This window comes from Maledivibacter halophilus (assembly GCF_900167445.1).
Taxonomy (GTDB): Bacteria; Bacillota; Clostridia; order Peptostreptococcales; family Caminicellaceae; genus Maledivibacter; species Maledivibacter halophilus.
Genome location: NZ_FUZT01000004.1, coordinates 345,659 through 403,329, shown reverse-complemented (window position 1 = coordinate 403,329; position 57,671 = coordinate 345,659). Strand labels below are relative to the sequence as shown.

The window sequence follows — 57,671 nt, the reverse complement described above, 5'->3', positions numbered from 1 at the left end:
AAATTGTACAATACCATTAGAATGATGAATTTTCAATAAATCTATTGGTGTTCCAGTAAGAAAATCTATATTTTGTCCTAAAATAGTTTTCCCATCTTCCGTTGCCTTTCCTGTGACTGCAAAGGATGTGCATAAGCCTGCAATATTATTATAGTTTAAAGTAAGTTCATTAAAACATTTCTGAGTAAATATTTCTTCAAAACTAAGGCCAGTGGCATCAGCCTGCCCTCGCATTATTTCAACCAGATAAGGATCAAATTCTCTAACTTTTGGAAAAAACTTCATTGCATGGGAAATAATTTGTTCCTTTGAAGCTTGATGAAAATACTCCATGCTATTATTAATGTTTTCTGAAATTTTTAGAATACTTTCTTTACAGCCTTCTCCCCACTGTATGCCTATTTCATAAGGAGTCCCTCGACACTCAACAAGTTTAAACTCTTTAGAATTCTTCATTATACTCTCTCCTTTCATTCCATTATATCACTTGAATGGAAGCCTTTGTATATACTCTCCCTTCAAGATACACTATATTAATATTCTCTTTATTGTGTATATTCTTTTAACTCCTCTTTTTAAGTATATCTGTATATATTCATATGTATAAGGTTGGGAGTTTCTTTGATCTTAGTTCTTTTTATTATTTTAGTTTACATTTTATCTTGAATTTAAAAACAGTTAAAACTAAAATCTATAATATGGCTAAACAACTCTATGATATAATTAATTTTGATAAAAATCTAACTCAATAGTATTTGAAAAGGATTTATTGTAAATAATAATACAAACTACATGTAAAGGAGGAGATTTTAATAACTGCCATAAATTTAACTATTCGTATTTTAGTAGCTTTCATTCTCATATGGGGTGTTTTAAGAATATTAGGTAAGAAAGAAATGGGTAAGATAACATATTATAATATGGCTACAGCTGCAACTTTAGGTACTTTAGCAGGGGGGCTAATCTCTGATACTAGGACAAATCCTTTCTATTATATTGTTGGATTAATTGGTATCCCTATTCTTTCTTATATAATGGGATACCTATCCCTAAAATCTAAAAGAGCCAGAGCTTTATTTGAAGGTACACCTACTATGGTAATTTCAAAAGGTAAGATAATTGAAAAAAATCTAAGCAATATGAGACTTTCATCAGATAATTTGCTTGAACAATTGCGTGAGAAAAAAATCTTTAGTGTAGCTGATGTTGAGTTTGCTGTAATGGAACCAGATGGAAAAATGAGTATATTACTTAAATCAGAAAAACAGCCTATTACATCAAAGAATATGGGTATTCCCTCTGATAATACAAATTTACCTCTATCTGTTATAAAAGATGGAGAGCTAATAGAAAATAACCTCATGAAATTGGGAATAACAAAAAGCTGGTTAATAGAACAATTAAAGCTGCAAAATATATCAAATTTTAAAGATGTCTTTTTAGCTCAAATTGATAGTTCCGGAAAGGTATATGTAGATAAAAAATCAAATTTAGAATAATAAACTCCACCTGCGTCTACTTCATGTTCATTTAGTAGATTAATTGTTTGGGCAACCATCTAAATTTTTCTGCCCTAATATCCAAAAACAAATCCTTTATTGCAGGGTCTTTTATTCTAAAGCTTTGAGATATGTATTGTAATCCTGCTTTTAGTTCACCGTTTGGTACCCCTAGTTATATTATTTTTCAAACTACAATAATATTATTTTATTTTTTTATCTAGAAATTTTAATATTATCTCATTAACCATACTTGGATTATCTTGATTTGCATTATGGGCTGCATTTTTGATCATATGACACCTACACGTATTTGCTATCTTATTCCAATACCTTAACGCTTCCTTTGTATACAATGTATTATCATACTCACCATATAGAAATAGAATTGCTTTATTAGGATTATATTTTTCCTCAAAATGGTATGCTTTTGTAGTTGCTAATATCAAATTTATATAATCTCTCCTACCAATATTCTTATAGCATCCTTCAACATATTTTTGAATATCTATATTTTTACTGCATGTCTTCATATTATGTTTTATTAGATCGGTCCATGGATATAATCTTAACAAAGCTGGTGTTAAAGTCATAGCTAACTTTTCTAAAATTGTAAGCTTTTTTGTATTACAATTACTTCCTATAAGAATTAGCTTTTCTACTTTATTAGGATATCTATAAGTAACCTCCTGTGCAATCTGACCACCTTGAGAGTGTCCTATAAAAGTGGCCTTACTACAGTCTTCCCTTTTCATAATTTTAATAATATCTTCTACTACAATATTAAAGGATAATTTATTTCCTAAAGGTCTAGATTTACCATGACCTCTTTCATCCCATAATAAAATATTATAGATTTTAGGTATAGCATTTATCTGATCCTTAAACATTCTGTGGTCACAGCCTACACCATGAAGAAATATTAACCAATTATCTGAACTATTTTTAGATACCCAATAATGAACAGGACAGCCTAATCTAGTATATATCTTTTTATCAAAACTATGACTCATATAATCACTTCTATTCTTGTATTTTTTTATTTCTAAACTTATATGCCATGAATAAAAATTTTATTAATGAAATACTGAAGATTATTAAAACCCTTATTTAATGATGGTTTTTTCTTATAAATAATTTTGATAAGAAAACGTCTGTTGATTTTAATATTCACAGACGTTTTCTTGTTTAACCTTTATTCTATGCATTAGTATTTTAAATCCTATTTTCTTATTGCTGTTGATTGTATTGCGGTTCTTCACTTTTAACAAAATTAACTCTATTTTGCAACATCTGAGCAATATTATCTGCATTTGTAGATAACATATTAAACATTTGCTTAGCATTTTGGTCATTTGTATCCATTGAGAAAGTCTTTAAATCTGCTGCCAACCCTTTAGCACTGGCTAAAGCCTGTTCTAATTTATTTGCTGTAGTCATACATCTATCTCTCCTTGTAATTTTTTTCAAAAGTATTATTTCCAGTGTTTATAAAAATATTAAAAAATATTAGGAATTTCTATTTTTTTGTTCTTAATATTCACAAATAGTTGTCCTGATGAATCATATTGTGCTAGCAGAACTTCTTCAAAATTCCCAACATTAAAGGCTTTCAGCTGACCTAATAACCATTCTCTATCTTTTTGAAGAAAATTAAGATTTTTATCATCTACCTTTCCATCAATAATAAGGGGAAAGCTCAAGTTTACTGGTGCTGTAGGAATTCCTATTTCCTTTGGAGTAACAGGACTTACCTGGGACTTAGCTATAACTGACATTTTACCACTTGGCTCAACTATAGCATATTTAATATCAGAAACATTCTGATAACCCTTTATTCTAAGCTCTGATACAAGGAGAGGTAAATTCATACGAGCCTTTTTTAGCTCTTTTTCAATTATTTTCCCCTCAGCAATAACAACTGAAGGTTTAGAATCAATATTATAGAAAAATTTTTTAAGTGACAATGATCCAAGAAAAACAGTAGCTATAACTATAGTAAAAACTCCAACAGTAGCCTTAGATGATATCTTATAAACTAAAGGTTCTGCCGAAACAGTTGTTAGTAGCATAATAGCAGCCAAATCGTAGGATGTCATTTCAGCTATTGATTTTTTTCCTATAAGTCTTATTCCTGTCCAAGTTACTAATAGCATAACAATACATCTTAGTATATATATAACAGCATTCATAAAACTCCTACTTAAGGTTCTGGAACGAATTGCTTTGTATTATTCCACAAATCCTGAGCAGCCAATATATTACTTAATGTTGTATCTAATTGTTTTCCTTCAGCTCCTCCAATTATATAGCTAAGATGGTTTTCAAAAACAGCAAATTCTGCCTCAGCAAAGTTAAACATTAGTAAATGTTTTTGTTTATTCCAAGATTTCTTAATATCTCTAGCTACTTCTAACACATTATTCCAATCTTCATTCTTTGCATATCTTTCTGCTGATTTTAGATGCTCTATTATATCCTTTTCAAATGTTAAATTAATGACTGTAAAATATCCCCAAAATATAACTATAATCAAAGTTACTAGTACTATGTTGATAGTATTGTTTTTCATCAATTCACCCCTTTAGCCAATATAAAATTATTATAGGGCTATATAGGTATAAATATGTATAAGTATTTCCTCATCTCTAGAATTTATTCTTTTCAACTTCTCTTAATTCTTTCAAATCAGCCACATTCAATTACAATAATACGTGAACTACCACGTGGATTTACTTTAAAATCTTTAATACTTGCAAAATATGACTTCCAATTCTGCTCTAACACCTTAAATGCTTGTTGTCTTGTATGACTATGCAAAAATCACAATGCCAATTTGATTTAAAAGCATTTTCAATATCTACATAAGATTTAAAACCATTCTCTCTTAAATCATAATTAGCTATATTATAGAGTTTTGTTGTATGGTAAGATAATTCTTCTATGATATTTAATTGCTTTATGGTAAAACTTGATTTGAATTTAATTTATATAGGAGATATTTAACCATAATTCTATTTGCGCTTTTCTAGTCTAAAATATAGTCATAGTATAAGTAGAAGCCTTTGTATGTATTTCCTCGAAGATACACTCTTCTAACTTTCCCATTTTTGCCCCCATATTCTTTCAATTTCCTCATATATATTCATTGGGGCTTGAGTAATATAAGATATTTTACTTTTCTATAAATTTTTTTACCTGTTTTGACTAATTTTATTATTCAATAACCTTTATTTAAAAATCATAGTATAATTATATTAAAGAATCCACTAGAACTTTAAGCTTTAAATATATAAGAAATGAGGCTTTACAATGTTTAAGAAAACCACTCTTTCCAATACTATTAAAAATATAAAATCCTTTTTAATTAATACCCACTTGCTTATAAAGAATTCTTTTAGATATAAAGTCATTCTTTTAGTCACATTAACCGTTATGCTTCCTTTGTCACTTTTTGGAGGTTATCTTTATTATTTTGTTTATAATAATTTACTAACACAAAACTTAAGTAAAGAAATAGAGGAACCACTTCATCAAATTACAGATAGCGTAGTTTCAAAATATAGAATAATAGATAACTCATTTAATCTTTTTTTATCTAATCAAAAGATACGCTCAAACCTTTTAAAACTTAACAGAGAAGAGCAAACTGACTCCCTAAAATCACTGACTAGATTGGAAATTGAGTCTCAATTAAAGTATAATGTTATTCATGATTATGGTTGGAACAGTGGATTATTGAAATCTGTTTTTGTATTTGAAAAAGAAGACAACTTTTTTTATCTTCATCATGACTATCTTCATGGTGAAGATTTTATAGCTGACCATATCAATTTGTATAATAATTTAGAAGATAAAAAAACTGAAGAAACAATAATTCTTCCTTCACAAAAATATAATGTAATTTATTTTATAAAAGTCATTAAGCCCCTAATCTCAAAAGAAACCATAGGTAAGCTTATTCTTAGCATAAATGAAGATGAATTGAATAATAAATTTATAACTTCACTTGAAGAAAAAAAATATATAGCTTTGATAATAGATAAGAACAAAAATATCATTTATCACACAGATAGAAATAAAATCGGCTCACAATTTAGAGTGAATAAGTCATTTTACAATGCAGTTAATTCAAACAAAGAATTTAAATACAATAATGAAATCTACTTTATAGGTAGCCAAGATATAGACGATCTTGGATTAACTTCAATTATAATGGTTCCCAAAAATGAAATTACCTCCATAGGTATTATAACTAAGTATACCTTTATAATACTTGCAACAATCCTCTTAGCTTTATCTATAAGTTTTTATGCTGCAGCCACAATAACCAAGCCCTTCAATGATTTAATTGAGCATATAAAAAAAGTTAAGAATAAAAATTTTAAATCTAAAATGCCAAAGTATAGATATACAGAATTAAATCAAGTTAGTTTAACCTTTAATAACATGCTTGATGAGATAGAAAATTTATTCAATGAAGTCTATAAAAAACAACTCCTTTTAAAGGAATCAGAATTAAAGGCATTGCAAGCTCAAATTAACCCACATTTTATTTTTAATGTATTAGAGACTATAAGTTGGGAAGCTAAAATGTCTGGAAATGAAAATATTACTGTCATGGTACACTCCTTAGGAGAATTATTAAGATCAAATTTTACTTTTAGTAATCAAGAAAAAATCAAAATAAAAGAAGAATTAAAATATGTGAATTTTTATCTAGATTTGCAGAATATTCGCTTCGGAGATAAAATACATATCCATATTTATATTGAAAATGACGATTTGCTAAGTTTATTTATACCAAAACTTTCTCTTCAAACTATAGTAGAAAATGCAGTAGTTCATGGTCTAGAAAATAAGATTGGTAATGGTGATTTGAATATAAAAATTTATTCAAAAGAGGATTCAGTATATTTAATGGTTACTGATAACGGCATTGGTTTTGATACTAAGGAATTAAATAAGCATTTAATAAATAACTCTGATAATAATGAAAATGGTCGTAAACATATAGGCCTTACAAATATAAATCAACGAATCAAATTATTTTACGGAGAAGTTTATGGAATAACCGTAGAAAGTAAGATTAATAAAGGTACAACAGCAACTATAAAGATTCCAATTGATAAGGGGGATTATTAATGTATTCTATTATGATAGTTGATGATGAGCCAATAATTAGAAAAGGTATTGCAAATTTCATACAATGGGATTCAATGAATTGCAAAGTAACCTGTGAAGCTACAAATGGTTTAGAAGCAAAGGAACTAATAGAAACTGATAAACCTGATATTATAATTTCAGATATCAAGATGCCTGGAATGGATGGTATAGACTTATCAAAGTATATTCATGAAAATTTTCCTCATATTAAGGTTATTATCCTGACAGGTTACTCAGATTTTGAATACGCCCAATCTGCCATAAGATACAATGTGGTAGACTTTGTTTTGAAACCATCTTCCAATAATAAGATTACTCAAGCTATTGAAACTGCTATAAAGATTATCTCTGAGGAAAGATTAAAATCTCAAAAATTAGAATCTATGAAAGACAAGCTTAATGAGAATTTAAGCCTTCTTCAAGAGAAATTTTTATATGATTTTATAAATGGACTTCATCAAAATCAAACTACTATCCAAAATACAATAAAAGATTTAAACATAAGTTTAAAAACTTATCATGTTTTATACTTTAAATTCACAACCAATACAGACAGTGAACTTATTGATATTAAAGAAAATAAGAAGAATATACTTGGAGAAATCAAAAAATTTGTATCCATTATATTTAAAGATTTTACTCATTATAATATTACAATTGATTGCAACTCCATCTGTACCATAATTAATGTAGAAAAAAATATTGATGAAGATTCTACCACATTTTTTTTAAATAAAAGCAAGGAGTTACTTGATTTTTTTAGTAATTTTATGAACATATCTATTTCTCTAGGTATAAGCAATCTACACAAGAACTTAGAACAAGTTCATACAGCTTACAAAGAGGCAACAGAATCTTTATCTTTAAGATTTTATGAGGATAATAATATTTTTACCTATTCTGATTATGCTCCAACTACATCTAAGTTAGATAAAACATTAAAGCATAATTATGTAGATAAAATTATCGATTCAATAAAATCTAGTAACCGGGATATTGCTCTATCTACTATGAATAAATTTATTTATGAATTAAAATCATCTAGGCAACCAATAGAGTACATTAAAAATATTGGTATTTTGATTTCCTCACTTTCTTTTAAGCTTTTGCTTAATCATTATATTAATCTATCTGAAATAGTAGAGAACTCTAGCAAAACTTATACAAATATACTAAATTGTGATTCAATAAGTGATTTAACTAATATTCTAGAGAAGGTAATCCTATCTTCTATAGATAGATTGTCTTATCTGAATTCACAGGATAATTATATAATAAAAAAGGTAACCCGTTATATTGAATTGAATTATGATAATCAAATAAAATTAAATGATCTCGCAGAATTAGCTCACGTAAACAGCAGCTATCTTAGTCGCTTAATAAAACAAGAAACTGGCTCTACCTTAACTGAAATAATTGCAAAAACACGAATAGAAAAGGCGAAAGATCTTTTATCCTTGGGTAATATGAAAACCTATGAAATCGCTATCAAAGTAGGTATTGAGGACCCAGCATATTTTTCACAAGTGTTTAAAAAATATACTGGCTTGAGTCCTTCAGAATTCAAAAAAATAGATAAACTACCCAGTAGTTTATCTAACAGATAAGTATCCACCTTTCATAGGTGATACTGCTAGACGAGAATAGATTTTTAGTATTCCGCTTTTTTCTTTTAGCTGCGGTTCAATATAATTGTTTCTTCTAGTTTTTAAAATCTCATCCATTTCTTCTTCTGTTTTTCTTATACCTTTTACTCCGATAATATTCAAGATTCTATTTGGAATATCTATTTGGATTAGATCATCATCTTCTACAAGTGCAATATTTCCACCTTCTGCAGCCTCAGGTGATACATGGCCTATAGCAGGCCCCCTTGTGGCTCCAGAAAATCTTCCATCTGTAATTAGAGCTACTGAATTTGCAATCTTGGGATTAGAGGCTATAGCTTCGGTAGTATAGAACATTTCAGGCATACCTGACCCTTTAGGTCCCTCATATCTTATAAATACAATATCACCTGGGTCAATTCTGTCTTCAATTATTGCATTATAAGCTTCCTCTTCACTGTTAAAAGGTCTTGCTCTTCCTACAACTTGAAGCATATCTTTATCAATAGCAGAGTGTTTTACAACAGCTCCCTCTGTTGCTAAATTCCCTTTAAGAATTGCAACTGCTCCTTGTGGTTGAATAGGATCTTTGTAACTTTTTATCACACAAGTTTTCTCTACGCCTTTTTCTTTCAAGTAGCTATAACACTTTTCATAATATCCGCTTTCTTTTAGTTCTAGTAGGTTTTCTCCTAATGTTTTACCTGTTACTGTTAGTACATCAAGGTGTAAATGCTCTTTTATTTCCTCCATTACCGCTGGAGTTCCACCTGCATACCAATAATATTCTGCTGGATAAAAACCACTTGGCCGAACATTGCAAAGATACGGAATCTTTCTATGAATTTCATCAAATAATTCCGCTGGAAGCTCTAAGCCTAATTCATGAGCAATAGCAGGCAAATGTAATAAGGAATTGGTAGAGCCAGCAATGGCTGCATGCACCATAATAGCATTTTCAAAAGCCTTCATTGTCATTATCTTCTTTGGAGTTATATCTTTATGGATAAGGTCTAAAATTTGTATACCTGCCTCAGTTGATATTTTCTGAATTCCACCTATTGCAGCTGGCATAATAGCAGAGCCAGGTAATGCCATTCCCAAAGCTTCAGCCATTATTTGCATAGTTGCAGCAGTTCCCATAAATTGACAGGCTCCACAACCTGTGCAAGCTTTTTGTTTATAATAAGCGAACTCTTCTTCGTCTATTTCTTTTCTTAAAAATTTAGCTTGATAAGTACCAATTTGCTCCAGTGTAAGATTATTTTTTCCTGCCATCATAACGCCACCTGGAACAAAGATTGAAGGTAGATTATTTCTTGCCATTGCCATAAGATGAGCTGGAACAGATTTATCACAAGAAGATAAAAAAACTGCTCCATCAAAAGGAGTTGATTGCATCTGTACTTCAATCATATTGGCAATCATTTCTCTGGATAATAATGAATAATTCATTCCATCATGACCTTGTGCAATACCATCACACATATCCGTTACAGTATACTGAGCTGCTCTTCCACCCTTTTTATTAATCCCTTTTCTAACACACTCTACGTATTCTCCTAAATGAACACTACCTGGATGACTTTCACCAACAGAGCTTTGAATCATAACTTGAGGTCTGTCTAATTCTTCAATTGTCCAACCAGCTCCAATTTTTAAGGAGTCAATTTCTGCAGCGACACCTCTCATTTCTTGACTTCTTAACATATATACCACATCCTATTTCATTCTAACTAAAACATATCCTTTATCTAAAGTGATCAACTATATTTTTTGCTGCTAATATATCCATATTTATAAATACTTCTTCAGTAAATGTCCCTACGTGAGGTGTAAGTATTACATTGTCATATTCTTTTAAAGGTGAATCAGTTTTGGGTTCTACATCATAGACATCTATTGCTGCAAATGATACCATTCCTTCTTCTAAAGCTTTACATAAATCAGCTTCATTTATAACTGGTCCTCTTGCTGTATTTATGAGAATAGGCTTCTTTTTCATGGCTTTCATTGCTTCATAGTTAATCTTTCCTCTTGTTGATTCCAATAATGGTACATGTATGCTAATTGCATCGGACCCCGCCATCAATTCTTCAAAACTAACAAATTCTACCCCTAATTCTTCTTCAGCTTTTTCATTTCTTCTTGCATCAGTGTAAATTATTTTCATATCAAAAGCTTTTGCTTTCCTTGCAACTTCTCTACCTATATTGCCCATTCCCATTATCCCAAGTACTTTTCCTTCTAGGCTATTCCCTAAGAGTTTAGTCCAATTGCCCATTTTCATTTCTTTATTTAATTCACTTATTTTTCTATTTATATTCAATATATATGACATAACAAGCTCAGCTACAGGCTTTTCAACGACGCCTAATGTCCTTGACACAACTATTTCTTTTTCCTTTGCATATTCTACATCCACAGAATCTGTACCCACACCTCTTCTTGAAATAATCTTCAGATTTGGTGCACCATCAATTACTTTTTTAGTTATTCCTTCTAGATCACATATTATTCCATCAGCTTCGCCTATTATTGAAATAACTTCATCTTCATCCAAAAGCTTTTTATATGGATTTTCTATCACTTCAAAACCAGCATCTAGTAAGATTTTTTCTCCCTCATCTGAAAACTTTCCAAAGAACTCTGAAGTAATTACTATTTTCTTTGTCATATTATAACCTCCTCTTTTTTTATTTTTAAATAAGAACTATTTGTGGGAATACAATTATTAAAACTAACACCATCAAAATTATACTTATATACGGTAAAACTGCTTTAAAGGATCTTTCTACTCCTAATTCTCCGATTGAAGCTGCTATCAATAGACATAAACCATATGGTGGTGTAACCAATCCAATTGATAATGTAATTACTATTATAATCCCTAAGTGAACGTTAGAAATACCTAATAAGGTGGCTGCTGGTAAAATTATCGGTACAAATAAAATCATTGCAGGTATTGCATCCATAAATGTTCCTACAAATAAGAAGAATAATACAACTATTGCTAAAAAGCCTATTGGAGATGAAACAGTATTCATAAAGAATCCTTGCACATAAGAACCAACTCTATAATATCCTAATAATTCTCCAAGAGCGCTAGCAGTTGCTAAAGCAAATAAAGATAAAGAGCTTAGTTTTAATGTTTCTTCTAATATTCTAGGAATGCTTTTCAACTTTATGGTTTTGTAATAGAACATTCCTACTAGAAATGCATATACTGATGAGAATGCAGCAGCTTCAGTAGCTGTGTACCATCCAGTTACTACCCCGCCTATTATAATCATAGGAGTTAATAAAGCAGGAATTGATTCTCTAATCAATTTGATCTTAGTTTTTGCATCTGTTTTCTCGTATCGGGGAAAGTCTTTCTTTTTAGCCATTATGCCAACTACAAACATCATTCCTAGTCCGATTAAGATTCCTGGAATCATTCCACCCAAAAATAATTTACTTATTGATGCATTTGTAAGTCCACCGTAAATAACCATAACTATACTTGGAGGAATTATTCCACCAATAGTTGATGATGCAGCAGTTACTCCAACGGCAGTTTCCTTATCATATCCACTTTCAATCATACTTGGTATCAAAATCTTACCTACACCTGCTGTATCAGCAGTTGATGAACCTGAAACTCCAGCAAATATCATTGAAACCAATATATTAGAATGAGCTAATCCACCTTTAACATGTCCTACTAAAGCATTGGATAAGTCGATTAATTTTTTTGTTATATTTCCTTCATTCATTAGGTTTGCAGTTAAAATAAACAATGGAACTGCTAATAATACAAAGGAATTCAAGCCATAAAACATCTTCATTGGTACCACAAGATTTGGTATGTTTGCAATGTTACTAATACCAATTAGAGACACAATTCCTATAGAGAAAGCTATTGGGGTCCCTATTACAATCAATACTATAAATAAGATTACTAAAAATAGTGCAAACATTATTTTCCTCCTCTCATCTGAATAATATTGTTTACTATATGCTCAATTATGTAGATGCTCATAAGCATTCCAGTAAGTGGAATTACTGCCCAAACATATCCCATCTTGAAATCAGGTAATGAATACCAGTTGTAATTCCAAAATGTAATCATAATCTCTTTTCCGTAAACTAACATGTACAATGTAAATCCAAGCATAAGTACATTAATGATAATATCGAGAATATGTTTTTTTATCCCAGATAATTTCGACTTTAAAAAGTCAAAGCTAAAATGAGCTTCTTTTCTTACCATAATTGATGCTCCCATAAACACAGCCCATATAAATGAAAATACTGCTATTTCTTCAGTCCATAAAACAGATATTTCTAAGTATCTTGCTATAATTTGAATAATTACAACTACTATAAATATTGATAAAAAGGCTATCCCTATATACTTTTGAATTCTTTCTAATAAGTCAATCGCTTTTTTCATGTTATCACCTCTTATTTTCAAAGGGGAGCATAGCTCCCCTTCATACAATTATTTTGCATCTCTTATAGCTTGTAATAATTCTTCTAATCCTAATTCCTTTGCAATCTTATCTTGAAGTGGGATTGCAGCCTCGATGAATGGAGTTCTATCAATTTCATTTACTACTCCTCCATCATCAATTAATTGCTGTTTGTAAGATTCTTCTTCGTTGTAGATAGCAGTTCTTTCTGCATCAACAGAAGCTTCAGCAGCTTTCATAAGTTCAGCTTTTTGATCATCAGTCATTTTATCGAATTTCTTAGCATTTACTAATAATAGACGAGTTGTATAATCATGACCAGTTTCAGTTAAGTATTTACCATTGGTAGTTTTATGATGCTCCATTGGAACTAAGTATGGGTATGCATTTTCTGCTGCGTCTACAATACCTTGTTGTAAACCTTGGTATAATTCTCCCCATGCTACAGCTGTTGGAATAGCACCTAAGCTTGTCCAATACTCAGATACAGCACCAGAAGTTTGAGTACGAATTTTTAATCCTTTAACATCCTCGATTGAGTTTAAAGGAGTTTTACCATAGTAGTGACGAACAGCTGCTGTCCAGTATCCTAATACTTTAAACTCTCCATTTGATTTGTTATATATAATATCAGACATTGCTTTACCTACATCACCATCAACAACTTTTTCCCAGTGGTCATAGCTGTCAAATAAATAAAGTAATGAGAATAAATCTATTTCTTTAATACCAGTTTTAGTCATAAATCCTGGAGAAACTAGTACAACATCAGCTGCTCCTAATTTTAATTTTTCAACTAATTCAGCTTCGCTTGTTCCGATTGTTCCCGCATGTACTTCAACATCAAATACTCCATTAGCTTCTGCAACTTTTTCAAACTCTAACAAGCCTGTTTGATATGGACTGTCCGTATTTGTTTGGTTATGTGCAGCTACTATTTTGATTGGATCTGCTACCCCTTCCGGTTGTGTGTTATCAGTATTATCTGTTGCAGTTTTGTTTCCACATCCTGTGAAAGCTATAGTAGTTGCTAATAATGCAACCATTGCAATAATTCTAATTTTCTTCATTTTGTTCCCTCCTATAAATAGTTTTAATCAATCCGATTTATACCTAAAAGGTGTAAACCTCTTACCCTATCTATTATAAATTATTCTCCTATAAAAATTAATTAAGTATGTTTACCGAAACTGTTAGTTTTTTTACTGTTTTTTAAGGGGCATACTAAAATCTCTGGTCAAATCCTGAAAACGCTTTCTTTCTATAAATCATTTTACCTTTCTTTGATTATATTTACTTTGAAACCATATGTGTAGATAAAAAAGATTATTATAAAAGGGAAGTAGATAAATTTGTTTAAACAAATTTATCTACTTCCCCATTTTAAGTTTCTTAACTGCACTCTGTATGTTAAAATCTTTTTCTATAATCAGTTAAAAGCATATCAGTTGAAAATGTAAAAACATATCAACACTATATTCGTTTAGTAAGAAAAAACAATTCATACTGGAAGCCTTGTCCTAACTAAACACATAAGAACATTTCAATTTTATATTCAACAAAATATCTGCTATTATTGTAATTACCTCTCCTAGATACATGTTTGTAATTAATATCCATAATGGGTGTATTATCTCATCAAAAGCTCCAGGATTTTTAGGATCAACTACAGTACTAATTAGAATATGGAATTTGATTAATCTCACACCAATTTCTTGCTATTTCAATCAATTTAGCTTTTTTATATGCATACCATTCATCATCAATTCCAAAACAAATAATAGTATCTTTAAATCTACGAAATGCGCCACGACCACGTATAGCAGAACATAATTTATCACTTACTTTTTTGTCATGATAACTATAACTAAATTCTTCCATTATAGAATACTCATCTATATAGAATTTATTAGGAAGACTAATATAATTATCCCAATTTTCAAAAATATCAATTGCCGTTTTTATTTCATCCTGCTCCCAATTTAAATAACCGGAAATATCATAGTTTTCATCTAATTCTTCAGCTATATTAAAGTATTCTATCTGTATTTCTACTATTTTACCCGTATTTATATTAAGATAGTATAACCATTCATCAAAAAGACAATCTAATTGTTCTGATAATTCATTTAAATTTATTGGTTTCATATAATCAAACTCCTTATCTCTAAAGTACACTTAATTATACTGAATTTTACAACATCTCACTCTGTTTTACTTCCTCAATTATATTATACACTCTTTTCCATATGTAAAAAAACATTATCATTTTAATCTTTGTTTCTTATGTATTTATCACATTCCTACAATTATAACATTATTCTTAAAATGGCAATTCTTCATCATCTTCTAATAGTCTTTCAATTTCTTTATCCTTATTATATTGATTCATTTGTTCATTTTATTTCTATAGCACTATGTAATTTTGACTCTATTAGCAATTGATTCTAGATACTGTTTTTATACCTTCTTATTTTTTACTTTTATTAATATGATTTTCCTGTATATTTTCTTTATAGTCTTATTCAGAATCTAAAAAGATGATTTTATTCCCTGTCATATATCCAAATGCTTGACAGCTGTAAACTTACCTGTCCCTGTTATCCCTATAGGTATTAGTTCTATCATATCAAAATTAGTAAAGCCTGACCCTGCTATTTTCTAAAAATTTAAACCTTATACTCTCTCTCATAATCCTCACCCAGCTTATTTTATTTGTAGTTATTATCAACCACAAAAACAAAAAAACATAATTTATTAAAGATTATACTCCCAAATTTTGCATTAGTTAATGTCTTTTTAATCTTTAAACCATCTCTTATGTTTAAACCACAAAAACATTATAATACTAATTAATGCCATAACTGATAATACAATAAAGTACCCATAACGCCATTCGAGCTCTGGCATATATTGAAAATTCATGCCATAGATTCCTGTAATAAAGGTCAGTGGTATGAAAATTGACGTTATAACTGTAAAGAACATCATTATTCTATTCATACGATCAGAACTAATTGAAAGATAACTATCTCGTATATCAGCTGTAATATCTCTATTTGCTTCAATCATCTCTGAAAGTCTAAGTAGATGATCATAAATATCGGTAAAGTGCAATTTACTATACTCAAAAGCTTCAAAGTCAGTAGAATTTAATATTGAATAAAGTAAGTCTCTCATAGAGTTAATTAAACGACGTAATTTTAATAAATCACTGCGAATATCAAAAACTTTATTCATCAAGTTATTTAACGATTGATATTTAGCAAAACTATCTAAATTATTTAGCGTATCTTCAATTTTATATACAGATGGAAAATATTCTGTAACAATTTTATTTACAATTAAATAAGTAATGTAAATATGGTTCTTAGTCAATATATCTTTATCACTTAGAACTTTTTCCCAAACATAATCAACTTCATATAAATGTGCTGCATGAAATGTAACTATATAGTTATCACCTATAAATATATCTAATTCTTCTGCCCCTAGTGTTTTTTGGTTTAAAGAATGAAAAACAAAAAAATTATAATTATCATAATTATCAACCTTAGGTCTTTGCAGAAAATGAAGACAATCCTCAATCGATAAAGTATGGAAATTAAAGCTATTACTAAGCACAGTAATCTCATCTTCATTTGGAGAATCAAAATCTACCCAATACCATTTTATATTAGGATCATTTAGCTCTTTTAAAGATATGTCGTTTATTAGTTCTAAATCTTTTGTTATACCTAATGCCCTAATCAATGAATTAGCCTCCAATTCAATTTGTCTTTATATTTAAAAATAATACCTTTTTTAGTTAATGTTTATTGTTCACCAACTTTTAAGAAATATTACAACTGATCAAGAATATAGTCATAAATAATATATTCTATTTAAAGCTAGTCTTAATTCTTCAAAATTGTCGTCCTCAATTCCTTTATAAGTTATTTTACCAAGTATTTCTTTTATCTCGAACATATAATCATCTTTTATTTTTTTATGACTTTTTTGCATTAAATCTCTCCCTTTATAAATGCTATAGGCGTATTAAACCTATATATCAATACTACTAATACGCCTAATATATAATTTTCTTAGGGTGATTTTATGATTTTCAAATGTATACGCAACATGAGAGAAGATAATGATTTAAAATAAGTTCAATTATCAAATTATTTAAATATTGATCAAAGAACTTATTCAAGATATGAACGGGGTGAAATTACCATATCTGTAGAAACATTATGCAAACTTGCAGATTTTTATGGAACAAGCTTAGACTATTTAGCAGGAAAAACTGATGAAAAACATCCTTATCCACAATCAAAAACTTATAAATAAAAGTATAAATTGTTCTAAGAAGCTGTCATGATATCTTGTGTTTTCTCATTAATCTGTTACTCACATCACTCACACCCTTCAAATTTCCACTCTTTTAAATATTTATATCTATATACCTTTTAACTTTTTGCAAATCTGATGATAAATTTCATCTGATCATAGGCTGAAATATTTGTAATATCTTTTGTGAACATCATTACTGCTGCTGAAATTGAGCATAAAATAAACACTACTGCAAAAGTAGTAAAGTGTTTCATTTCTTTGTTTATTCATTTAATTTAACTCCTCTTTTTATAATATAATAGCAACCACTAAATTGTGGTTGCTAACTAATACCTATCATCTTAATCTAATATTAATAATCACACTTTCGGCAATAATATAAAACACCACTATATTCTTCCCTTTTTTCTTATACGCCTCAGTGTCACTTTCATTTATTTTAATATATGGGAATTTCCCATATATTAAAATAAGTTAGAGACCAGCTAGTAATAGTAATATTACTAAACTACTATTATAGCTGTACTAATCTTCCTTATTAAAAAGGAAATTTATATCTACATTAACATAATGCAATTTTAAGGAGTGTGGGGATATCTCCACCTTTACTATCATATCAATATGTAAATAAAACTAACGAGTAATGGGCTACACCCTTACTCGTCATATTGCTTCTAAAGTATCTCTTCAGTATTATGAAACATGGGTATAAAAACTAATCATATTTCCATCAATGTCACGAAAATAAAAGGAACGATTTCCCCAGGGTTGTGTTGTTGGAGTTTTTATCCAGTCAATATTCATCTTCTTCAATCTTTCGTATTCTTTATCCACATTCTCAACATTAAATTCCAAAATAATGCTTTTGTTTGATGCAGTTTGAGCTGAGCCTGGAGCTGAACTATCATGAGCATTCAAGTCGAAAATTGCCAACGTACTTTGTCCAACTTTAAATTCAGCATAGTCTTCTCCATAAAATTCTGCTTCAATTTGTAATACCTGCTCATAAAATTCACTTAACCTCTTAACGTCACTAGTTATAATACAACTATGAGTTAAATTCATTTTTAATCCTCCTTAATATCTCTTTTTCTCTATTTTACTACTAATTATAAGCATTGTATTGTAAAAAATGGACATTTTCATATCATAATTTCCCAGGAGTTTTCCCATAAAGAGCTTTAAATTCCTTAATGAAGTGAGCTTGATCATAATATCCATTTTCTAAGGCTAAATCTTGAAAATTAATATTAGTCCTTTCATTAAGTTGCTTAATAATATATTGAAATCGTATTATATTAATAAATGTTTTTGGATTTGTCCCTATCCAAGTTTTAAACTTTCTAGATAATTGTCTTTGACTTATATTCATTTCTTTTGATAAGCTTCTAATAGATATTATGCCTTTATGTTGATAGATTGTGCATAGCGCACTTTTTATTAGTTTATTGGATACACTAGCTTTTAATAGCAATTTTACTAATTCTTCTTCAATAATCATTAATCTCTCACTTAATGTTACCTCAAAGTATAGTTTTTCACTTATGTCAAAGGCAACTTTTCCTAAAATACTATCCAAAGGAATCAACTGATTGGTAAAATCATTTGCTGAATTTTTAAGAAATGGAATTATCTCTCCAGGCCAAAAGCGTACCCCTATGAACTCACTTATACCTTTAACTTTTTGTTCCTCAGGCATAGTCATTAATCCAGATACTAATCCACATTTCCCTTTGTTTATTTCTTCTATATTAAATACAATATCCATACATCCATCAGGTATAATTCTACTAGAAATAGGTTTATTAGAAATATTATTTGTTTTAGATGTCCAATAACAGGCTATATGAGATTGAAGTTCTTTGCAGGGAAGATATTCTTTATATATTGTACATTGCTGTTTTATATTTGACCACAATTTTTCTCCCTGTGTAGGTATAAAGTTATTTATATATTGTTTTATCATGGTTATATCCAACCTTTATTTAAAGAATAATTTTTAGATATATTCATAAACTATTTGGATTATCACCCCTTTTTAAGACACTTTTTTGTCGGACATTAATATTCTATATTCCATAAGAGCAACCTTTTTTATCTAACTCTTTTTATATCACCTTTTTGCCCTTTTTCAACTTCTCATTTTTTGTATATCTATTTATATTCATGGGGGCTTAGGTAATATTAATTAGAAAAATAATTTAAATACAAATAATTTTTTTTTTAAAAAACTTCAGCAAATTGCTGAAGCTTTTAGTGATAACTTGAAAAGTTATCTTGTTTTTGGATATATAAAATAGGTTGTATTATAAACTGTCAATATCTAATGGCTTAAAATTAATTAATTCTTTTAATATATCTCCATGATTTTCAATCTTTTCACTTAGAGATACTACACAAAAATATTCATCTTCTTCCCATAAATAGGTAATGATATAAGGCTCATCGGGAGCATCATGGTATTCAAGGTATTTTTCTGATTTATATACGTCTTTATTTTCTAACTTAAAAGAGGTAATATTAATAGTTTTTTCATAATAATTCTTTATATGGTTATTATTCTTAATTTGTTTGTATAAATCTTTGTCTTTTATCTGCTCAAAGGTAAATTTATTATTACTAGTTTCGTCTCCATAGACTGTAAGAAAAACTTTTTTTGTTAAGTCTTTTTCGTTGTATAAGATACGTGTTCTATTTAGAACAGAAATTTCACCAATTTCATAGCTTTCCTTAAGTTTATATGATAGCTTTGGAATAAATCCTATAGCATTTACGGCTTCAACCAAGTCATAGGTATCGTATACTTCTAAAGATTGGCGGGGACCCTTTAAATCATTTTTATAGCTTACATTTTTAATGTCTTCAGGATATTTAATAGATTTTATCATTTTAAAAATTTCATCGTCTTGGCTTGAAGCACTAGCTCCATCTCTTAATATGGTATATTGCAATCCATCATTTTGCCAGACATAGTATATATCTGTCATAAAACTATCTTTAGCTTTTGCTTTAATGATTTTCATATTATCAATGGATATTTCTTCTTTAGTAAATGTTACTTTGTAACCATGTAGAAATGGTGTATCAAACTTTTCTAATGGTTCAGTAATAGGTGTAGCTACAAACGTCATACTTGAATGAGGACCGGTTTGTGTTTGGTAGTTAAGCCATACCCGCATCTCAGGTTTATTAGTATTTAAATTTATTAATATCACATTTTTAAAGATAAATCCATTTGGAATATAGTCAGGCAATTTTGGTTTAAAGTTTAGTACTTTAGAAATTTTTTTGATATCTCCATATGCTCTACGGTTAGGCTTTAAGATATCTTTATTCTCTATTCTATTAGGATCAAATATTGTTACTTTATCTTTGTTTTTTTCAATAGAATTAATTGGTTTGACGCTATTATTATATGTAGGTGTTATAGCATCAGTAAGTGTAACAGATGAGATTAATATGCCAATAACTATAGTTAGCATAGATATTTTATAGCTACCTTTTTTAAAGCCTTTAATCATTTTTATTCTCCTTTCCAATTTACAACTTGTTTCATTAAAATAGAGCAAACTATGCTTGTTTTTATTTAATGAACTATTTTCTAGAAAGTTAATTATTGTCATTCCATATGATGTAACTTCTGATTCACCAATAGTATTAAGTACATATGCATCACATGCCAGTTCTCTATCTACTCTCATAGTTTTTACAACAAACCATATTAATGGATTAAACCAATGTAAAGACAATGTTAAAACACATATTAGATTGTATAATAGATCTTTTCTTTTAAAGTGAGCAAGTTCATGTAAAAGGATATGATATAAATTATTTTTATTGATATTATCAAGTTTATTCCTTGGGTAGTAAATACACGGATTGATAATTCCTAATATACAAGGACTATTAAAATAGTTTCCTGTATAAAGTGGAATTTCCTTATTAATCCCAATTATTTTTTTACAGCTGTCCATAATGGATAATATTTCAACATCTGTAACTTTCGCTAATCTAATTACCTTGTTTTTAGTTCTAATAGCTGAAGCAAGTATAAATATAACTATAAAAAGAAAACCTGACAACCATATTAAAGATAAGATATTTATTTTATTGCTAATAATTGTATTTTCTTCAGATAAAATTAATTCATTATCATTAGTTTTTTTTGGTTGTTTACTATTAATTTCTTTATCAAAGCTGTTATTAGTATCTTTATTAATGATGTCAATATTATTTAAATCATCTTTAACGGTATCAATTTTAGATACAACATCATTACCATGATCATAATACATAATATTTGATGTGTTTTGTTGTAAAATATTTAATACACTTAGATTGCTTTCAGGAAGAAAAGGAATAAGTAAGCGTATTAATACTAGAAACCATAATGCATGATGTATTCTAGGACTTATCTTTTTATGAAGCAATCCTTTTATTATCATAATCAAAACCGCTATAATACTTGCATTCAGTGAAGATTTTAATACCCCTAAAAAAACTCTGTTTATTATACCCATGTCATATTTCCCCATTCAGATTCTTATATTTTACAAATGTCACTAATTAAATAGCTTCCTAATAGATATCTTCATATGAAGTAATGAATATAAACTATAATTAATTTCAGTTTACAAATGTAATTACAATATAAGTTTACATTTGTAATTTTAAAATGTCAAGTATTTATTTTAAAAAATATTCTAGCTAAAATAGAAGGTCGAAGCTTCAGATGGAGACTCTACTCCACCTGAAGAAAATCCTAGCCCACACTTATAGTAGTGGATGTCTTATGAAAAAGATAAATTTAATGAATTTATTGCACTTTTAGCTGTACTTTTACTATGGAATCACACTTCTTGAAAAGCTTTCTATGAAAGTAGTTTGTATCTATTGCTTTAAATATTATGCTTCCGACACAGTTGGAAATACGAAAATATATAGGGTTAACAAAAAATTATTCTCAATAACAATTCTGAAAATGAACAGAAATTGAGTATTGGTAGCATGAAAAAACAAGGAATGCTGAGTTTTTCCATCATTCCCAAAATCCTAGAAAATATGAAACTGATATTCTTGACGATGAAAAACGCAAATAACTTCTACACCTTGCCTGTGAGTTAACAGGAATTAAAAACTATAATTCGATTTATGGGGAATTTAATAAATATATAACTGACAGAAACAGTCAAAAATATGGCGATACGACTTGGTATTACAAAACCAAAGATAAAGTTTTAACAATACAAGTTAAACGTTCTTCGCTCTACATAGGTAAGTATCAAATAAGTTCTATTCAAGTGAGGAATACAGCTTTTTTCAAAGAAATCATGAAAATTGTAACTAAAAATACCACACAAAAATATCTAATGAAAAATGTTCCTGTTTATCAAGATGTTTCACTCAAAGATATACAGAAAGAGCTTTTAGAAGGCAAGCAATCTATTTCAAGAATAGTAATTAAAGGTAATGTAACAAATACAAGAAAAGTAAGAGTTAAAGAATTACAAGAATTAACTTTAGACGACTCTAAATATTTACTATATGTAGAGGATTATCATTTTGCTAATATAAGTGATGGTAATGATACTATAGAAGTCCTATTACCAAAGTATATTGTAGACTTATCTCTTCACAATGATGGAAAAAAACAATGGCATATAACATATTATCCTTCTAGCGGTATTTATATTGTAGATTATGGTTTAGATATTCAGTAATATGTGAATTCCTATAGAAAACCACTACTATTTTTCTATTATAGAATTAAATCAAATGAAACTAGCTATACTTTAAACTAAACCATTCAATCTAATGGTATCTAATTCTTTAGCTGAAAATACACCTTCTTGAAATAATTTTAAATACTCTCCAGAGACAGAACTGTCAAAAATTAGAACATCATCTGAGTTTATAGTAACTTTAATACCATTATCAAATAGCTTTCTAATAGGGTGTTTCTTTATTGACTCTACTCTATTTAACATTACATTACTTGTAGGACAAATGTTTAGCCTAATATTATGATCTCTTAGCCAATTCATAACTTGAAGAGATTGACTCGCAGTTATACCATGTTGAATCTCATCTAGCTCTAATTCTGAAACAGCTCTTTTTACAGAATCAGCATTTCCCCATTCTCCTACATGGGCTTTCAGTATCAGTCCTTCCTCTTTTGCCTTACGATATATTTCTTTGAAATTTTCTATAGGTTGAGCAAATTCATCTCCATATAAATCAATGGAATAGAAACAATTATAATCCCAAAAAGGCTTAATCCACTCTTCTATATCTTTAATGTTACAGTGACGAGACAATCCCAACTGTAATCTTAAACCTATATTTGGTGCAATAGTATTTTTTATTGAATTAAAGGCTCCTATTAATTCTTCCACATTATTGTTATAAAAGTATGTATTTGCCCAAACATCTTCACCTATTTCCAAAATAGTAATCCCATCATATAAATCTTTCACTATGATCCATACTCATACCCCTCGTATCTTGTAATCATGATCTTCAATACTAATTCTACATTATTTGCTTTCTATTGTTTAACAGCTTATAATAATAAAATGGTTTTTCTTCACTTTCACCAGAATTCAATATCATCCTTTTGCCTATTTTTGTAAATCCACATTTTTCTACAACTCTTTGAGAAGAATAATTGTCTAACTCCACAATTGCTATTAAATAATCTATATCAAAAGTTTTAAATATCCATTTACTCATTGCTTGCACTGCTTCACTCACATATCCTTTTCCGCTCATTTTTTCTGTTATAAAATATGCAATCTCAATTTCATTATTTACTTCTTCTTTATTACCGACACCTACCATTCCAATTAACTTTCCACTTTCCTTTAATACTATTCCTAACATCATTCTTATATTTTCTCGGGTCGAGGTAATATATTTACTTCTAACCCATTCGATCCATTTTTCTCTAATCTCAAAAGGAACCTCCCAATCAGGCATCCATTTTAAAATATATGTCTCACTACATATTTCATGTAAATCAACTGTATCTTCCTTTGTAAATTCTCTCAATATCAGTCTTTCAGTTTGTATGTTAATACTCATATTCATCTCCTTATTTTTCATTTTATCGTCATCCTAATAAGATACTTTTCAAATATATTATAAACAGATGATTCGAAGCAATAAAAAATACTACTTAATGATGCTTGCATACAGTTCACCGCTACCTTATAATTTCTTTGTAAATATAATTTCTAATGCTTCATCTTCTATTATTAAGCTGCCAGAATCTTTATAACTTAGTTTCCTATAAAAATGTTGAGCCAGTTCATTGGATAATGACGAAGTCATAATAATATTATATCCATTAGCTTTCATTTCTTTTTCAAAAAATCTTACTAAATCTTTTCCAATGCCATTTCCTCTATACTTTTCATCTATCACCAACATATTTAAAAAGGGAATGCTATCCCAAAAATAATTATATCGTAACCAACCAATTATTTTGTCATCTTTCTTTGCAATTATAACTTCATTATCTCTTATTTTTTTATATAACATTTCATCTAATATATGAATATCATGTTTTCTAAGATATTCAAAAGAATAACTATCTGCATATTCAAACACATACATATAAAATCATCCTACCATTAGAACTATTTTTTACTTACATAAAAATCAAACTTCAACAAATCTATACCTTTTCCCATTATTAATATTCATTAATATTTTTTCAACTACTTCTTCTTTGTTTTTTCCATCAATATGTACATGCTCTACAAATCCATTGTTTGACAAGACTTCCAAACAGGGTTCTATTCTTTTAAATGTCCACCCACCAATTTAAATCCCTCTATAAAACTCAGAGATAAGCTAATCCCGATAAAGGTCTATATATAAGTTCCCATTTGTAGCTAATGCTGCAAAAGCCACTTCTTTTATATCTTTAATTCCTCTTTTCTTTAGTTCATCTTTAAGCCAGTGTTTAGTTAAGCTATTTAGCTTAAGGCTATTTTCTATTAACTTTCCATCTAGAATTATCTCCGTAGCAAGTCCTTCATAATCAGTCTGTATATTAAGATCACGTGGAGTCAATGGTCGGTTTTGAGATTTTAACTGAACACTTAACTCTCCATTAGGTTCAAATATTGCAAATTCAACATGGCTAATATCAAAAACTTTTTTCTCACGAAGTTGCTGAATTAGGTAATCATAAGAGTATTTCAACTTAGACATATTATTTTCTAAAATCTTGCCATTCTTAATTAGAATAGTTGGTTCTCCAGCCAAATGTTTACGTAATAATCTAGATTTTAAAGAAAGATAAGATACTAAATAAATAATTAATGTAATTACTATCATGGAAATAATAAAATTTATAATCCTTATCTTCAAATTAAATGCTAGATTACCAGCTACAGTTCCCAAGGTTGCAATAGCAAGATAATCAAAATGAGTTAACTTAGACAAACTTCTTTTAGTCAATATTTTTGTAGATATAAAAAGAAAAATGAGTGCCAAAACTGTACGTGGTACAATTATTAGAGGTTCAAGCAAATAACCTCCCCCGCTTTCCATTTATTTTAAAATAATCATTTTAATTATTATTATTTTAAAAAACAATATGTATTCAAAAATTAAATAAAAAGAAATTGCTTCATAGTTGTCCTCCTAAAAATATTCCGACTAAACACAATTCTACCATGTATTTATAATGCATTTTTAGGATGTAAAAGTATCTTTTTGTCTCAGCTTCAAAAATTTATCAAGTGTTATTTCCATAACTAAACAATCCCGCCATTCCCCATCAATTTCTACTTTATTCTCTATCCTATTTACTATTGTAAAACCAACTTTTTTATAACAACTAATTGCACCAATATTAAAATCATACACATTCAACCTAATAGTCTTTAGCCCTATTTCAAAAAAAGCTATATCCAGTAGTTGGTTTACAATTTTTACGCCAATCCCTTTACCTCTTGTACTTTTATCTCCTATTAAAAGTCTTCCTATAGCTCCAGTTTTATCTATAGTATTTATCCTTATGAGTTGAATATGTCCTATAACATTTTTTGTTTCCTTCTCAATTACTTTATACATTAAATTATTATTTTTCATTTCCATTTCTTCAATATCTTTTTTAAGCTGTTGCTTAATTAAAGAAAATTGATATGCTTGTCCTGCAAATTGAATTAAGAAATCCTTTGATGGAATCCATGATATTAATTTAGGTATATCCTTTTCTTCAAATTTTCTTAATAATACTTCCATAATTTTCATCTCCTTATATATTGTAATACTAAACAGAGATCTCTATAAATTATTTTTTAAATGCACATTTTCTCCCTGGTATTGGAAACTCATTTGAGCCTTTAATTTTTAATATAAATTGGTTATTGTCTTGAGGAATTATTTTTCTTTTGCATCCCATCTTAAATCAAATATACACATAAGATGCAACTTATCCCTGCTATCAAAAGGCTATTGACACTTCCTATAATGTTTGGGACTAGCTGTATCTCTAAGCTGGACAACTACTCTAATCTATTGTTACATAATTTTATTCAAGCTCCATATTATTCTTAACTCTAAGAATCAGCTTTTTCCTTATTTTATTATCATCCTTGACCGGTTTATATTTTGTATTAAAATACTCTATTATATCAATTACTTTTACACCAAGCTCATCAATAGATTTCCTCATTCCTTCTATTGTATATCCCATAGACTCTTTACTTCTTCCTTTACACACTCCTATAATAATGGCTTTTTTATTTGGAGATAGTCGACTTTTCCATATTCCATCTGTATAATCATTTAAGCAAAACATTCTATCTAGCAATACTTTCATTTGTGCTGTTACATTATAGTTATATGATGGTGAAGCTAATATATATCCATCAGCAGATTTCATTTCATTAATAATTTCTGTTAAACTATCTTCAATATTGCATACTCCTGTTTCTATACAATGTTCACATGCTGTACACATTGATATATTTTTGCTATTTAAATAGTGTTTTTTTACAGCTATATTCTTATTATTTAACCCTTCTATTACATAATCAGTTAACCGTTCTGTATTCTCTCCTTTTCTTGGACTACCAATGATTGCTATCCATTTTTTATCTATACCTATCACTCCTTTGGTTGTAGATATCACAGTCACCATAAAGACATCAGCCGCTATCATATACGAAATATATTTTATATTATATCATATTTTGGAATTATTTTACTCAAATTACCTTATATATTTTTCTGCATAAAAAATAATAGAATTGTCCCCTATTCTTATACCTTGCTTAACTGAGCAAATTGCATAATTACCTTCTCAAAAACTAACTACTACATATTACTTTGAAATTTTCAATTTACTATTTAAAAAGCTCCCTAAGAAACCAAGTATTTCTTAAGGAACTTATCCCTTACTTTTTTATGAGGTTTTTCAGTATAATTATTCTAACCACTTATACATTTCTAATTGACTGATTGGTTCACTAGTCATTTTATAGTGATTAGCAAATGTATGTATTTGAGAATTATTGGAATATGTAATACGTAATGCATCTGGTTTTAAATCTATAATGACTTTATTCAGCAATGCTTTTGCATAACCCTTATTTCGTTTTTCGGGATGCACCCATAAATAGAAAACACGGTTACTTGTGGCAGCAACACCTGCAACAATCTTTTCATTATCCTTTATACCATAGAAATGACATGGTACAAGCTTAAAATATGGAAATTCTCCCTGCCAAGGCAGATGGGAATAATCTATCTTTCTTAGTGCATGAATATCATCATAAGTCAACAGTTCTATTTTGTTTTGAAGAGAATTTTTATCCATTTTCAGCGGATTCTTACCTTCTAGCTCCCATGTCCTATAGGTTAAATCATATACCTTTTCATATCCCATCTTTTTATAGAATTTTATTGCACGATCATTGCCGTTAATAACTTCAAGAAATAATTGTCTACATCCAATTTCTATTGCAGCTTTTTCATGTAACTTCATCAATCTCTTTGCAAGACCCGTTCCTCTTTCCATAGGAATTACTGCCATCCCTCCGCATCTTAGAGTTTTAAAATTCTCACCAATTTTAATGCCTCCTAGAATCACACCTACAGCCTTATCTTCTCTAAAAGCAATGTAAGATAATTTTCTGTCATTACCTTCTGGTCCGAAGAACCTATCAATAAATGAAGCTTCATCCATTTTTACCTGAATCATGTAATCTGAAAACCCGTCTGTAAAAGCTTTAAATATTTGTGAATCTGATACCTCCGAGCATTTCATAATCCTATACATAACCACTATTCCCCTTTCAAATATTTCAGATGCATTTTTATTGTTTCATTAATCTGATTATCTGTTATGACCCTCCCCATAGCTCCTGACAAGACACCTACACCATTTATTGTACTCATAATCTGGTAAACTACTTCATCAATTAAGCAGTCCTTTCTAAAGACACCTTTATCAATACCTTGTCTAATTATATATTCAATATCTTTCTGATAAGCCTTAAATCGTCTATCCATGATTCTACTTAATTCAGGTATCCTTTCAGGCAATGACCAAAACTCCAGGGCAAGCCTTGACCATTTACGATTTTCTTCGTATTTAAATCTCTCGAGTCTTTCTCTCAGATAACAATCAAATATTTCTTCAGCGGACAAGGTTGTATCTATACTCTCCAAAATATTATGTCTTCTATTATCAAAGCGTTCTACAATTGATAGTAGAATGGCTGCTTTGCTTTCAAAATAAACATAAATACCACCCTTACTAACATTTGCCGCTTTCATGATATCCCGCATCCCCGTTGCAGAATATCCCTTCTCAGCAAACAATTCAAAAGCTATATTTAGAATATGTTCTTTTCTTTCACGTTTCTTTTCTTGAGTTATTTTGGGCATAAAACCTCCTAAATATTTTAAAAACCATTCGTGCTTTTATTTTATCATAATATATTATTCCATACAAGAAATATATTGCTATTTCTACTTTAATTGTTATGGCTTTTTACATATGATGTTTTTGAGCTTCTATTCTCTAGTACAAATAATTGTTTAAAAACCTTAAATCCTCTAGCAAAAATGTCTATAATATGCAATTCTAATGAAGATATTCACTCAATTGGTTCTGAATTAGTTTTCAGGGCTCAGCCTGAAATTAATATTATTGATTAAATTTATTTTAAGATGTGTCTACTTATTTAGGAAGTATAGGTCTAATGCAGAAGTGAAAACCGAGGGCCTTAAAGAAAGTTACATCTTTCTGAGAGAATAGGCTCATCTTTATTTTTGTCCCATTATCTCCCTATCGAAAATTTTTTTGTGCTTTTCTAAAGCGTTAAACTCCAAAGGCTTTGGGACTGATCTCCAAGAAAAGGATATTATATTGTGATTTTTTTGAATTAGATTAATTTGTGGTCTAACATTTCTATCTTCCTTTTCGTTTCTACAATTTTATTCTAACATTTAAATCAGGCTGCCTCACATTTCGAGACAGCCCACTTGCTATGTATTAATGAATTCATTAATTAATTTACTTTACATATTCACCCATTCTTGTCCTACTTTTACACCGTTTACATAAAATTTAACCAGTGCATGATCTGAACCATTGGGTGGAATATCTACAACTTCTAAATCCATAGAATTTTTTTCTTTGTAATTTTTAAAAATTATATAATCATCTGCCTGATCATAATAATATATGTCAATCATTAAGTCAGCTTCAGGCATAGACGCTATATATGCCTCTACATTTCCATCAACTAGTTTAGCATAGTATCCAAAATTTTCTTCTGCTTGTGCATTTATTGGTAGAAAGGCACAAACACATAATAAACATAAGCACAAGTTAATTACTAAACCTTTTTTCAACATGCTTTCACCTCCCCTCTACTAAATATCATCTTTCGTACGTACAACCACAATATAACATACATTTTTTAATTTTTTTGTAAAAATATGTTGTAATAGTTATTTTTTGAAAAAAATAATTATTTCTTAATTGTTATTTAATATTCTATTAATAATATTTATATATAGTTTATTTTTACTGATTGTATTATAAATTAAAAATATACATCTATATAATTAATCTATATCTAATTTGCTTGACACAGAGGATACTATTATGAATTCTTGTTGAAGTATCGACGTCTTTATTGCTAATATCAAGTTAAATATTCTCCAAAACATATATAAATTTAACACTAATCCTATCCCAAGTTTTGAAATGACTATTTAGTCAGTTATTCCTAAAAGTGTTTCCATTTCACATGTATGCTTCAACATATAAAACTATTGAAATTAGACCTTCTAAGATTGAATTTGCATATGTCGAACATCCATTTAATATTTTTCTAAGGATCGCTTTCTAGAATCCTATAGATTTCATTAATATTTCTAGTTTGTACTTCATTTAAATTTTCACTGTTATTCAGTTTATAATTAAAATCTTCTATCCAAATATCAGCAACTTTTTTTCTCTTAAATCCTCAACCTTTTCAATCTCAAGCTTAAATCTGTAAGCAAAATCCTTAATTGTATCTGATTCTCTTCTAAAAGTACTTGAATAAATTTTGTGAATTCCTTTATGCAAAAAACCTTTTAACTCTTCCTTTGTTGCTCAACTGTATTCAGTACGCTCCTCTGATAGAACAATCTCATCACTTTCCCTTGTACATAAGCATGTAATAATTACTCCTTGTCTTGATGGAGTTGTATTTTAAATATTACTAAAATATTTAAAATTAGGTATAGAAATATTATAAAAATTAAATTATAATTTATATACTTATATTTCTCAACAATCAATTAAATCTAAAATAAAGTTTTAACTGTTAATTTTATCATCAAATTATATTCAAGAGGAGGTTTTTACATGTTAATAAGGGGCTGGATTTTATACAGACAGTTTAAAGCTAGGGTTAAGCAAGATAGCTATGAAAACAAAAGGTTTTTGGAAGAAGCATTGAAAAACAACATTGATTTAAAAATTATATATCCAGAGCAATTAGATTTAATTGTAACAAAGGACGGTAAAAAATCAATATTTTTTGATAGTAAACCTATAGAATTGCCACATTTTGTATTGCCAAGAATGGGTTCACATACCACTTACTTTTCACTAGCGGTCTTAAGACATTTAGAAAAGCTAGGAGTATATATAGTCAATACTCCCAACAGTATAGATATAGTTAAGGATAAGCTATATTCACAACAAATACTTGCTACTAATAATTTTCCTGTACCTAAAACTATGTTAGTAAAATTTCCTGTAAACATAGATTTGGTAGAAGAAAATCTGGGGTTTCCTGTAGTAGTTAAAACAATTCACGGTTCTCAGGGAAGTGGAGTGTTTTTATCAGAGAACAGAAATAGTTTTAAGGATTTAATGCAATTGATAAATAGTACAAATACTAATATGAACATAATCCTGCAGGAATTCATCAAAAATAGCTCTGGTAGAGATTTGAGAGTATTTGTTGTAGGAGGTAGAGCAATTGGTTGTATAGAAAGAAGCTCAGCCGACCAAAATTTTAAAGCCAATTTTTCTCAAGGGGGTAAGGTAAAATCCTATGAGCTTAATCCTGAAATCGAATGGCTAGCAACTGAAAGTGCTAAAGTGCTTGGCCTAGATATTGCTGGAATAGACCTATTATTTGATAACGAGCATTTCAAAATATGTGAAGCCAATTCAGCTCCCGGCTTTCAAGGCTTCGAATCGGCAACTGGTATGAATATTCCCTTAGAAATATTTAATTACATTAAAATTAGACATAACTTTATTTAGGTTTTAAAAATTTTTTGCCATAAAAATTTGAAATTCATTAAGATTATTTATATATAAAAAGAGCCAATTATCAAACTCATAACTTGAGTTAGTAATTAGCTCTTTTTATTATGCCTATTTTGTATATAATAAATAATAATAATTTTAGTGCTAAATATATAATTATTGTAGATATTATGTAGTTCCCAAAAGCAAAGCTTATATGTTTTATATTCCTTAGAAAAAATAATTCTATACTATTTTGAGGAGGATTTTTTCCGATATAACTTATAAATTTAACGGGAAATCCTAATGAATGCCTAGTTGGAGTTTCTGCTGTATAACTTTGAATAAATATCATCCAAAAGCATATTATTAAGCTGGCTATAAAAAGTCTTTGTTTTCTTTTCATTTTTCTCGCCTAAAAACATACATATTGACTTTCTTATTCATTTATTGTCTTTACTTAAATTCTTCAATTATATTAAAATAATATTCATCTATATCCTCTTTATCTTGATCCAGCAGTATTAATTTGTATATCTTTTTCAAATCCATTTTATCAGTCAATTTATAAGTTTTCCCGTTTATACTTATATAATCACTATTGTATATAACTATTATCAAATATTTTCCTTCCTTTGACTGTATCCTTATCAAATACCATCCCGGAGTTTGTATGTAGTAAGAATTTGGAGGTATCATAACTCTTCGTACTTTTAAATTCTCTATATATGAATATAATTCATTTACTAGATTAGTATCATCCATTTTAAAATCTTTACTTAAAAAAGAAGAAAAATTCACCTTTAAATCTACTGTCTCTGGAGTAAAAATTCCTGTATAAGATGCTATGATTTTACTAATAGGAAATGGATAATAATAAGTAATTAGCAAAATTATAATTAGTACTATAAATATATATTTTACATACTTATTTAGCATCTATTTCCCCCTCGACTATAAGTCAATTAAGATCATCATAGAACATTTTGTTATATTATAACATATTAGGATATTATTTTCTAATCTTCTAATTCAACATATATTCTTTTATTATTCTTTCCTTTGCTTTTATAATCTACAATCTTTATCCTTCCAACCTCATTGGTATTTTTAACATGGGTTCCTCCATCGGCTTGAAGGTCCAATCCTTCTATTTCAACTGTTCTAACTTCCTTAATTCCTTCTGGCAAAAGATTTATTTTAGTTCTTATTAAATCTGGTATTTGAAATGCCTCTTCCCTTTTAAGTATTTTCACTTTTATATTTCTTTTACTTTCTACTTCTTTATTTACCTTTTCTTCTATATCTTGAATTAAATTCTTATCAAAATTCTCAAATTCAAAATCCATTCTTCCTTTAAGGGGTTCCATATTCCCTCCTGTTACCTGGGCTTTGTAATCTCTCCATACAACTCCACATAAAATATGCATAGCAGTATGGGTTCTCATGAGCTTATACCTATGTTCCCAGTCAATCTTACCTTTAGAGCTTTTATTTACTTTAGGCAATGGTCCATCAATATAATGATAGATTTTTGCTCCTTTTTTCTTTACTTTTTTAACTGGATATATTTCGTCTTCTACTACAAGATCGCCTTTGTCACAGGGCTGTCCTCCTCCACCGGGATAAAATGCTGTTCTATCCAGAACTACTGCATTTTCCTCAGCATCAATTTCAACAATAGCACAGTCAAACTCCTTTAAATAGCTGTCACTTTGAAAAATTAGTTCACTCATTATAATTCCTCCTTTATATTATTTAAATTTATGGAATTCTTCTTCACTAAATCCAAAATATTCTTTTCTAATATTATCTAGATAACTTTCAAACTCTTTCCTTTCATCCTCTTTCAGTTTTTCAGAATAAAGATTTACCATTAAATCATGGGCAATATAATCCTCGCTTATCTCTACAAAGCCTTTATCCTTTGTCCATGTTACTTGACTTTCTTCTCCCCTTGATATGACTCCCGACACAACATGAATACCATCAATTATAATCAGCATATATCTTTCACTTTTTTCTGATAAATACCTTTCTATCCTTCTGTGGGTAATTATTTCCTTAAAGGGATTATTTTTTCCAAAGTATATCCCCCTTAACATAATCCCTCTATTTATCGCTTCATTTAATCCCTTAGAAATATCATTTATCTCCTCTTCCCATATAGAAACTGCTATTCTTTTTTTTGCCTCACTAATTAAAGTATTTATAAAATCTATAATATTATTTCTTCCCTTAATAACAATCAAATCATTTTCTTTTTCTTGTTTTGAATAAACTTTCTTAGTATACTCCTCCACATGACTCAATATATTATCAAAATTATTTTTTATTTTGCTAATCAACAATTCAGGATCTAAAGGATAATAAATGGTAGTATTATCTTCAATTTGTTCAAATACTATCTGCTTTTTCTTCAAGTTATCTAGCACCTCATAGATTCTTGACCTTGGGATGCCTGAATTTTTACTTAAAACATAGCCATTCACAGGATACTCTTCTAGGAGCTTTAAATATGCTTTCACTTCATATTCATTTAGTCCTAATTTTTTCATATCTTCAATAATCAATAAATTACTGCTCATGTATTTTCACCTCTGATTATAGAATTCCCATAACACTTTTCTTAAAAATATTTTCTTTTAATTTCACATTGCATTCCATGCCATACTGTCCATTTTATCTCCTCTTGCAATTGTAATTAAAAAACAAATCCATTTTTTACTAAAATCATTGTAAAGGTTACTAATATTGATCCCAATACAGGTATTATTATTCCACCCTTATACAAAGCATAAGCAAAAGAAAATCCTATTCCTAATAATGAAACCAAAGGCATCTCTGGTATAGCAGAAAAGACTCCTGGAATAATAAGTGCTCCTAAAGCAGTATAAGGTATAAAGCTTAAAAACCTTTCCAATTTCTCAGGTAATTTTTTCCCCGATACCATAACTAAAGGAAGTAATCTTGGTATATAAGTTACAAACATCATTCCTAGAATTAATAATATTTGATTATTCATATTCTGCCACTTCTCCTTCTTTAAATAAATATAAACCTAAAAACGATACTAAAACAATTGATACAACAATACTCCAACCTTGAGGTAAGGTTAAAAAATACTTGCATAAAGTGTTTATGATACCTGATAGACCTGCTAATATTGCAGCTTTAGTAGATTTTTTTATCTCCGGTATTAAAATAGCAGCAAACATAGCGTACAATGCTACGCCCATACTACTTTTAACAGAAGTCGATAGTATTCCTCCCACAAAATATCCTAGTGCCGTTCCAGATACCCAAGCAAAATATGTCATAAATTCAAGGGAAACCATATATTCCTTAGTTAACATTCCTTTCTTAAATGATACTACAGAAAAAACTTCATCTGTTATACCAAATGCAATAAAAGGACTCCACCTCTTCATATCATCTGTCATCCTTGTTGCAATAGATGCACTCATTAAAAAATGCCTAAAATTCACCAGCAGTGTAGTTAGAATAATCTCTCCTATTCCTGCCCCTACCATTAATAAATTCAAAGCTATAAACTGACTTGCTCCTGCAAATACAAGAACAGAAAATAATACACTATGGATCATTGTAATGCCAGTGGTTTTGGATAATATTCCAAATGCCATTGCTATTGGTATAAAACCAATTACTATTGGCAAACTATCAATAACTCCATCCTTAAAGCTATATTTAACTTTACAATCCTTTACCATAATTAAACCTCCCTATATTAGTAAATCCCCTTATATTTTTAGTAACTACTATAATAACTACCGATATTAGTAGTTATTATAGTAGTTACTATCCTAATTGTCAATATATATTTTATTGTTTACTTGGTAGTACGATATTAAAAGCCTATAAAAAATCTAGAACATTTTAAATTAAAAACTTACAGCTTAATATCATAAACCTATTTCTATACAAAAAAACAGCATATTAAAATTTATACTGTTATAATAATTATATTTTTGTTTAGCTGGTAATCACTTCTTGTATATTTATTAGACATATTTTATCTAATTATCTAGATTTTTTCTGCTATATAAGTATAGTTTTCTTCATATTTATATTTTCTTAAAATCACATAATTATAGACCTCATCTATCTCAAAAATATGAAAAAAGCTGTCTCGCTTTTGAGACAGCTCATCATATAGTTGCTTTTCTAAGTTAAATCTCTACTACTTGCTTTCAATTTGTATAACTTATCAGGATTTTATCACTAATATAGGCTGTTCCTTTTTTATGATAACTTAATAATAAGGTTTTATAGTTTAATGAAAAATACTAAAATATGACTTTTCATTTATTCATAATCATGGAGTTTGTAATGTCCCATCACGCAACCGCGTCTGTGTCCATGTTGTAACAACATTTTCACAAGGATATTTTTCTGCTTCCTTTTCGTTAATCTCAACACCAAGTCCTGGTTTATCATTAGCATACACATATCCATCCTTATATTCTGGTAATCCTGGAAATACATCAATAAGGGCTTCCCTTGGCCCCTTAAGGTCCTGTATAACAAAATTAGGTGGCTCTGTACCAGACCATTCTTGAATGCCAAGATTATGAGCAGCCAAATCAATATGGATATTGGCAGCATGTGCCACTGGCGACATATCTCCAGGTCCATGCCAGGCTGTCTTTACTCCAAATTGTTCTGCAAATATCTGCAACTTATGGGCAGGTGTAATGCCTCCTATCTGACTAATGTGAACTCTAATAAAATCAATTAACTGTTCCGTAATCAAAAATCTCCATTCATATGGATTATTGAATAATTCTCCTTGTGCTAAAGGAATAGATGTTTTTGCTCTTAGTTGCCTAAGCCACTCCCCTTGATTCAATGGAATGGCATCTTCTAAGAAAAAAAGTTTAAAGGGTTCTAATTCCTGAGCAAATTGAATTGCTTCTACTGGTTGAATTCGCTCATGAACATCATGACATAAACCTATATCATAACCAACTCTATTACGAATTTCTTCAAACAATTCCACCGTATCCCTCATATATTTATTAGAGTCCAAATAAACACCCTTAGGCGATCCAATTGGTGCTGTACTTGGTGCATTTCCATAAGTACCACCATATCCTCCACATTGGCACCGAACAGTTGTAATACCTTGTTCTTTGTACTTTAAAATATTATCACATATTTCATTAACATCTCTACCGTCGACATGACGATAAATAGGAACACCTTCTCGACATTTACCTCCCAAAAGATCATATACAGGCATATTTGCCAACTTTCCTTTTATATCCCATAGAGCCATATCGATACCAGAAATTGCATTATTTTCAATTGGACCGTTGCGCCAGTAACCATTGTGGTGCATCAAGTGCCATATCTGTTCAATTTTCGATACATCCTGCCCCACCACTAGTGGTTTAATATATTCATCTATTAAGCATTTCACTGCCAAATGTCTATAAGCAAAAGTAGCGCATCCTAGCCCGTATAGTCCAGGTTCAGTTGTCTCTACTTTTACCACAACTAGATTTATCCCTTCTGGGGCAGTAAGAATGACTTTCACATCTCTAATTTTTATTGTCATAGCTTATCTCCTTACTTATTCTGTCAAGCTGGAAAAGGAGTTTGATCTTAGAGTTTAGAAAGAATCTCTTGTTCCTCTTTATCTACGTTATTTTCATAGTAAATATCATCAATGGCTTTTTGTAAATGTGCTCTCATAATTCGCTTGGCTAAAGAAGCATCTTTTGCCTCAATGGCTTTTAGTAAAAGTGTGTGATAATAAATTCCATCCTTATAGCCAAATGCTTCATTAAAATCTTTAAAATTATTTTCCTTTTGGGCAAACACATCTTTTAAAGCGTTCTCTAAAAGTGGATTGCCCGTTGCATGTACAATTTCCATATGAAATAACATATCATATCGAACAAATTCCTTTGGGTTTCCAACAGACTTTTTCATCTGTTGAAGATATGAATGCAACTTTTCAATATTTTCATCTGTTGCTCTTTGAGTCGCATAATAACAGCTATCGGTTTCTAGTATCAATCGAAACTCAAGTAATGAATTCATATCTAAATAGTCATATTTTTTAACTTTTTTGGCTCCTATTTTCAGCTTAGTTAAGTCATTAGAACGTAAAAAAGTACCTTTTCCATGAATACTTTCCATCATCCCAACACCCACAAATTGCTGTATGGCAGCTCTTAAACTTGTTCTACTAACCCCAAGCTCCTTTGTCAATACATTTTCAGATGCAATTTTCTCTCCAACTTTCCAACTTCCCTCTTCAATTTGTTCAATAAAATAATCTACTACCTGTTGCGTAATACTGCGCTTAGTTATCATATGACTTCCCTTTCTTCTGGTTCAAAGAAATTATCCTTCTTTGAACCAATTATTTGATATATGTAATTTATACTAATTAATTATACTTGTAACTCGTCATACAAGATTTTGCCTTAGTACATTATATCACAAAGGGCAGGCATCTTCAACAATTTACCAATTATATATAATTTGCAAATCATATTATACAAACAAATATCATCCATCAGTTTTGAATACATACTTTAAATAATTTCATTAGTTTAATAAATTTGGTAAAAACATTGTTATTTGAGGTATATAGGCTACCATCATTAAGATAATAAGAGATATCAATATTAAAGGAAGCATTTCCTTTAGCAACGGCTTTATTTTTACATTTCCCACTGCCGATGCTACATAAAGGGTAATGCCAACCGGCGGTGTAATACCTCCCAATATAAAAGTTAATACCATAATCATTGCAAAATGAATTGGATCTAATCCTATCTGCTGAGCTATTGGTGCAAATATCGGAACCATAATTATTGCTGCCGCCGTAGTATCCATAAAGCAGCCAATAATCATCATAACTAAAATCATTGCAAGCAATACAATAGATGGTTCTTGAGAAACCCCATTAATCATATTAGCAACCTCTCTTGGAAAACCTTCCTTTGCTAAAATCCATGAAAACGTCATAGCAGCTGCAACAATCAACATAGACATCCCCGTTGTCTTTGCACTATTAAGAAGGGTACTCAAAATCCTATTCCCCTTAAATTCTTTATACACAAAAATCCCTATAATCAAACCATATAAAGATGCAATAGCACCCGCCTCTGTAGCCGTAAAAACCCCTGATAAAATACCTCCAATAATAATTAACGGCATAATAAGTGCAGGAATAGCATCTAAAAAGTTTTTTCTTAAATCTTTCCAATTAAAGATAACTGAATTCCCATCATAAAGATTAGGATTTTTTTTAGCTTTATATACAGCATAAATCATTTGTGCTACACCGGTTAAAATTCCTGGTATAACACCAGCTAAAAAGAGTTTACCTATGGAAATACCAGTAATAGAACCATAAAGAATCATTAAAATACTAGGTGGTATTATTGAACCAATCGTACCACTTGCTGCCGTAATAGCTGTTGCATATGCTCTATTGTACCCGGATTTTTCCATAGAATGAATTAGCATATTACCTATAGATGCAACATCGGCTGTAGTGGAACCTGAAATACCAGCCATAATCATACTTGCAAAAATATTTACATTGGCTAAGCCTCCTGCTATAAAACCAAGTAAAGACTGTGAGAAATTAATAATTCTTTTTGTTACTCCACACTCATTCATAATTTCTCCTGCAAAAATGAATAAGGGGATTGCCATGAGAGTAAATGAATCTGAACCTGCGAACATACGCTGAGTAATTACAATTAAATTGGTATCTGTTAGTACAAGATATAGCAAAGACGACAACCCTAGAGTAAAACTTACAGCCACTCCCGATACTAACAGAGCAAAAAATGTAACAATTACTACAATCATAACCATCTTCTATTTCCCCTCCATTCTTTCATTTTCACTCACATTTTCAATCTTTAAAAGTTGAGCAACAAGCTCAAAAATCATTCCCATTCCACCAATAGGTAATGCTGCATATGGAATTGCCATTGGTATCAACATGGCTGCAGATTTTGTATTTAGATTATTTAGAACCATTTCAATTCCCTTATAAGTAAATACTATAAGAAAAATCAAAATAAGAATTTTTGAGCCTGTATCAATAAACTTCCTAATTTTAGGAGGAAAATAGTCAATAAAAATGTCTAATCCTATATGTGATTGGTCTTTTACTGCCAATACTGCACCTAAATATATAACTCCTATAAAGGAATAGCGAGACATTTCTCCAGCCCAAGGTATTGGAGAGTTCAATACAAATCTAGCAAATACATTAATTATAACTACAATTGTCATAGACAAAAAAAGTAATATTATTAATCCATTTAAAATTTTTCTAATACCATTAATAAAACTAATCATTTTTCTTGCATATCTTTCCATAGATGTACCTTCCTCTTTATCCTTTATGATAATACTTTACACTAATCATTTAATTTGTTAAAAACAATACTTTGAGTATAATAAATTGATTTATAGCGATTTTACTCAAGCATGTTTTTAACAAATATAGAATGTATTAATAAAACTAACAAACTACACTTTTTTATCTTGCAGCATCAATTAATTCTTTTAATTTTTTTGCACTTTCAAGCTTCATAACATTAAAAGCATCATAATTAATCGCATTTCTCATAGATTCTTTGTCTGTTTCAATAACTTCTATGTTTTTAGCTAATTCTTCACGGAACTTTGTGTCATTAGCAATAGTAAGCTCTAAACCAAAATCAGTGGCTTCTTGTGCTGCTTCACTAATAATTGTTTTTTGTTCTTCAGTTAAATCCTCAAAAACTTGGTCAGAAATTGAAAATGTTGTCGGAGCAGAAATATGATCTGTAATATTAATATATTTTACAACTTCATGCATGGATGCTGAATACATACTTTCCGGCGTGTTTTCCATCCCTGACACTACATTTGTTTCTAAGGCTGTATATGTTTCCCCCCAAGCTACTGGTGTTGGAGCAGCTCCAAGTAATGTAAATGTATTTACATAGGTTGGAGATTCAGGAACTCTAATTTTTAGTCCTTTAATATCTTCTACAGTATGTATAGGCTTATCTGTTGTAACTACTTGACGAAATGCTAAAGGATAGTAACTCAATACTCTTGCTCCCGTTTTATCTAAAATCATATCAGATAGCATTTTTCCAGCTTCTCCTTTAAGTACAGCTGTTTGATGTTCATAATTATCATACATATAAGGCAAAACAAAAACACCAGCTTCTTCTACAAGGGCAGGATAAAATTCAACAGCTATAACAGCCATATCTAGACTACCATTTCCCAAGGCTTCTAGATTTTCACGCTCTGTTCCCAATGAGCCTGATGGAAAAATTTCTATTTCCATAGTACCTTCAGATTTTTCTTTTACTAATTCTGCAAATTTCATAGCAGTTTCATTAATTGAATGTTTTGGAGACACTTGATGAGATAATTGTAATTTTACCACTTTCTCACTATTGGTATCTCCTGATCCTTGGCATCCAGTTAAAATTACAGATAGCACAACTACTGAAGCCAATAATAAACTAACAATTTTCCTTCTGTTCATTTGTATCATCTCCTCTCAAATTCATGTAACACATCATACCATTATCAAAGAAAACCCAATTTTTTCTTTAACTTGTATGATAAGTTACTTAGTAAGTATACCATCATTGCAAAACTTCGTCAAACGTTTTCTACTAATTTTTTAACTTAAACTATTATATTTATTATATAAACGTTAAAACGCCTCCACCTGTTAAAGATGGAGACGTTTTACTAAACTAATTATTATTAAAATTCTTGCATTCATCTAGAACGATTTAGATCATTGGTCAAATCACCATTTCCGCTTACTGGTATCTCCTCACCTAGATAAGTAGGTTTAGGCTTAATAATTACATTAAAAAAATCCTTTACCCTTGCTAGTGTTTCTCTCAATTCTCTAACATCCTGTCCAGCATATTGTCTCGGATCAGAAGAAACTCCATATGCCTTGATTCCTAATTTTTCAGCAATATACAAAGCACGGTACAAATGATATCGCTGTGTTACAATAATGATATTTTGTGCCCCAAAAACATCCCTTCCACGATATAAGCTTTCATATGTAGAAAAACCTGCATGATCCATAAAGATATGCTTTGAAGGAATACCATTTTTAATTGCAAACTCCTTCATTACATTCACTTCATCATATTCTTTCCTACCATGATCTCCACTCATCAATAATCTATCAGAGGCTCCATTATTATACAATTCAATTCCCTGTAAAAGTCTATCCTCAAGCATATGACTAGGTCTTTCATTTCCCCAAACACCTGCTCCAAGAATAAGGATACAATCGACATCTAATGAAGTCGCCTCATCTACGGTTATGATTTTAGATTTGACTGACATTTTAACATAAAAATTTATAATTAATATAGATATCAATGCTAATATAATAACTAGCACTAAGGCAAACAATCTTACTAATAGCTTCTTTTTTTTAACTTTCATCCTTTTATTATTCATAGTAACTCCTATCATAATTATAATGTTGATTATCTTTATAAATCAATTCCCGTGAATTTCGGATTCTACCTTTCTGGCCAAATCCTATTTTAGGAACACTATAGTCATATACAAGAAGGTATTCCTGATTTATGGGAGCTTCTTTGAGAACATAGCCATTTAAATCAAAAACTGCTGTTGGAGCTGTTTGGTAATCTGATATACTATTAACGGATACTACAGTCATAACATTTTCAACTGCCCTTGTCACAAGATGGGACTTAATAATATTATATCTTTCCATCGACTGCTGTTTTGAAACATCGCAAAAGCTAACAAAGCATAGCTTTACATTTGATTTAAACAATTCTCTAAAATATTCCGGAAATCGTACTTCAAAACAAATTCTAAATCCCACTTCAATATCATCAATTTTATATATGCCTAAAGATTCACCCTTTGTAAAATTGTCTAAATCCCATCCCCATAATCCACGTTTATCATATGCTCCAATAATTTTTCCATTTGCATCAATTAGCTGAATTGAGTTATAATATTTTGAGTTTTCCACTCTAATGGTTCCTAAAGCGATATACATATTATGATTTTGAGCAAGCTTTCTAATCTCCTGAAAATATGTATTTAATTTTTTAAAATTAATTGCATCAACAATAGATGTTTCAACCGGTGGATAGCCACATGTAGCACATTCTTGAAAAACAAGAAGTCTTACTTTTTTCTTAGATGCATTTATGATAGTTCTTGTTATTACATCATGATTTTGGGAAATATCATCACTACCTTTGAACTGAAAAACTCCAATTTTCATATATTTAGCTCCTTTATATAAATGAGGAAATTACATAATACATTTGAAGAATTTTAAAATACAAAATGTAGTAGGGATAGCTAAGCAAATTATCTACATATTGTGTTTTGAAATTAGTAATGCTAATTATGCAAGTTTCTCAAATAATTGTTTTATATATACCGAAGGATTATAGTATTTATATGATATAATATTATATCATTTTAATCTGGGGAAAATATACTAAATTAGAATCAATATATTAAAACTTTTTCCTATTTTTACATAAAAGTTATTTTTTTATGAGGAGTGTTAATATGGATGTAATTATAGCCATGGTACTTACATTTTGTATATTAGTTTTTTCTATTTTAAAAGGAATTTTTGTAGGTATACCCTTGTCAATAGGCTTTTTTATTTTTGCCTATATTTCATGGAAAAGAGGATTTTCTTTAAAAGATATCCTTATTATGTCATATACTGGAGGGAAAAAAGCATTTGTTGTTTTAAAAATATTCATATTGATAGGAGCTATTACAGCTATATGGATGGCAGCAGGAACTGTTCCAGGAATAGTCTACTATGGAGTTAAGTTTATGAATCCTAATTTTTTCATCCTTTATACATTTTTGATAAGCTGCCTTGTATCCTTCCTCCTTGGTACGTCCCTAGGGACAGCTAGTACTGTAGGTATAGCATTAATTGTATTAGCTAAAAGTGGTAATATTAATATAAATATAGCTGCAGGAGCAATAATTGCAGGGGCTTATTTTGGTGATAGATCTTCTCCAATGTCCTCTAGTGCAAATTTAGTTGCCAATTTAACGGAAACAAATCTTTATACAAATATAAGAAATATGTTTAAAACATCAGCAATACCTTTCATTATATCAATAGTCCTTTATACAATGATTTCTTTTAAACAGCCATTGAATTTTCTTGGCAGTAGCATTGATAGTGAAATAATAAATAATTTTGATATAAACTGGGTTGTTTTATTACCATCAATCATAATCATAATTTTCTCCATATTTAAAATCAATGTTAAAATATCCATGTTTTTTAGTATTTTAGTGGCATCTATTATCAGTGTATCCATCCAAGAATACAATTTAACAGAGATATTAAAATATATAATCCTGGGATTTAAGCTAGATACATCTAATCCTCTTTATACTATAATTAAAGGTGGAGGAATTGTTTCTATGTGGAAAGCCTCCCTTGTTGTATTTGTATCTTGTTCCTTAGCTGGAATATTTGATGGAACAAATATGCTAAAAAGTGTAGAAAATATTTTATTAAAAGCAAAAACCCGTGGTGACCTTTTTTCATATACAACCGTCGTAAGTATTTTAACCGGTGCTTTTGGATGCAATCAATCTATTGCAACGGTTTTAACCAATCAGCTTATGACCCATACTTACAAAGAAAAAAATGTTGATAAATATAAGCTGGCTATAGACCTAGAAAACACAGGAATAGTTCTATCAGCTCTCATTCCATGGAATATGGCAGCCTTTGTACCTACTACTACCATGAATGTAAGCAGTTTTGGCTTTATTCCCTATGCCTTTTATCTATACCTTATTCCAATAATCAATATCTTATCCTTCAAGATTTTGGAAATAAGTCATAGGAAATTTTCAATAACTAGTTGTAATTCTAAATATTGATATTTTATTTATAAAACCGATAAAGTGGTCATAGTTCACCCTATCGGTTTTATATATATTTATATCACACCAATCTCCTTTAACAATTTAACACAATCCTTATATCCTTCTATATATAAACTTTCATCACAACATGATGCTTTATAAGATGTCTTATCTATGTATTCTCTGGCAAATTTTCTATCCCCTTCATTTAGAGAATTTAATATTTCGTCAAACCTATTGCTGTGGCTATCTAAATAGCACTTTATTTCTTTGTATTCCCTATTTGTATCCCTGAAATACCTAAATGCCGTATTCAGCATTTCTGAAATAAAATTATCAAAATGCCATCTAAAATCTTCCATACACATATACCTCCCATTCTTGAATTACTATCGCAAACAAGGTATAATATATTTACCGCTGTCTTTGATAGTGGTGGATAAGAAGTGGTAGAATTGCTTGTGCGGCGTTCACCACTTCTTTTATTTATCCTGTAGGCCATCATAGAACTTATGAATACTTTTACGAATCATTTCCGAACGATTTAATTTTTCAACTTCACAGCATTTATCAAGTTTTTTAACTGTAGTTTTATCCATCCTAATTCGTACTGAAATATTCTTTGGATTATCTGTAGGACGACCTATTTTTTTCTGTGACAAATATTCACCTCTTTTTGTATCTCCAAAACAATTATAACTTATGGAGATACAAAAGTCAACAATAAAGGAATTTTTAAGAAATTTTGTATATACTTAACTTATACTTATATTTCATCATACCTTGATTTTAAAATCCATTCCTAAACATATATAAACACCAAGATAGAAGGATTACCCCTTTCCTATTTAAGCTAGATATAAGATATCTCTATAGGAAATATAAAATAATATAATAAATCCAGTAGATAGTATATTGATTACTTTCTACTGGATTTTTTTAAATAGACAATAAGTTAAACCTTAATACATATATCATTTTTCATTATAATCAGGGATTTTTTCTCTTGTCCATTCTGTTGGTCCTTCATTTGGAGGTACAAACTTCCTCCAATATTCACCCGTCTTTCTATCAAATATTATAATATTAGTATCATTAACTGAAATCATTTGATATCTGTATAATTCAGATAAGTTCTCTATATAACCTTTATTGCCTAAGTAAGATACATTGTCACTTAAATTCTCTATTGGTAGTTTTAAAATAATTCCTAGCATTATAAATCCTAACAAAATTGAAGCAGCTAATATTAAATAGCTTTTTTTATCCACTCAAGTACTCCTTTCAAAATATTATTTTTATTTCTAATTAAATTATGATGCAATGTACATATCTTTGGACTCCTCTCTGAGGAATACACTGTTGGTCATACAATAAATTAAGCTTCAATATTCCTATATATAAAGTATTGTTTTTGTAATTATATCATATTTTAGTAGTATTTTACTTAATAGTATTACCTTAGATACGGTTTTGTCCTTTTGAATTTTGCATAACTATGAAGAACTAATTGAATTTAGACACTTTATATACATTAAATTAGCCCGTCTAAAAGACGGGCAGTGATGAACAGTATCCTTCATTCTCTAATTCTAATTTTTTAATTCTCTATATATTTAAGTGGGTCTTTGGCAACACCATTCTTTTGTACTTCAAAATGAAGATTTGGACCGGTTACCCTTCCTGAAGTTCCTATGCTGGCAATGACTTGTCCTTTATATACCCGCTGACCCTTTTTAACCTTTAATGAGTTTGCATGGGCATATAAGGTTTTATAACCATTTTCATGATCTATTATAATGGTCTTTCCATATCCATTAATCCAACCGGAAGTTACAACCTTTCCTCCATCGGCTGCTTTAATTGGTGTGCCTACTGATCCTGAAATATCAATCCCTTCATGAGCTTTTCCCCACCTTGGGCCAAATCTTGATGTCAGCCTTCCCCTTGAAGGCGAAGCAAAAACTCCATAGGCCATTGTCTTTGGTCTTTCTTTCGTTCCCTTTACAACAATAGCATCAACTGGCTCTTTTAATATTTCTTCCTCTACAACATTCTCTCCAGCTAATATGCCATTTATCTTTACCAGCTCTGCACTTACTTTTTTCTTTCCTTCCTCACCCTTTCTCCTAATTCTATTTTCTCCTATGTAAATATTGCTACTCTCTTCATATACTACCTCAAAAGGTATTTCGTCTTCGTATTCTTTGCTTGCTACTGTTTTTACACTTATGTATGGGGTAGGAAGATTTAAGCTAATTTCTTGTCCTATTTTAAGATTTTTCAAATTTGTATTTGGATTGGCTTTAGATATATCTTGTAAATCTAGATCATGTTTAATTGCAATATCCCAAGCCGTATCTCCTGACTTCACCTTGTACTTCTGTATTTCCTTCCCCCCTAACAAAATATAATTGAGGGCATCTTCATATGAAATCAATTTATTAATATCCATTTCCTTTTTCTTTATTTTTACACTTTCAGCAAAATCTATCTCCTTTAGCTCTTCATTTTCCCCGATGTATTTATTTTTAATTTCTTGTAAAAGTTTTTGTGCATAAACTTTACCCTCAAGGTATACCAAATCTTTACCATCAACATTAATAGCATATGAATCAACTTTAAAATCCAATATATCATATAATTTAGATTTAATATCTTGACTAGATGTTATTTGGTCCTCTTCAGCCTTAATTTTTTTAAAACTTAATTCTTCAGTTAATTTAATTTCTTTGTTATATTTCTTTCCCATTTCATCCTTTATCTCATTAAGGATTTTATTAATTTTCTCTTTATCTGAAACTATACCAATCATTTTATCATTTATAGAAACAGAATAGGCAATTTTAGAAAAGTATATATATCCTATTATCGAAGTGATACCTAATAAAGTAATTATGATAAGATATAGATTTTTATTCTTAAATTTAATATTATCTATGGATTCACTCATTATTTGTCCCCCTTTTAAAAAAGTTTTTAAAATACATTTAATATCAATGAAATGAATGCATGAACTATTGTTCATGCATTCATTTCGACCATAATATTTTACCATAGTTGTCCTTAGTATATCAATAGAATTTTAAAAATTTTGCTCCTTTATATAAATGAGGAAATTGCATAACTCTAATTTGGCTGGGTTGCATATGCGAATATTATCCCTAATTTAATTATTTAGAATTAAATATATTTCGATGGTATAACTTTGGAGATTTTAAAATTATATATGATAGATAGTTTTTGCAAAAGGTAATTATACAATTTCCTTACATATATATAATTTATCTGCATTTAAAAACATTTATTGCAAATAATAAGTATTACAAAAAATGAATATCTGCTTGAGGAAATTGCATAACTTTAATTTGGCAAAATTGCATAATGCATATGGTATAGCTTTAGAGATTTTAAAACAATATATAGTAGTTAGTTTTTGAAAGAAGGTAATTATGCAATTTGCTCACTTAATAATTTTTAAAAATACATGCTGATAATAATTATAATAAATTAGCAAGGAGAATAGATATAATGAATAATCATCTTTTAGAATCCCATGTTTTATTGTTCATATTTATAGGAATAATAGTTGGTTTTTTTAGTAGAGGATGGATGCTTAGAGGTGATATAAGACAATATCCTACTTTACCAAATGGATATTTAATTAATTTAACAACTGGTTTCATTGCAGCCGCTATCGGAGCTGTTGCTTATCCGGCATTGCTTGGAAAAAACTATGTGGCTGTTACCTTTCTATCATTAGCAATACAACAATTTAGAGATATAAGAAAAATGGAAAAGGAAACTTTACACTCTTTAGAAAGAGATAGCTATGCACCTAGAGGAGAATCCTATATAGATGGTATCGCCAAAACTTTTGAAGCCAGAAATTATATTGTAATGATTTCTTCATTAATTACTACTTTTTCTGCATTTATTATTAGATATATGACTAAGAGAAACATTATTATTATACCTATCTCTATTGCATTAGGGTTTATTGTAACTTTAATTCTTAAAAACTATACTAAAGGTCATACACTACAGGATATTGTAAATATAACAGAAGCACCTTTAGAATTTAAAGAAGGAAGCAATTTATATGTTGGCGATATTTATGTAATGAATATAGGATTATCTGCGACTAAGAAAAGAATTTTAAAAAACGGTATTGGAATAATCATAAAACCAATTGGAGAAAATGAAAAAATCATGCTAAATCACAGTGGTCAGCGAAAGGCCATTGTCCATGAGTGTTCCAGATTACTTGGACTAGAGAGATATGTTGAAACCAGAAGAAATTTTGATAATGGAGACTTAGCTTTAGTTATTGTTCCTATTACAAAGGATGTATCGAAGCTTAAAGAAATAATATATAATGTACCAATCCTTGAGATAAATAAAAAAATAAATAGCAAAACCAGTTAAGGAGTTGTTAATATGAAGGAAAGTTCAACTAGAAGCATCTTGGCTATTATAACTTTAGATGAAAAGTTAGTAGTTCATTCAAGTGCACCAACTTTTTTTGCAGAAAATAAAAAAAGCCAAGAACAAATTGCTTCTGAGCTAGGACGTACATTGTCAGGAAATGTATATGGTTTATCTAACGGTGTAATAATTATAACCCAAGAGTAAAATTAAATATTTTAGAAATATTTTAATTGTAAATCTTACTTTATATGAGCTTTTATTCTTCTGGATTTTATATAATTATAAAAAAGAAAACTGAGAATAATAAATCCAAGATATCCTTTAATCGGATATAATATACTAACTAACTTTGTAAATCCAACTCTGCTACAAAATAGTGCAGATAAACCTATTATCATGGATATTAATATCTTATTTTTTGTAATTTTTGTATTGTATACATATAATCTTTCAACCAAGGCAAACATAAGGCCAGCTGCAGTTGTAAATATACCTGAAAAGAGAACAAAGGCATAGGTCACACCCAAAAACTTATTATTATGCTGAGCAATGACAAGCATTGGCAAATCTGTTTTATAAACCAGTGTAAAGTTTTTTACAATAGCAAAGCATAATACTGTACCAATACTTCCAAGAATTATTCCACCAACAGCTGCTCCACCTATAATATCCATTTTGCTTTTTGACTTCACACCTAGGGGTACTAAAACAGCAATTGCTATCACCGTATTATAAGATACAAACAACATAGCAGAAAGAAACCAATTATTAGTTAATCCATGAAACTTGATTGGATCATAAAAAAGAGCATCTATTCCACTTAAGTATCCAACAGTTCCTGCTATAGCTGCAATTGCAATCATTACAGGAACAACAATATTGAAACTATTAATTAGACCGTCTGTACCAAAGCATGTAGTAATAATAATTATAATGGTAATTATTATTTTACCAACAAACTCCTCTGACCCTGTAAGGGTACTGAACAATGAACCTGTTCCTGCTATCATTACCGTTACACCAGCAAATGAAAAAAATGTTATAACACTATTGGCAAAAACTTTTAAAATCTTAACATTAGGAACTGACACTTCTTCATATGAGCTTGTTTTCATGTTTCTGGCTGTAAGCATAATAATAATACCTAAAATAGAAAAACAAAAAGCTGTTAGACAAGAACCAACAATCCCTTTTGCTCCAAAGCGTCCAAAAAATTGCATTAATTCCTGACCCGAAGCAAAACCTGCTCCTATAAGTGTTCCTATAAAGGCTGTTGATATACTAAAGTAAGTAATTTTATTACCTTTCATATAACAATACAATCCTTTCTATATATTGAAACAAATCTTTAAATTGTTTTATTTCTTATCATCTCCTATTTACATTCTATTTCCAATATAATTCATTATACATATATTTTTATACTATCTTCTTGTACTACTAATATTTTGAAACTCAAAAAAGACCAAAACCTATATCTGGCTTCAGTCTTTTTAACCCTTTTGCTTACATTCATTTTCAAATATAAATAAACACTATATTGATTCCTGCCCCATTAAAAGCAAATCATATTTCAGATTATCTGCTTGTCTTTTATGACTTAATATAATTAAGGAATCCCCTTGTAGTATCATCGTATCTCCTTTGGGAATCATTTCCCATTCTCCACGTTTTATGCCAACAAGAAGGCAATCAGAAGGCCAATCAATATCTTTTATGTATTTATTTTCAATTTTAGAACCCATTGCCACAGGAATTTCCATTAAAGTTTTTTCATCTTCATCATCACTGCTAAAATCACTATTTTTGTTATTTTTCAATAGCTTTTCTAAAAGTGCATCATAAATAGGCTTGGAACCTAATAAATCAGTAACAATATATGCAGTAATTGAAACAGTTATCAATCCCAACAAATGATCAAAGGTTCCTGTCATTTCAGTAATCAATATACTACCAGTAATAGGTGCACGAACTACCGCTGTAAAAAATGCAGCCATAGATAAAATTATTATATTGATTGTATAAATTGAATCAATATCAAAATAATTGACACAAATATAACCAAATCCCTCTCCCAATAAAGCACCTATGGCTAATAGGGGAAGAAAAATACCTCCTGGTACTCCAGAACCATAACAAACTATAGTAAATAAAAATTTAACCACAAGTAATAATATTATTACTCCAATAGCCATATTTACCTTGCTTAGATGGACAATTAAATTATGTCCTCCACCAAGAGCTTGGGGAAGAAAAAAGCCTAAAAATCCTGATATAACAAGGGGTATAATAGGTTTATACTCTTCTTTAAATAAATTTTGTCTGCTATAATAATCTTGAACCTTTAATAATCCTGTATTAAAAAATTTTCCCACAACCCCTGCTAATATTCCAAGGATAACCAAATAAGCATATTTATTTAAAGGAAATACAGAAACAACTTCAAAATTAAATATTGGTTTAAGCCCCAATGCAACACTTGAAATAAAATCTGCCACTAAAGATGCTCCCATTACACATGTTAATACAATTGGAGAAATATTTTTATGCAATTCCTCAAGAGAAAACATTACTCCTGCTAAGGGTGCATTGAAGGCAGCCGCAAGTCCCGCACTTGCTCCACTTGTAATTAAATACTTTTCTTCTATATTATGTCTTTTGAACAATGAGCTAACTCCCATACCAACCTGTGAACCTAATTGTACAGAGGGACCTTCCCTTCCTAGGGATAGCCCAAAACCAAGGGCTAAAACACCCCCTAAAAATTTTGTAATTAATTCCTTAAGCCATTCCATTTTAAGTTTTCTTACCAAAACTCCCTTTACCTGTGGAATTCCACTTCCCTTAATCATAGGATATTTCTTTACAATTTTACCAAGTATAATACCTACAACAATTAGTAAGAGAAACCAACCAACAATGTAAAAAAATGATTTTTCTTTCAATAAGGAATAAATCTTTTTTCTGCCAATATCTGCATGATATAGTAGTATTCGATATAATACCGCTATAATTCCAGTTAAAATTCCAACAATTATGCCCTCTGAAAAAACTTGAAGTTTAAAATCACGCCAATGGGTTATTGTCCCAATAATACTATTTTTTTTCATCACAACTCGCCTCTTTATTAACATAATTTATTACAATTATAGTATACTGTATACTATTACATATGTTAATACCTTATTTTATTTTTTATAAATTATTGAATTCCTATTTTAAGCTGACAATCAAGTCTTCAGTGTCTATGCATCATAGCTTGATTCATCCCGACAGTTAGAGTATAATCATTATTATATTGTTTTTTTGCAAAAGAACATGGGGTGAAATAACTAATGGAATGTAAAAAGCTATTTAATGAAATTAAAGTATTTGGTAAAGTAAATATTTTAAACGGTTATGACTATCTATCTAACAAAATAAAAGATGTTCAATTCCTTAATGTTCCAGATAAAACATACTGGATTAGTGAAAATGACCTTGTAGTATTAAATTCCGATATATTAATCAGTGAAAAAATGAGTATAATTAATATAATTAACCTATTAAAGCAAAAAAAAATCTCTGCTCTCATTATTATTAATCAAGAAACAGACATTGAAATAAAAACAAAGCTAGAACAAATGATAAAGTTAGTAGACCAAATTAACTTTCCTATTTTAGAAGCAAATTATGATTTGGATTATCGAAGTATACTCAGCATAATAGGTGAAAATAATATTGATAGTTATTTAATAAACCAACTAAAAAATAATCTTCTAAGTTTGAAAGACAGTAGTTACTATACACTAACTAATATAATTTTGATTTATTCATATTATATTAAACAATCAATACTTTTACTTTCAGACAACTGTAAAATTCTTGACTACATAGAAATCAACAGAAAACATAATAAAAATATACCAATAAGCTATATATCAGAATTAATTAATAATGGATCTATAGATAGATCTTCAACACTGAAGCCATCAATATATATAGATAAAAATGACAAGTATACTATATTTCCCCTAAAGTTATACACTAGATTGCTAGGGTATCTATGTTTGATAAACTATGACTCTAAAAGTGATAGTAAATATGATTTAAGGATAGCCAATGAAGTTATTCCATTTATTATCATATCTATGATGTCCTATCATCAAAATGAAATGATATATAATAAATCTAAGGATGAGTTTGTTAGAGGGATACTTTACGGTTTGTATTCTGACAAAAAAATAATTGAAAATGAATGTAACTATTTTAATTTTAAATACAATTTAAAGAGATTTGTATGGCTTATTCATATTAAGCATTTAAATAAAAGTCATCTTAACCCAGCTTCTTCAGATAGAATACCAAGAAAAATAATTGACAAGACCCTTAATATTTCAAAAAGTAGATTTTATGAAGACTACTCTATATGTGAAAATTCAACTATTATCTTTATAAGGCTTAAGCATGATGAACTGCCAAATGCTAAGTTAAATGAAAGCTATGCTAATTTATTAAAGGAACTGGAAATTCAAATGCCTGAATACAGTTTCTCTATTGGAATAAGTAGAGCATACAATACTATTGATAGATTAAATCTTGCATATGAAGATGCAGTATTTAGCATAAAAATGGGCTTAAATATTTTCAAAAACGTAAAATCTATTTATCCCTATGACGATTTAATAGTTTATCATCTTCTTTATAGTATTAAGAATAATCCTATAATTGAAAGACTTTATAAGAATTCTATAGATAAATTAATTAAATTTGATAAAGAAAACAATACAGAGCTTTTAAAAACTATTAAATCTGTAATAAACTCCAGCTATAATTTCAACGCTGCAGCCGATGGACTTTTTATCCATAGAAACACTTTATATCAGCGTATAAAGAAAATAGAATCTATAACCGGATATAGCCTGAATAATTCCGAAGCCCGACTTCTCTTCCAGCTTGGAATAAAGATTCACGATATATATATACTTTCCATGTAAAATCGTTATACTTAACAAAAACATAGGACAATTTCCTAAAATAGAAAATAGCATCTATCAAAATAAGTCATTTAATAATTTTGATAGATGCCATTTTATCTAATATAGTAAATAAATATTAAATAAAAAAGTCGATATTTACTCAAAGTTCCTTAATACATTGAACCTACTGGATCATAAGGTTTTAAAAGGATTGGCTTTTGTTCATAGTCCTTTACTATATCCTCAGGCACATATTTTTTATTTATTATTACTTTATATACATATTCATCAAACCAATCGTCACTCATGATAAAAAATCCCTTATTGCCATCTACTTCTCCCCAGCTGTTTTGTATTTTCCACCTATTTGGTTTTCCATCAACTAGATTAACTCCTGTCAGTGTCATAACATGGGTTAAGGTGCTTCCTCTATATGCAAGTCTATCTGCCTTATTTAAGTTAAATTCTGTATTTAGTACTATATCATAGTTATACATATCTGCATCTAATATTCCTATATCCCTTTTTGCCATTTTTGCAACATCACAGCCAAAGCAAACCTGCTCTCCACCCTTTATTTGCTTAATTGCCAGTTCTCTTAGTGTCTGTATATCTAAATTTAAATATTTTATTGGATTTTCGTCCACTACACTGCCTAGAAACTTTACAGTATAGGTTTTACCAAAGGGTTTATCCTTTGTAGGATAATTGACTATACTAATATAATCCTCGGTTTTAACCGTGGAATATTTATGATAAAATTCTAATGGAGTAATATTTCCATCTCTGTGAAATTCATTATCTTTATCCCTATATTCAAAATCAAAAACTCTAGGTGGTTCTCCTAAGAAATGAGCTATTATATTATACATGTCTACAAGAAGTTCTTCTTTCTTTAACTGAATTTCTTCAATACTCTTTCCATCTCCATACATATCTCTTAGAATCTTAGCATTACCCCTAAGCTTTTCACTTAGAATTGCATTAAAAACCTTCGAGTCAGTACAGCAATAAGCTTCAGGCATAACATATTTAGGAACTATTCCATATTTTTCAACAAGCTTTGCAAACATATCCCATTGACCTGCATCAAAAATAGGATTTTTTAATAATCCTACCACTTCATAATCATCCAATTCTTTATCAATGGTTTCTATTATATTCTCTAAAAATAAATTTGATTTTTCAAATTTGTCCCAGAAAAAAAGATAGCTTTGAGATAATTCAAAATCCTTTTCCTTCATATTTAAATTTTGAGAAATGCCGTATCTCATGCTATTTAAGGAAGCAAACATCCAGCATCTTCCAGTTTTCATTTGTGCAGTAACTCTACCTACATCAATTTCATCAGAAAAATCAAAATGCATATTTTGAATAGATTTACGTCTTAGAGCAGTTTTTATTAAACCATTTTCAATAATAGCATCAGAATAAACTTCATTATGTTTATCAGAATGATAATACTTTGAAGCCCTTTTTATTAAATCCTCATTAATACTTTTTTTCTTATGCATATTATAAACCTCCCTTTTAGTTATTCAAATAAAAATTGAGAAAGTAAGCAGCCTCTGAGGTTTCCTTTTGAGCGATTTTTATAAACCTGTTTCTCCTTTTTTATTCAATCTGAAACAGGTTTATTACATGAGCCAAAAGGATTCTCAGTGGCTGCGACCACAAATTAAACTTCTAAAAACGTACATCTATACACTACAATATTTCATTCAACACCCTAGTTACCAAAATTCTAGATAAAATAACAGGTCCCTTAGTAATATCCTGCACCGTTTTTTTCATCTCTATTGTATATCCCATACAATCCATAACAATCATTGACACCGATTGTTTTTTTAATTCCATGGCTGCTTTTTTCATCCCAGCCTTTGAATAATTATATGGGGAAGCAGTTTCTATAACTACATTAATATCGCTGTCCTTCCACCAACTATTACATTGCCTAATTTGAGAAGAATCTGGAATAATAATCCCAACCTTCTCTTTTCCTGATATGCTTTTTACAATAGAATGTATTATAGAAAAAGGTGTTATTAAAAGAGCCTTATGATTAAATTGTGGAAATTTTCCTGTACATAATAGCAATATAGTAGAGATACCATCCTTTTCTACTTTATATATATTTTTCTGAAGCTCCTCACAAACTATATCTTCATTCATTTCTATTTGAGTACCTTCCCTCATTCTGCTAACAAGAACATTTTTACCCTTTACAGGTTCAAATTTTCTAATGGCTTCTTCATATGTATAATCATCAAGTATTCCATATTCTACTATTTGCACATCATTATTGATATATTTTTCTATTTCTGGAATTAAATCATTTCTGGGAGATTGACCTATTGTTATTACTCCAATCTTCTTCACATACTCACCTTCCATATATACTCAAATAATATTAGTAATTTTTATATATAATAGAACCGTTTAATAGAGTCATCACAACATTGGTGCTTGTTTTTAATGGGTCACCGTCAAAAACAACAATATCTGCATCCTTTCCAACTTCTAAGCTTCCTACCCTATCATCTATTCCTAAAATTCTAGCTGGATTAATTGTAATTGCCTTTAGAGCCCTTAGGTAATCCAATCCATTTTTGACTGCCACAGCAGCGCACATAGATAATAGCTGAACTGGTACTTCTGGATGATCGGTTGTTAAGCAAAACATAATATCTCTTTGAGATAATATATTAGGAATTTCGTCCTTTCTATTAATAAGCTCATTACTGGATTTATCAGTTAGATATGGACCTAGCATAATATGAGAATTAGCCTTTACAAGCTGATCTATAATCATATATCCTTCAGTGCAGTAATTTATAATAGTATTTAATCCATACATTTTACCTAATTTCATAGCACTTTGAATATCTTGTGCTTTATGGGCAGAAATCTGTAGTGGCATTTCCTTTTTAAATACAGTATCCATTTCTTCATACTTTTTATTATATTTACTATAATCTATTTCTCCACTAGACTTTTTTTCTAAATAATTTTTAGAATTCTCAAAAAAGCTTCTTAGCATATCCATTATAGCCATTCTTGATCTTGGCATTTCAGGGTTTTTATCATCTAATTTCTTGCAGCTATCACCAATAGATATATTTAAAGCAGCATTTCTTTTAATTATCATTTCATCTAGAGAATTTCCATAGGTTTTTAATATACAGGATTTGCCTCCTATTATACTTTTATTGCCTGGGCATACAGAAAGGGTTGTAACTCCTGATTGGTATGCTTCTTTAAAAGATATATCCCTTATATTAATTCCATCCTCAACAGAAAGCTGAGAATTAATACTTTCACTGTTTTCATTCATATCATCCCCAGGAAAACCAACGCCATTTTCTATTAATCCCACATGACAATAACCGTCTATAAGACCTGGCATTACTATATTATTTTTTAGATCTATGGTCTCAGCTCCAGGACAATCTACAGCCCCACCTATCTCTTTTATCTTGCCATTTTCT

General features: G+C 29.4%; 58 protein-coding genes and 1 pseudogene (2 of these 59 running past the window's edge). 10 read left to right on the top strand and 49 right to left on the bottom strand.

The features are described from left to right. On the bottom strand, positions 1-456 hold the 5' portion of the coding sequence (locus tag B5X81_RS10070) for a C45 family autoproteolytic acyltransferase/hydolase (protein ID WP_170917360.1). It extends 600 nt beyond the left edge of the window; 456 of the gene's 1,056 nt are visible here — the first part of the coding sequence; it begins with the start codon at positions 454-456; its stop codon lies off the left edge, out of view. 350 nt (positions 457-806) lie between these two features. Between B5X81_RS10070 and B5X81_RS10065 the strand changes: the two genes are divergently transcribed. Then, entirely contained in the window at positions 807-1,499 is a 693-nt protein-coding gene (locus B5X81_RS10065) for a DUF421 domain-containing protein (protein WP_330397366.1), read from the top strand. A 203-nt stretch (positions 1,500-1,702) separates the two neighbouring features. Here the strand turns inward: B5X81_RS10065 and B5X81_RS10055 are convergent, their stop codons facing one another. The 4 genes from B5X81_RS10055 to B5X81_RS10040 all read right to left on the bottom strand — a co-directional run bounded on the left by B5X81_RS10055 (position 1,703) and on the right by B5X81_RS10040 (position 4,071). Further along, the gene (locus B5X81_RS10055) at positions 1,703-2,512 is read right to left on the bottom strand and encodes an alpha/beta fold hydrolase (protein WP_079491416.1); all 810 of its coding nucleotides are present in this window, start codon (positions 2,510-2,512) and stop codon (positions 1,703-1,705) included. A gap of 217 nt (positions 2,513-2,729) precedes the next feature. Next, complete coding sequence (locus B5X81_RS10050; RefSeq protein WP_079491414.1) at positions 2,730-2,939, bottom strand: DUF1657 domain-containing protein; 210 nt, start codon at positions 2,937-2,939, stop codon at positions 2,730-2,732. A gap of 59 nt (positions 2,940-2,998) precedes the next feature. After that, on the bottom strand, positions 2,999-3,691 hold the full coding sequence (locus tag B5X81_RS10045; protein WP_079491412.1) for a DUF421 domain-containing protein: 693 nt from the start codon (positions 3,689-3,691) through the stop codon (positions 2,999-3,001). An 11-nt stretch (positions 3,692-3,702) separates the two neighbouring features. Continuing rightward, complete coding sequence (locus B5X81_RS10040) at positions 3,703-4,071, bottom strand: DUF4363 family protein (protein WP_079491410.1); 369 nt, start codon at positions 4,069-4,071, stop codon at positions 3,703-3,705. Between the two features lie 740 nt (positions 4,072-4,811). Between B5X81_RS10040 and B5X81_RS10030 the strand changes: the two genes are divergently transcribed. Both B5X81_RS10030 and B5X81_RS10025 read left to right on the top strand, forming a co-directional pair. Further along, positions 4,812-6,644 (top strand): sensor histidine kinase, encoded by a 1,833-nt coding sequence (locus tag B5X81_RS10030; RefSeq protein WP_079491408.1) that lies wholly within the window; start codon positions 4,812-4,814, stop codon positions 6,642-6,644. Next, on the top strand, positions 6,644-8,272 hold the full coding sequence (locus B5X81_RS10025; RefSeq protein WP_079491406.1) for a response regulator transcription factor: 1,629 nt from the start codon (positions 6,644-6,646) through the stop codon (positions 8,270-8,272). The genes B5X81_RS10030 and B5X81_RS10025 overlap by 1 nt, the downstream gene beginning before the upstream one ends. On the opposite strand, the gene ilvD is transcribed toward B5X81_RS10025, so the two are convergent. The 8 genes from ilvD to B5X81_RS27375 all read right to left on the bottom strand — a co-directional run bounded on the left by ilvD (position 8,258) and on the right by B5X81_RS27375 (position 16,734). Beyond that, positions 8,258-9,982 carry a dihydroxy-acid dehydratase gene (ilvD, locus tag B5X81_RS10020; RefSeq protein WP_079491404.1) on the bottom strand — a complete coding sequence of 575 codons (1,725 nt, stop codon included), beginning with the start codon at positions 9,980-9,982 and terminating at the stop codon, positions 8,258-8,260. The two genes, B5X81_RS10025 and ilvD, sit on opposite strands and share 15 nt — an antisense overlap. A 40-nt stretch (positions 9,983-10,022) precedes the next feature. Next, positions 10,023-10,949: a phosphoglycerate dehydrogenase gene (locus B5X81_RS10015; RefSeq protein ID WP_079491402.1), complete on the bottom strand. Its 927-nt coding sequence runs from the start codon at positions 10,947-10,949 to the stop codon at positions 10,023-10,025. 25 nt (positions 10,950-10,974) lie between these two features. After that, positions 10,975-12,234 carry a TRAP transporter large permease gene (locus B5X81_RS10010; protein WP_079491400.1) on the bottom strand — a complete coding sequence of 420 codons (1,260 nt, stop codon included), beginning with the start codon at positions 12,232-12,234 and terminating at the stop codon, positions 10,975-10,977. Beyond that, positions 12,234-12,710 (bottom strand): TRAP transporter small permease, encoded by a 477-nt coding sequence (locus B5X81_RS10005; protein WP_079491398.1) that lies wholly within the window; start codon positions 12,708-12,710, stop codon positions 12,234-12,236. The genes B5X81_RS10010 and B5X81_RS10005 overlap by 1 nt, the downstream gene beginning before the upstream one ends. 48 nt (positions 12,711-12,758) lie before the next feature. After that, on the bottom strand, positions 12,759-13,799 hold the full coding sequence (locus tag B5X81_RS10000) for a TRAP transporter substrate-binding protein (protein WP_079491396.1): 1,041 nt from the start codon (positions 13,797-13,799) through the stop codon (positions 12,759-12,761). Positions 13,800-14,403: 604 nt separating this feature from the next. Then, on the bottom strand, positions 14,404-14,877 hold the full coding sequence (locus tag B5X81_RS09995; RefSeq protein WP_079491394.1) for a UPF0158 family protein: 474 nt from the start codon (positions 14,875-14,877) through the stop codon (positions 14,404-14,406). Between the two features lie 651 nt (positions 14,878-15,528). After that, positions 15,529-16,482, bottom strand: a complete 954-nt coding sequence (gene corA, locus B5X81_RS09990) for a magnesium/cobalt transporter CorA (RefSeq protein WP_079491392.1) — start codon at positions 16,480-16,482, stop codon at positions 15,529-15,531. 111 nt (positions 16,483-16,593) lie between these two features. Beyond that, entirely contained in the window at positions 16,594-16,734 is a 141-nt protein-coding gene (locus B5X81_RS27375; protein ID WP_170917359.1) for a hypothetical protein, read from the bottom strand. Positions 16,735-16,893: 159 nt separating this feature from the next. Here B5X81_RS27375 and B5X81_RS28730 point away from each other — a divergent pair. After that, positions 16,894-17,061: pseudogene (locus tag B5X81_RS28730) on the top strand (helix-turn-helix domain-containing protein); the annotation flags it as partial. 119 nt (positions 17,062-17,180) lie between these two features. On the opposite strand, the gene B5X81_RS27785 reads toward B5X81_RS28730, so the two are convergent. The 4 genes from B5X81_RS27785 to B5X81_RS09970 form a co-directional block, all read right to left on the bottom strand. Then, on the bottom strand, positions 17,181-17,318 hold the full coding sequence (locus B5X81_RS27785) for a hypothetical protein (protein ID WP_208985031.1): 138 nt from the start codon (positions 17,316-17,318) through the stop codon (positions 17,181-17,183). A 439-nt stretch (positions 17,319-17,757) separates the two neighbouring features. Continuing rightward, entirely contained in the window at positions 17,758-18,129 is a 372-nt protein-coding gene (locus tag B5X81_RS09980; protein ID WP_079491390.1) for a VOC family protein, read from the bottom strand. Positions 18,130-18,211: 82 nt separating this feature from the next. Then, a complete protein-coding gene (locus tag B5X81_RS09975; RefSeq protein WP_079491388.1) occupies positions 18,212-19,030 on the bottom strand; it encodes an AraC family transcriptional regulator in 819 nt (272 codons plus the stop codon). Positions 19,031-19,370: 340 nt separating this feature from the next. Further along, complete coding sequence (locus tag B5X81_RS09970) at positions 19,371-21,584, bottom strand: M56 family metallopeptidase (protein ID WP_170917358.1); 2,214 nt, start codon at positions 21,582-21,584, stop codon at positions 19,371-19,373. An 810-nt stretch (positions 21,585-22,394) separates the two neighbouring features. Between B5X81_RS09970 and B5X81_RS09965 the strand changes: the two genes are divergently transcribed. After that, complete coding sequence (locus B5X81_RS09965; protein ID WP_079491385.1) at positions 22,395-22,784, top strand: hypothetical protein; 390 nt, start codon at positions 22,395-22,397, stop codon at positions 22,782-22,784. Positions 22,785-22,856: 72 nt separating this feature from the next. Here the strand turns inward: B5X81_RS09965 and B5X81_RS09960 are convergent, their stop codons facing one another. From B5X81_RS09960 to B5X81_RS28725, 11 genes are all read right to left on the bottom strand, one after another. After that, positions 22,857-23,540 carry an amidohydrolase family protein gene (locus B5X81_RS09960; protein ID WP_244282051.1) on the bottom strand — a complete coding sequence of 228 codons (684 nt, stop codon included), beginning with the start codon at positions 23,538-23,540 and terminating at the stop codon, positions 22,857-22,859. Between the two features lie 55 nt (positions 23,541-23,595). After that, the gene (locus B5X81_RS09955; RefSeq protein ID WP_244282050.1) at positions 23,596-24,168 is read right to left on the bottom strand and encodes a GNAT family N-acetyltransferase; all 573 of its coding nucleotides are present in this window, start codon (positions 24,166-24,168) and stop codon (positions 23,596-23,598) included. Positions 24,169-24,273: 105 nt separating this feature from the next. Further along, complete coding sequence (locus B5X81_RS09950) at positions 24,274-24,681, bottom strand: GNAT family N-acetyltransferase (protein ID WP_079491382.1); 408 nt, start codon at positions 24,679-24,681, stop codon at positions 24,274-24,276. A gap of 45 nt (positions 24,682-24,726) precedes the next feature. Beyond that, a complete protein-coding gene (locus B5X81_RS28400) occupies positions 24,727-24,855 on the bottom strand; it encodes a hypothetical protein (protein ID WP_280175261.1) in 129 nt (42 codons plus the stop codon). Between the two features lie 66 nt (positions 24,856-24,921). Beyond that, positions 24,922-25,605 carry a DUF421 domain-containing protein gene (locus tag B5X81_RS09945; RefSeq protein WP_170917356.1) on the bottom strand — a complete coding sequence of 228 codons (684 nt, stop codon included), beginning with the start codon at positions 25,603-25,605 and terminating at the stop codon, positions 24,922-24,924. A 165-nt stretch (positions 25,606-25,770) separates the two neighbouring features. Continuing rightward, on the bottom strand, positions 25,771-26,322 hold the full coding sequence (locus B5X81_RS09940; RefSeq protein ID WP_170917355.1) for a GNAT family N-acetyltransferase: 552 nt from the start codon (positions 26,320-26,322) through the stop codon (positions 25,771-25,773). Positions 26,323-26,611: 289 nt separating this feature from the next. Next, on the bottom strand, positions 26,612-27,223 hold the full coding sequence (locus B5X81_RS09935) for a flavodoxin family protein (protein WP_244282049.1): 612 nt from the start codon (positions 27,221-27,223) through the stop codon (positions 26,612-26,614). 285 nt (positions 27,224-27,508) lie between these two features. Next, positions 27,509-28,363: a GNAT family N-acetyltransferase gene (locus B5X81_RS09930; protein ID WP_079491377.1), complete on the bottom strand. Its 855-nt coding sequence runs from the start codon at positions 28,361-28,363 to the stop codon at positions 27,509-27,511. Between the two features lie 5 nt (positions 28,364-28,368). After that, positions 28,369-28,974 carry a TetR/AcrR family transcriptional regulator gene (locus B5X81_RS09925; RefSeq protein ID WP_079491375.1) on the bottom strand — a complete coding sequence of 202 codons (606 nt, stop codon included), beginning with the start codon at positions 28,972-28,974 and terminating at the stop codon, positions 28,369-28,371. Positions 28,975-29,610: 636 nt separating this feature from the next. After that, positions 29,611-29,949 carry a hypothetical protein gene (locus tag B5X81_RS09920; protein ID WP_079491373.1) on the bottom strand — a complete coding sequence of 113 codons (339 nt, stop codon included), beginning with the start codon at positions 29,947-29,949 and terminating at the stop codon, positions 29,611-29,613. Between the two features lie 580 nt (positions 29,950-30,529). Next, the gene (locus tag B5X81_RS28725; RefSeq protein WP_139380292.1) at positions 30,530-30,670 is read right to left on the bottom strand and encodes a histidine phosphatase family protein; all 141 of its coding nucleotides are present in this window, start codon (positions 30,668-30,670) and stop codon (positions 30,530-30,532) included. A gap of 282 nt (positions 30,671-30,952) precedes the next feature. Between B5X81_RS28725 and B5X81_RS09915 the strand changes: the two genes are divergently transcribed. Then, positions 30,953-31,864: an ATP-grasp domain-containing protein gene (locus B5X81_RS09915; protein ID WP_208985030.1), complete on the top strand. Its 912-nt coding sequence runs from the start codon at positions 30,953-30,955 to the stop codon at positions 31,862-31,864. Between the two features lie 441 nt (positions 31,865-32,305). Here the strand turns inward: B5X81_RS09915 and B5X81_RS09905 are convergent, their stop codons facing one another. From B5X81_RS09905 to B5X81_RS09850, 12 genes are all read right to left on the bottom strand, one after another. Further along, entirely contained in the window at positions 32,306-32,788 is a 483-nt protein-coding gene (locus tag B5X81_RS09905; protein WP_079491369.1) for a hypothetical protein, read from the bottom strand. 80 nt (positions 32,789-32,868) lie between these two features. Further along, positions 32,869-33,585: an alanyl-tRNA editing protein gene (locus B5X81_RS09900; protein ID WP_079491367.1), complete on the bottom strand. Its 717-nt coding sequence runs from the start codon at positions 33,583-33,585 to the stop codon at positions 32,869-32,871. Between the two features lie 18 nt (positions 33,586-33,603). Then, the gene (locus B5X81_RS09895; protein WP_079491365.1) at positions 33,604-34,437 is read right to left on the bottom strand and encodes a TrmB family transcriptional regulator; all 834 of its coding nucleotides are present in this window, start codon (positions 34,435-34,437) and stop codon (positions 33,604-33,606) included. 116 nt (positions 34,438-34,553) lie between these two features. Beyond that, the gene (locus B5X81_RS09890) at positions 34,554-34,874 is read right to left on the bottom strand and encodes an AzlD domain-containing protein (RefSeq protein ID WP_079491363.1); all 321 of its coding nucleotides are present in this window, start codon (positions 34,872-34,874) and stop codon (positions 34,554-34,556) included. Next, the gene (locus B5X81_RS09885; protein WP_079491361.1) at positions 34,867-35,580 is read right to left on the bottom strand and encodes an AzlC family ABC transporter permease; all 714 of its coding nucleotides are present in this window, start codon (positions 35,578-35,580) and stop codon (positions 34,867-34,869) included. Before B5X81_RS09885 ends, B5X81_RS09890 begins: the two co-directional genes overlap by 8 nt. 605 nt (positions 35,581-36,185) lie before the next feature. Then, positions 36,186-37,430: an enolase C-terminal domain-like protein gene (locus B5X81_RS09880; RefSeq protein ID WP_079491359.1), complete on the bottom strand. Its 1,245-nt coding sequence runs from the start codon at positions 37,428-37,430 to the stop codon at positions 36,186-36,188. Between the two features lie 47 nt (positions 37,431-37,477). After that, positions 37,478-38,194, bottom strand: coding sequence for a FadR/GntR family transcriptional regulator (locus tag B5X81_RS09875; RefSeq protein WP_079491357.1), 717 nt, complete (start codon positions 38,192-38,194; stop codon positions 37,478-37,480). A 237-nt stretch (positions 38,195-38,431) separates the two neighbouring features. Next, entirely contained in the window at positions 38,432-39,715 is a 1,284-nt protein-coding gene (locus B5X81_RS09870) for a TRAP transporter large permease (protein ID WP_079491355.1), read from the bottom strand. Between the two features lie 3 nt (positions 39,716-39,718). Then, positions 39,719-40,228 carry a TRAP transporter small permease gene (locus tag B5X81_RS09865; RefSeq protein WP_079491353.1) on the bottom strand — a complete coding sequence of 170 codons (510 nt, stop codon included), beginning with the start codon at positions 40,226-40,228 and terminating at the stop codon, positions 39,719-39,721. Between the two features lie 163 nt (positions 40,229-40,391). Further along, positions 40,392-41,399 carry a TRAP transporter substrate-binding protein gene (locus B5X81_RS09860; RefSeq protein WP_170917354.1) on the bottom strand — a complete coding sequence of 336 codons (1,008 nt, stop codon included), beginning with the start codon at positions 41,397-41,399 and terminating at the stop codon, positions 40,392-40,394. 242 nt (positions 41,400-41,641) lie between these two features. After that, a complete protein-coding gene (locus B5X81_RS09855; protein ID WP_208985029.1) occupies positions 41,642-42,349 on the bottom strand; it encodes a SanA/YdcF family protein in 708 nt (235 codons plus the stop codon). After that, positions 42,342-43,157, bottom strand: coding sequence for a carbon-nitrogen hydrolase family protein (locus tag B5X81_RS09850; RefSeq protein WP_079491350.1), 816 nt, complete (start codon positions 43,155-43,157; stop codon positions 42,342-42,344). The genes B5X81_RS09855 and B5X81_RS09850 overlap by 8 nt, the downstream gene beginning before the upstream one ends. Positions 43,158-43,453: 296 nt before the next feature. Between B5X81_RS09850 and B5X81_RS09845 the strand changes: the two genes are divergently transcribed. Beyond that, complete coding sequence (locus tag B5X81_RS09845; protein ID WP_079491349.1) at positions 43,454-44,809, top strand: Na+/H+ antiporter NhaC family protein; 1,356 nt, start codon at positions 43,454-43,456, stop codon at positions 44,807-44,809. A gap of 59 nt (positions 44,810-44,868) precedes the next feature. On the opposite strand, the gene B5X81_RS09840 is transcribed toward B5X81_RS09845, so the two are convergent. The 4 genes from B5X81_RS09840 to B5X81_RS09825 all read right to left on the bottom strand — a co-directional run bounded on the left by B5X81_RS09840 (position 44,869) and on the right by B5X81_RS09825 (position 47,747). Beyond that, positions 44,869-45,156: a hypothetical protein gene (locus tag B5X81_RS09840; protein WP_079491347.1), complete on the bottom strand. Its 288-nt coding sequence runs from the start codon at positions 45,154-45,156 to the stop codon at positions 44,869-44,871. A gap of 120 nt (positions 45,157-45,276) precedes the next feature. Then, on the bottom strand, positions 45,277-45,456 hold the full coding sequence (locus B5X81_RS09835; protein WP_079491346.1) for a ribbon-helix-helix domain-containing protein: 180 nt from the start codon (positions 45,454-45,456) through the stop codon (positions 45,277-45,279). Between the two features lie 312 nt (positions 45,457-45,768). Then, positions 45,769-46,065: a hypothetical protein gene (locus tag B5X81_RS09830; protein WP_079491344.1), complete on the bottom strand. Its 297-nt coding sequence runs from the start codon at positions 46,063-46,065 to the stop codon at positions 45,769-45,771. Positions 46,066-46,394: 329 nt separating this feature from the next. Further along, positions 46,395-47,747 carry a peptidoglycan DD-metalloendopeptidase family protein gene (locus B5X81_RS09825; RefSeq protein WP_170917353.1) on the bottom strand — a complete coding sequence of 451 codons (1,353 nt, stop codon included), beginning with the start codon at positions 47,745-47,747 and terminating at the stop codon, positions 46,395-46,397. A gap of 578 nt (positions 47,748-48,325) precedes the next feature. Between B5X81_RS09825 and B5X81_RS09820 the strand changes: the two genes are divergently transcribed. Both B5X81_RS09820 and B5X81_RS09815 read left to right on the top strand, forming a co-directional pair. Continuing rightward, positions 48,326-49,222, top strand: coding sequence for a YIEGIA domain-containing protein (locus tag B5X81_RS09820; protein WP_079491341.1), 897 nt, complete (start codon positions 48,326-48,328; stop codon positions 49,220-49,222). A gap of 12 nt (positions 49,223-49,234) precedes the next feature. Beyond that, complete coding sequence (locus tag B5X81_RS09815; RefSeq protein ID WP_079491340.1) at positions 49,235-49,429, top strand: capping complex subunit for YIEGIA; 195 nt, start codon at positions 49,235-49,237, stop codon at positions 49,427-49,429. Between the two features lie 35 nt (positions 49,430-49,464). On the opposite strand, the gene B5X81_RS09810 is transcribed toward B5X81_RS09815, so the two are convergent. After that, a complete protein-coding gene (locus tag B5X81_RS09810) occupies positions 49,465-50,535 on the bottom strand; it encodes a YkvI family membrane protein (RefSeq protein ID WP_079491338.1) in 1,071 nt (356 codons plus the stop codon). Positions 50,536-50,760: 225 nt separating this feature from the next. After that, a complete protein-coding gene (gene clcA, locus B5X81_RS09805; RefSeq protein ID WP_079491337.1) occupies positions 50,761-52,335 on the bottom strand; it encodes a H(+)/Cl(-) exchange transporter ClcA in 1,575 nt (524 codons plus the stop codon). 225 nt (positions 52,336-52,560) lie between these two features. On the opposite strand from clcA, the gene B5X81_RS09800 reads away from it, so the two are divergent. Next, positions 52,561-54,201: a PucR family transcriptional regulator gene (locus B5X81_RS09800; protein ID WP_079491335.1), complete on the top strand. Its 1,641-nt coding sequence runs from the start codon at positions 52,561-52,563 to the stop codon at positions 54,199-54,201. Positions 54,202-54,353: 152 nt separating this feature from the next. Here B5X81_RS09800 and B5X81_RS09795 read toward each other — a convergent pair whose 3' ends face one another. From B5X81_RS09795 to B5X81_RS09785, 3 genes are all read right to left on the bottom strand, one after another. After that, on the bottom strand, positions 54,354-55,697 hold the full coding sequence (locus B5X81_RS09795; RefSeq protein ID WP_079491334.1) for a C1 family peptidase: 1,344 nt from the start codon (positions 55,695-55,697) through the stop codon (positions 54,354-54,356). A gap of 193 nt (positions 55,698-55,890) precedes the next feature. After that, positions 55,891-56,562: an AroM family protein gene (locus B5X81_RS09790; RefSeq protein ID WP_170917352.1), complete on the bottom strand. Its 672-nt coding sequence runs from the start codon at positions 56,560-56,562 to the stop codon at positions 55,891-55,893. Positions 56,563-56,593: 31 nt separating this feature from the next. Continuing rightward, a protein-coding gene (locus tag B5X81_RS09785) for an amidohydrolase family protein (RefSeq protein ID WP_079491331.1) crosses the window boundary here: on the bottom strand, positions 56,594-57,671 show its 3' portion. The gene runs 71 nt beyond the window's last position; the window shows 1,078 of its 1,149 coding nt (coding positions 72-1,149); the start codon falls outside the window, past its right edge — the gene reads right to left on this strand; it ends in the stop codon at positions 56,594-56,596.

What these genes read in the sequence shown, in the direction of transcription:
- B5X81_RS10015 (WP_079491402.1), bottom strand. Translation starts at nt 10,949, where the DNA reads ATGACAAAGAAAATAGTAATTACTTCAGAGTTCTTTGGAAAGTTTTCA.
- B5X81_RS09840 (WP_079491347.1), bottom strand. Translation starts at nt 45,156, where the DNA reads ATGGAAGATTTTAGATGGCATTTTGATAATTTTATTTCAGAAATGCTG.
- B5X81_RS09870 (WP_079491355.1), bottom strand. Translation starts at nt 39,715, where the DNA reads ATGGTTATGATTGTAGTAATTGTTACATTTTTTGCTCTGTTAGTATCG.
- B5X81_RS09890 (WP_079491363.1), bottom strand. Translation starts at nt 34,874, where the DNA reads ATGAATAATCAAATATTATTAATTCTAGGAATGATGTTTGTAACTTAT.
- B5X81_RS10040 (WP_079491410.1), bottom strand. Translation starts at nt 4,071, where the DNA reads ATGAAAAACAATACTATCAACATAGTACTAGTAACTTTGATTATAGTT.
- B5X81_RS09995 (WP_079491394.1), bottom strand. Translation starts at nt 14,877, where the DNA reads ATGAAACCAATAAATTTAAATGAATTATCAGAACAATTAGATTGTCTT.
- B5X81_RS10025 (WP_079491406.1), top strand. Translation starts at nt 6,644, where the DNA reads ATGTATTCTATTATGATAGTTGATGATGAGCCAATAATTAGAAAAGGT.
- B5X81_RS09900 (WP_079491367.1), bottom strand. Translation starts at nt 33,585, where the DNA reads ATGAGTGAACTAATTTTTCAAAGTGACAGCTATTTAAAGGAGTTTGAC.
- B5X81_RS09965 (WP_079491385.1), top strand. Translation starts at nt 22,395, where the DNA reads ATGAAAATTGTAACTAAAAATACCACACAAAAATATCTAATGAAAAAT.
- B5X81_RS09925 (WP_079491375.1), bottom strand. Translation starts at nt 28,974, where the DNA reads ATGCCCAAAATAACTCAAGAAAAGAAACGTGAAAGAAAAGAACATATT.
- B5X81_RS09905 (WP_079491369.1), bottom strand. Translation starts at nt 32,788, where the DNA reads ATGCTAAATAAGTATGTAAAATATATATTTATAGTACTAATTATAATT.
- B5X81_RS09950 (WP_079491382.1), bottom strand. Translation starts at nt 24,681, where the DNA reads ATGTATGTGTTTGAATATGCAGATAGTTATTCTTTTGAATATCTTAGA.
- B5X81_RS09930 (WP_079491377.1), bottom strand. Translation starts at nt 28,363, where the DNA reads ATGTATAGGATTATGAAATGCTCGGAGGTATCAGATTCACAAATATTT.
- B5X81_RS09850 (WP_079491350.1), bottom strand. Translation starts at nt 43,157, where the DNA reads ATGAAAATTGGAGTTTTTCAGTTCAAAGGTAGTGATGATATTTCCCAA.
- B5X81_RS10000 (WP_079491396.1), bottom strand. Translation starts at nt 13,799, where the DNA reads ATGAAGAAAATTAGAATTATTGCAATGGTTGCATTATTAGCAACTACT.
- B5X81_RS09855 (WP_208985029.1), bottom strand. Translation starts at nt 42,349, where the DNA reads ATGAATAATAAAAGGATGAAAGTTAAAAAAAAGAAGCTATTAGTAAGA.
- B5X81_RS09815 (WP_079491340.1), top strand. Translation starts at nt 49,235, where the DNA reads ATGAAGGAAAGTTCAACTAGAAGCATCTTGGCTATTATAACTTTAGAT.
- B5X81_RS09920 (WP_079491373.1), bottom strand. Translation starts at nt 29,949, where the DNA reads ATGTTGAAAAAAGGTTTAGTAATTAACTTGTGCTTATGTTTATTATGT.
- B5X81_RS09875 (WP_079491357.1), bottom strand. Translation starts at nt 38,194, where the DNA reads ATGATAACTAAGCGCAGTATTACGCAACAGGTAGTAGATTATTTTATT.
- B5X81_RS09820 (WP_079491341.1), top strand. Translation starts at nt 48,326, where the DNA reads ATGAATAATCATCTTTTAGAATCCCATGTTTTATTGTTCATATTTATA.
- B5X81_RS09825 (WP_170917353.1), bottom strand. Translation starts at nt 47,747, where the DNA reads ATGAGTGAATCCATAGATAATATTAAATTTAAGAATAAAAATCTATAT.
- ilvD (WP_079491404.1), bottom strand. Translation starts at nt 9,982, where the DNA reads ATGTTAAGAAGTCAAGAAATGAGAGGTGTCGCTGCAGAAATTGACTCC.
- B5X81_RS09955 (WP_244282050.1), bottom strand. Translation starts at nt 24,168, where the DNA reads ATGAAAAATAAGGAGATGAATATGAGTATTAACATACAAACTGAAAGA.
- B5X81_RS27785 (WP_208985031.1), bottom strand. Translation starts at nt 17,318, where the DNA reads ATGAAACACTTTACTACTTTTGCAGTAGTGTTTATTTTATGCTCAATT.
- clcA (WP_079491337.1), bottom strand. Translation starts at nt 52,335, where the DNA reads ATGAAAAAAAATAGTATTATTGGGACAATAACCCATTGGCGTGATTTT.
- B5X81_RS10045 (WP_079491412.1), bottom strand. Translation starts at nt 3,691, where the DNA reads ATGAATGCTGTTATATATATACTAAGATGTATTGTTATGCTATTAGTA.
- B5X81_RS09860 (WP_170917354.1), bottom strand. Translation starts at nt 41,399, where the DNA reads ATGAACAGAAGGAAAATTGTTAGTTTATTATTGGCTTCAGTAGTTGTG.
- B5X81_RS09885 (WP_079491361.1), bottom strand. Translation starts at nt 35,580, where the DNA reads ATGGTAAAGGATTGTAAAGTTAAATATAGCTTTAAGGATGGAGTTATT.
- B5X81_RS09980 (WP_079491390.1), bottom strand. Translation starts at nt 18,129, where the DNA reads ATGAATTTAACTCATAGTTGTATTATAACTAGTGACGTTAAGAGGTTA.
- B5X81_RS09940 (WP_170917355.1), bottom strand. Translation starts at nt 26,322, where the DNA reads ATGGAAGTATTATTAAGAAAATTTGAAGAAAAGGATATACCTAAATTA.
- B5X81_RS10005 (WP_079491398.1), bottom strand. Translation starts at nt 12,710, where the DNA reads ATGAAAAAAGCGATTGACTTATTAGAAAGAATTCAAAAGTATATAGGG.
- B5X81_RS09865 (WP_079491353.1), bottom strand. Translation starts at nt 40,228, where the DNA reads ATGGAAAGATATGCAAGAAAAATGATTAGTTTTATTAATGGTATTAGA.
- B5X81_RS09795 (WP_079491334.1), bottom strand. Translation starts at nt 55,697, where the DNA reads ATGCATAAGAAAAAAAGTATTAATGAGGATTTAATAAAAAGGGCTTCA.
- B5X81_RS09800 (WP_079491335.1), top strand. Translation starts at nt 52,561, where the DNA reads ATGGAATGTAAAAAGCTATTTAATGAAATTAAAGTATTTGGTAAAGTA.
- B5X81_RS27375 (WP_170917359.1), bottom strand. Translation starts at nt 16,734, where the DNA reads ATGCAAAAAAGTCATAAAAAAATAAAAGATGATTATATGTTCGAGATA.
- B5X81_RS09880 (WP_079491359.1), bottom strand. Translation starts at nt 37,430, where the DNA reads ATGACAATAAAAATTAGAGATGTGAAAGTCATTCTTACTGCCCCAGAA.
- B5X81_RS09975 (WP_079491388.1), bottom strand. Translation starts at nt 19,030, where the DNA reads ATGATAAAACAATATATAAATAACTTTATACCTACACAGGGAGAAAAA.
- B5X81_RS09915 (WP_208985030.1), top strand. Translation starts at nt 30,953, where the DNA reads ATGTTAATAAGGGGCTGGATTTTATACAGACAGTTTAAAGCTAGGGTT.
- B5X81_RS09810 (WP_079491338.1), bottom strand. Translation starts at nt 50,535, where the DNA reads ATGAAAGGTAATAAAATTACTTACTTTAGTATATCAACAGCCTTTATA.
- B5X81_RS09935 (WP_244282049.1), bottom strand. Translation starts at nt 27,223, where the DNA reads ATGGTGACTGTGATATCTACAACCAAAGGAGTGATAGGTATAGATAAA.
- B5X81_RS09895 (WP_079491365.1), bottom strand. Translation starts at nt 34,437, where the DNA reads ATGAGCAGTAATTTATTGATTATTGAAGATATGAAAAAATTAGGACTA.
- B5X81_RS09845 (WP_079491349.1), top strand. Translation starts at nt 43,454, where the DNA reads ATGGATGTAATTATAGCCATGGTACTTACATTTTGTATATTAGTTTTT.
- B5X81_RS09970 (WP_170917358.1), bottom strand. Translation starts at nt 21,584, where the DNA reads ATGGGTATAATAAACAGAGTTTTTTTAGGGGTATTAAAATCTTCACTG.
- B5X81_RS10010 (WP_079491400.1), bottom strand. Translation starts at nt 12,234, where the DNA reads ATGTTTGCACTATTTTTAGTAATCTTATTTATAGTATTGATTGTAATA.
- B5X81_RS10050 (WP_079491414.1), bottom strand. Translation starts at nt 2,939, where the DNA reads ATGACTACAGCAAATAAATTAGAACAGGCTTTAGCCAGTGCTAAAGGG.
- B5X81_RS10030 (WP_079491408.1), top strand. Translation starts at nt 4,812, where the DNA reads ATGTTTAAGAAAACCACTCTTTCCAATACTATTAAAAATATAAAATCC.
- B5X81_RS10055 (WP_079491416.1), bottom strand. Translation starts at nt 2,512, where the DNA reads ATGAGTCATAGTTTTGATAAAAAGATATATACTAGATTAGGCTGTCCT.